Source organism: Streptomyces sp. NPDC052910, from assembly GCF_055585605.1.
The window spans coordinates 32,573-90,031 of record NZ_JBVJJR010000004.1; the positions used below are offsets into that span (position 1 = coordinate 32,573).

43 protein-coding genes and 1 pseudogene are annotated in these 57,459 nt (G+C 74.4%); 23 read left to right on the plus strand and 21 right to left on the minus strand.

Translation table 11 applies throughout. The features are described from left to right. The 4 genes from ACZ6X9_RS16455 to ACZ6X9_RS16470 form a co-directional block, all read left to right on the plus strand. Positions 1 to 1,134 (plus strand): segregation and condensation protein A (locus ACZ6X9_RS16455; protein WP_469778693.1); only part of this gene is annotated, 1,134 nt, incomplete at its 5' end. 92 nt (positions 1,135 to 1,226) lie between these two features. Then, positions 1,227 to 1,793 (plus strand): SMC-Scp complex subunit ScpB, encoded by a 567-nt coding sequence (gene scpB, locus ACZ6X9_RS16460; protein ID WP_469779168.1) that lies wholly within the window; start codon positions 1,227 to 1,229, stop codon positions 1,791 to 1,793. Beyond that, on the plus strand, positions 1,793 to 3,031 hold the full coding sequence (locus ACZ6X9_RS16465) for a pseudouridine synthase (RefSeq protein ID WP_469778694.1): 1,239 nt from the start codon (positions 1,793 to 1,795) through the stop codon (positions 3,029 to 3,031). The genes scpB and ACZ6X9_RS16465 overlap by 1 nt, the downstream gene beginning before the upstream one ends. Positions 3,032 to 3,107: 76 nt before the next feature. Further along, positions 3,108 to 3,902: a nucleotidyltransferase domain-containing protein gene (locus tag ACZ6X9_RS16470; RefSeq protein ID WP_469778695.1), complete on the plus strand. Its 795-nt coding sequence runs from the start codon at positions 3,108 to 3,110 to the stop codon at positions 3,900 to 3,902. A gap of 239 nt (positions 3,903 to 4,141) precedes the next feature. Here ACZ6X9_RS16470 and ACZ6X9_RS16475 read toward each other — a convergent pair whose 3' ends face one another. Both ACZ6X9_RS16475 and ACZ6X9_RS16480 read right to left on the minus strand, forming a co-directional pair. After that, positions 4,142 to 4,834 carry a nucleotidyltransferase domain-containing protein gene (locus ACZ6X9_RS16475; RefSeq protein WP_469778696.1) on the minus strand — a complete coding sequence of 231 codons (693 nt, stop codon included), beginning with the start codon at positions 4,832 to 4,834 and terminating at the stop codon, positions 4,142 to 4,144. Between the two features lie 87 nt (positions 4,835 to 4,921). Beyond that, complete coding sequence (locus ACZ6X9_RS16480; protein ID WP_469778697.1) at positions 4,922 to 5,284, minus strand: DUF952 domain-containing protein; 363 nt, start codon at positions 5,282 to 5,284, stop codon at positions 4,922 to 4,924. Positions 5,285 to 5,545: 261 nt separating this feature from the next. On the opposite strand from ACZ6X9_RS16480, the gene ACZ6X9_RS16485 reads away from it, so the two are divergent. The 4 genes from ACZ6X9_RS16485 to der all read left to right on the plus strand — a co-directional run bounded on the left by ACZ6X9_RS16485 (position 5,546) and on the right by der (position 9,680). Next, positions 5,546 to 6,646: a prephenate dehydrogenase gene (locus ACZ6X9_RS16485; RefSeq protein WP_469778698.1), complete on the plus strand. Its 1,101-nt coding sequence runs from the start codon at positions 5,546 to 5,548 to the stop codon at positions 6,644 to 6,646. Between the two features lie 142 nt (positions 6,647 to 6,788). After that, the gene (gene cmk / locus ACZ6X9_RS16490; RefSeq protein ID WP_469778699.1) at positions 6,789 to 7,517 is read left to right on the plus strand and encodes a (d)CMP kinase; all 729 of its coding nucleotides are present in this window, start codon (positions 6,789 to 6,791) and stop codon (positions 7,515 to 7,517) included. Then, complete coding sequence (locus tag ACZ6X9_RS16495) at positions 7,463 to 8,155, plus strand: lysophospholipid acyltransferase family protein (protein WP_469778700.1); 693 nt, start codon at positions 7,463 to 7,465, stop codon at positions 8,153 to 8,155. Before cmk ends, ACZ6X9_RS16495 begins: the two co-directional genes overlap by 55 nt. Before the next feature lie 64 nt (positions 8,156 to 8,219). Continuing rightward, positions 8,220 to 9,680, plus strand: coding sequence for a ribosome biogenesis GTPase Der (gene der / locus ACZ6X9_RS16500; RefSeq protein ID WP_469778701.1), 1,461 nt, complete (start codon positions 8,220 to 8,222; stop codon positions 9,678 to 9,680). Positions 9,681 to 10,175: 495 nt separating this feature from the next. Here der and ACZ6X9_RS16505 read toward each other — a convergent pair whose 3' ends face one another. Both ACZ6X9_RS16505 and ACZ6X9_RS16510 read right to left on the minus strand, forming a co-directional pair. Next, complete coding sequence (locus ACZ6X9_RS16505; protein ID WP_469778702.1) at positions 10,176 to 10,511, minus strand: hypothetical protein; 336 nt, start codon at positions 10,509 to 10,511, stop codon at positions 10,176 to 10,178. Between the two features lie 242 nt (positions 10,512 to 10,753). Further along, complete coding sequence (locus ACZ6X9_RS16510; protein WP_469778703.1) at positions 10,754 to 11,548, minus strand: hypothetical protein; 795 nt, start codon at positions 11,546 to 11,548, stop codon at positions 10,754 to 10,756. 271 nt (positions 11,549 to 11,819) lie between these two features. On the opposite strand from ACZ6X9_RS16510, the gene ACZ6X9_RS16515 reads away from it, so the two are divergent. Next, complete coding sequence (locus tag ACZ6X9_RS16515; RefSeq protein WP_469778704.1) at positions 11,820 to 13,070, plus strand: glycosyltransferase family 4 protein; 1,251 nt, start codon at positions 11,820 to 11,822, stop codon at positions 13,068 to 13,070. Then, the gene (locus ACZ6X9_RS16520; RefSeq protein ID WP_469778705.1) at positions 13,067 to 13,984 is read left to right on the plus strand and encodes a hypothetical protein; all 918 of its coding nucleotides are present in this window, start codon (positions 13,067 to 13,069) and stop codon (positions 13,982 to 13,984) included. The genes ACZ6X9_RS16515 and ACZ6X9_RS16520 overlap by 4 nt, the downstream gene beginning before the upstream one ends. A gap of 40 nt (positions 13,985 to 14,024) precedes the next feature. Here ACZ6X9_RS16520 and ctaD read toward each other — a convergent pair whose 3' ends face one another. After that, on the minus strand, positions 14,025 to 15,737 hold the full coding sequence (ctaD, locus tag ACZ6X9_RS16525; RefSeq protein ID WP_469778706.1) for an aa3-type cytochrome oxidase subunit I: 1,713 nt from the start codon (positions 15,735 to 15,737) through the stop codon (positions 14,025 to 14,027). A gap of 527 nt (positions 15,738 to 16,264) precedes the next feature. On the opposite strand from ctaD, the gene ACZ6X9_RS16530 reads away from it, so the two are divergent. Then, positions 16,265 to 16,480, plus strand: a complete 216-nt coding sequence (locus ACZ6X9_RS16530; protein ID WP_469778707.1) for an I78 family peptidase inhibitor — start codon at positions 16,265 to 16,267, stop codon at positions 16,478 to 16,480. Positions 16,481 to 16,838: 358 nt separating this feature from the next. On the opposite strand, the gene ACZ6X9_RS16535 is transcribed toward ACZ6X9_RS16530, so the two are convergent. Further along, a complete protein-coding gene (locus ACZ6X9_RS16535) occupies positions 16,839 to 17,837 on the minus strand; it encodes a phosphatase PAP2 family protein (RefSeq protein ID WP_469778708.1) in 999 nt (332 codons plus the stop codon). A gap of 338 nt (positions 17,838 to 18,175) precedes the next feature. Continuing rightward, complete coding sequence (locus ACZ6X9_RS16540) at positions 18,176 to 19,384, minus strand: hypothetical protein (protein WP_469778709.1); 1,209 nt, start codon at positions 19,382 to 19,384, stop codon at positions 18,176 to 18,178. A 159-nt stretch (positions 19,385 to 19,543) separates the two neighbouring features. On the opposite strand from ACZ6X9_RS16540, the gene ACZ6X9_RS16545 reads away from it, so the two are divergent. Both ACZ6X9_RS16545 and ACZ6X9_RS16550 read left to right on the plus strand, forming a co-directional pair. Beyond that, complete coding sequence (locus ACZ6X9_RS16545; protein ID WP_469778710.1) at positions 19,544 to 21,145, plus strand: MFS transporter; 1,602 nt, start codon at positions 19,544 to 19,546, stop codon at positions 21,143 to 21,145. A 303-nt stretch (positions 21,146 to 21,448) separates the two neighbouring features. Beyond that, entirely contained in the window at positions 21,449 to 22,699 is a 1,251-nt protein-coding gene (locus ACZ6X9_RS16550) for an acyl-CoA dehydrogenase family protein (protein WP_469779169.1), read from the plus strand. Between the two features lie 146 nt (positions 22,700 to 22,845). Here ACZ6X9_RS16550 and ACZ6X9_RS16555 read toward each other — a convergent pair whose 3' ends face one another. Next, on the minus strand, positions 22,846 to 23,283 hold the full coding sequence (locus tag ACZ6X9_RS16555) for a cell division protein SepF (RefSeq protein ID WP_171172070.1): 438 nt from the start codon (positions 23,281 to 23,283) through the stop codon (positions 22,846 to 22,848). A gap of 242 nt (positions 23,284 to 23,525) precedes the next feature. Here ACZ6X9_RS16555 and ACZ6X9_RS16560 point away from each other — a divergent pair, with 242 nt between their 5' ends. Continuing rightward, positions 23,526 to 24,776, plus strand: coding sequence for a DUF5685 family protein (locus tag ACZ6X9_RS16560; protein WP_469779170.1), 1,251 nt, complete (start codon positions 23,526 to 23,528; stop codon positions 24,774 to 24,776). A gap of 456 nt (positions 24,777 to 25,232) precedes the next feature. Beyond that, positions 25,233 to 26,168, plus strand: a complete 936-nt coding sequence (locus tag ACZ6X9_RS16565; protein WP_469778711.1) for a S1 family peptidase — start codon at positions 25,233 to 25,235, stop codon at positions 26,166 to 26,168. Positions 26,169 to 26,381: 213 nt separating this feature from the next. On the opposite strand, the gene ACZ6X9_RS16570 is transcribed toward ACZ6X9_RS16565, so the two are convergent. After that, positions 26,382 to 26,699, minus strand: coding sequence for a hypothetical protein (locus ACZ6X9_RS16570; protein ID WP_469778712.1), 318 nt, complete (start codon positions 26,697 to 26,699; stop codon positions 26,382 to 26,384). Positions 26,700 to 27,043: 344 nt separating this feature from the next. Between ACZ6X9_RS16570 and ACZ6X9_RS16575 the strand changes: the two genes are divergently transcribed. After that, complete coding sequence (locus ACZ6X9_RS16575; protein WP_469778713.1) at positions 27,044 to 28,135, plus strand: slipin family protein; 1,092 nt, start codon at positions 27,044 to 27,046, stop codon at positions 28,133 to 28,135. A gap of 782 nt (positions 28,136 to 28,917) precedes the next feature. Here ACZ6X9_RS16575 and ACZ6X9_RS16580 read toward each other — a convergent pair. Both ACZ6X9_RS16580 and ACZ6X9_RS16585 read right to left on the minus strand, forming a co-directional pair. After that, positions 28,918 to 29,364 (minus strand): subtilase-type protease inhibitor, encoded by a 447-nt coding sequence (locus ACZ6X9_RS16580; RefSeq protein ID WP_469778714.1) that lies wholly within the window; start codon positions 29,362 to 29,364, stop codon positions 28,918 to 28,920. A 459-nt stretch (positions 29,365 to 29,823) separates the two neighbouring features. Beyond that, positions 29,824 to 30,876 carry a DUF3533 domain-containing protein gene (locus ACZ6X9_RS16585; protein ID WP_469778715.1) on the minus strand — a complete coding sequence of 351 codons (1,053 nt, stop codon included), beginning with the start codon at positions 30,874 to 30,876 and terminating at the stop codon, positions 29,824 to 29,826. A 173-nt stretch (positions 30,877 to 31,049) separates the two neighbouring features. Here ACZ6X9_RS16585 and ACZ6X9_RS16590 point away from each other — a divergent pair, with 173 nt between their 5' ends. From ACZ6X9_RS16590 to ACZ6X9_RS16600, 3 genes are all read left to right on the plus strand, one after another. Continuing rightward, a complete protein-coding gene (locus ACZ6X9_RS16590) occupies positions 31,050 to 34,742 on the plus strand; it encodes a DNA polymerase III subunit alpha (RefSeq protein WP_469778716.1) in 3,693 nt (1,230 codons plus the stop codon). Between the two features lie 197 nt (positions 34,743 to 34,939). Then, a complete protein-coding gene (locus tag ACZ6X9_RS16595) occupies positions 34,940 to 36,130 on the plus strand; it encodes a DNA polymerase Y family protein (RefSeq protein ID WP_469778717.1) in 1,191 nt (396 codons plus the stop codon). A 216-nt stretch (positions 36,131 to 36,346) separates the two neighbouring features. After that, complete coding sequence (locus ACZ6X9_RS16600) at positions 36,347 to 37,249, plus strand: esterase/lipase family protein (RefSeq protein WP_469778718.1); 903 nt, start codon at positions 36,347 to 36,349, stop codon at positions 37,247 to 37,249. 262 nt (positions 37,250 to 37,511) lie between these two features. Here ACZ6X9_RS16600 and ACZ6X9_RS16605 read toward each other — a convergent pair whose 3' ends face one another. Beyond that, positions 37,512 to 38,000 carry a GNAT family N-acetyltransferase gene (locus ACZ6X9_RS16605; protein WP_469778719.1) on the minus strand — a complete coding sequence of 163 codons (489 nt, stop codon included), beginning with the start codon at positions 37,998 to 38,000 and terminating at the stop codon, positions 37,512 to 37,514. Between the two features lie 617 nt (positions 38,001 to 38,617). Here ACZ6X9_RS16605 and ACZ6X9_RS16610 point away from each other — a divergent pair. Beyond that, on the plus strand, positions 38,618 to 40,321 hold the full coding sequence (locus tag ACZ6X9_RS16610) for an IucA/IucC family siderophore biosynthesis protein (protein ID WP_469778720.1): 1,704 nt from the start codon (positions 38,618 to 38,620) through the stop codon (positions 40,319 to 40,321). Positions 40,322 to 40,465: 144 nt separating this feature from the next. Here ACZ6X9_RS16610 and ACZ6X9_RS16615 read toward each other — a convergent pair whose 3' ends face one another. Together ACZ6X9_RS16615 and ACZ6X9_RS16620 are read right to left on the minus strand one after the other, a co-directional pair. After that, positions 40,466 to 41,098 carry a hypothetical protein gene (locus ACZ6X9_RS16615; protein WP_469778721.1) on the minus strand — a complete coding sequence of 211 codons (633 nt, stop codon included), beginning with the start codon at positions 41,096 to 41,098 and terminating at the stop codon, positions 40,466 to 40,468. A 219-nt stretch (positions 41,099 to 41,317) separates the two neighbouring features. Further along, positions 41,318 to 42,250, minus strand: coding sequence for a GNAT family N-acetyltransferase (locus ACZ6X9_RS16620; protein WP_469778722.1), 933 nt, complete (start codon positions 42,248 to 42,250; stop codon positions 41,318 to 41,320). A 196-nt stretch (positions 42,251 to 42,446) separates the two neighbouring features. Between ACZ6X9_RS16620 and asnB the strand changes: the two genes are divergently transcribed. Continuing rightward, a complete protein-coding gene (gene asnB, locus ACZ6X9_RS16625) occupies positions 42,447 to 44,303 on the plus strand; it encodes an asparagine synthase (glutamine-hydrolyzing) (protein WP_469778723.1) in 1,857 nt (618 codons plus the stop codon). Positions 44,304 to 44,502: 199 nt separating this feature from the next. Further along, positions 44,503 to 44,916, plus strand: coding sequence for a GntR family transcriptional regulator (locus ACZ6X9_RS16630; protein WP_469778724.1), 414 nt, complete (start codon positions 44,503 to 44,505; stop codon positions 44,914 to 44,916). A 106-nt stretch (positions 44,917 to 45,022) separates the two neighbouring features. Here ACZ6X9_RS16630 and ACZ6X9_RS16635 read toward each other — a convergent pair whose 3' ends face one another. Beyond that, complete coding sequence (locus ACZ6X9_RS16635; RefSeq protein ID WP_469778725.1) at positions 45,023 to 46,141, minus strand: hypothetical protein; 1,119 nt, start codon at positions 46,139 to 46,141, stop codon at positions 45,023 to 45,025. Positions 46,142 to 46,306: 165 nt separating this feature from the next. Here ACZ6X9_RS16635 and ACZ6X9_RS16640 point away from each other — a divergent pair, with 165 nt between their 5' ends. After that, positions 46,307 to 47,659, plus strand: a complete 1,353-nt coding sequence (locus ACZ6X9_RS16640) for a xylan 1,4-beta-xylosidase (RefSeq protein WP_469778726.1) — start codon at positions 46,307 to 46,309, stop codon at positions 47,657 to 47,659. A gap of 149 nt (positions 47,660 to 47,808) precedes the next feature. Here ACZ6X9_RS16640 and ACZ6X9_RS16645 read toward each other — a convergent pair whose 3' ends face one another. From ACZ6X9_RS16645 to ACZ6X9_RS16670, 6 genes and pseudogenes are all read right to left on the minus strand, one after another. After that, positions 47,809 to 51,981, minus strand: coding sequence for a lipopolysaccharide biosynthesis protein (locus tag ACZ6X9_RS16645; protein ID WP_469778727.1), 4,173 nt, complete (start codon positions 51,979 to 51,981; stop codon positions 47,809 to 47,811). Continuing rightward, on the minus strand, positions 51,974 to 52,768 hold the full coding sequence (locus ACZ6X9_RS16650; RefSeq protein ID WP_469779171.1) for a polysaccharide deacetylase family protein: 795 nt from the start codon (positions 52,766 to 52,768) through the stop codon (positions 51,974 to 51,976). Before ACZ6X9_RS16650 ends, ACZ6X9_RS16645 begins: the two co-directional genes overlap by 8 nt. Positions 52,769 to 53,205: 437 nt before the next feature. Next, positions 53,206 to 54,234: pseudogene (locus tag ACZ6X9_RS16655) on the minus strand (glycosyltransferase family 2 protein); the annotation flags it as partial. After that, on the minus strand, positions 54,231 to 55,100 hold the full coding sequence (locus tag ACZ6X9_RS16660; RefSeq protein ID WP_469778728.1) for a glycosyltransferase family 2 protein: 870 nt from the start codon (positions 55,098 to 55,100) through the stop codon (positions 54,231 to 54,233). The gene ACZ6X9_RS16660 and the pseudogene ACZ6X9_RS16655, both read right to left, overlap by 4 nt. Positions 55,101 to 55,516: 416 nt before the next feature. Continuing rightward, positions 55,517 to 56,611, minus strand: a complete 1,095-nt coding sequence (locus ACZ6X9_RS16665; RefSeq protein ID WP_469778729.1) for a GNAT family N-acetyltransferase — start codon at positions 56,609 to 56,611, stop codon at positions 55,517 to 55,519. A gap of 1 nt (position 56,612) precedes the next feature. Further along, on the minus strand, positions 56,613 to 57,221 hold the full coding sequence (locus ACZ6X9_RS16670) for a hypothetical protein (RefSeq protein WP_469778730.1): 609 nt from the start codon (positions 57,219 to 57,221) through the stop codon (positions 56,613 to 56,615). Between the last annotated feature and the right edge of the window lie 238 nt (positions 57,222 to 57,459).

The following is a 57,459-nucleotide window of genomic DNA, read 5'->3' on the forward strand; positions in this document are numbered from 1 at the left end:
GCTGCGGCTGACGCGGGCGCTGCGGCTGACGCGGGCGCTGCGGCTGACGCGGGCGCTGCGGCTGACGCGGGCGCTGCGGCTGACGCGGGCGCTGCGGCTGACGCGGGCGCTGCCGCTGACGCGGGCGCGGGCGCTGACGCTGACGGGGGTGCTGCCGCTGACGCGGGCGCTGCCGCGGCCTTTGTTTCGGGTGGCGAGGGCGGCGACCACGCCGGCCCTGGTCGTGTCGGGGGGCCGGGGGCGGAGCCCACGGTTTCGGGAAGGGGCGGGGACGGGGAGGAAAACCCCCCTGACAGCAGCCGCTTCACGCTGCACCTCGACAACTTCGAAGGCCCCTTCGACCTCCTCCTCCAGCTCATCGCCAAGCACAAGCTCGACGTCACCGAAGTGGCCCTCTCCCAGGTCACCGATGAGTTCATGGCGCATCTCCGTGCCATGGGCCCCGACTTCGACCTGGATCAGACGACCGAGTTCCTGGTCGTCGCGTCCACGCTGCTGGACCTCAAGGCGGCCCGGCTGCTGCCGGCCGCCGAGGTGGAGGACGAGGCGGATCTCGCTCTTCTGGAGGCCCGGGACCTGCTGTTCGCCCGGCTGCTGCAGTACCGCGCGTACAAGCGGATCGCCGCGATCCTCGGCGAGCGGATGGCCACCGAGGGCCGCCGCCACCCGCGTACCGTCGGCCTGGAGGCCCGGTTCGCGGAGCTGCTGCCGGAGGTGGTGCTGGGGATCGGGCCGGAGCGGTTCGCCGCGCTCGCGGTGAAGGCGATGCAGCCGAAACCGGCGCCGCAGGTGTACGTGGATCACATCCACGCGCCGCTGGTGAGCGTCCGCGAGCAGGCGGAGGTGGTGATCGCCAGGCTGCGGGAGGCGGGCGAGGCCACGTTCGCCGAGCTGACCGCCGACGCGGCGGACGACCTCACCGTCGTCGCCCGGTTCCTGGCGCTCCTGGAGCTCTACCGGGAGCGGGCGGTCGCCCTGGAGCAGGAGGAGGCCCTGGGCACGCTGACCGTCCGCTGGACGGGCGGCACGGACGGTGGCGGGGGCGGCGCGCCCCTGGTGACGGACGAGTTCGACCGGGAGCCGGGGACGGCGGGCGGGGACGAGCGGGACGGAGAAAGGGAGGTGGCGGAGTGAGCGCCAGTAAGGGAACGGACGGGGACACGGCTCCCGCCGGGACGGACACCGTGGCGGAGCTGCCCCTCGCGCCCGCCCTGGAAGCCGTCCTCATGGTCGTCGACGAGCCCGTCACCGAGGAGCACCTCGCCCGGATCCTCGAACGCCCCCGCCGGGAGATCGCCGCCGGGCTGCGCGCGCTGGCCGACGAGTACACCGCGCAGGGCCGCGGCTTCGAGCTGCGGGAGATCGGCGGCGGGTGGCGGTTCTTCAGCCGGCCCGCGTACGCGGACGCGGTGGAGGCGTTCGTCCTGGACGGGCAGCAGGCCCGGCTGACGCAGGCCGCGTTGGAGACCCTGGCCGTCGTCGCGTACCGTCAGCCGGTCAGCCGTTCGCGGGTCTCCGCGGTGCGCGGGGTGAACTGCGACGGCGTCATGCGCACCCTTCTCCAGCGCGGTCTCGTGGAGGAGACGGGGACGGAACCCGAAACAGGTGCGATCCTGTACAGGACGACGAACTATTTCCTGGAGCGGATGGGCCTTCGCGGCCTGGACGAGCTTCCCGAGCTCGCACCGTTCCTCCCGGAGGCGGACGCGGTCGAGGGCGACTCCCAGGAGGGGGTCCCGTCGTTCGACCCGGACGCCCCGGACACCGAAGCGGACGACAAGACGGAACTTTGATGCGAAGCAGCGGCAGGAACAGCGGAAGCGGCAACCGGGACAACCGGGGCGGCAGCGGCGGCCGGAGCGGCGGCGGCCGGAGCGGCGGGTCCCCCCGCCCGTCCTCCGGCGGCGGGCGTGCGGGCGGCGGTCGCTCCGGCGGCGGGCGCTACGACGCCGGCCGCTCCGAGGGCGGGCGCAACGAGCGTCGCGACGACCGGCAGGACGGCCGGCGCGACGAGCGGCGGCCGGAGCAGCGCCCGCGCCGTCCGCGCCCGGAGGAGCGCCGTTACGACGTGGGCCCCGACGCCGGGCGCGGGAGCGGCCCGTCCTCCGGCCGGGCGAGCGGTCCGTCCTCCGGCCGGGGCGCCTCGGCCCGCGGCGGTGCCAAGGGCGGCCCGCGCCGCAGCCCGGCGGCCGGCGGCGACCGGCGGACGGCTCCGGCCCGCCCGCGTGAGCTCGACGCCAAGATCGAGGAGCGCAACCGGGAGCGGCACAGCAAGCCGCAGGTCAAGCTGCCCAAGACGTTCGGCGAGCAGGAGGGCGAGCGCCTGCAGAAGGTGCTGGCCCGGGCCGGCATGGGCTCCCGCCGCGCCTGCGAGGAGCTGATCGAGCAGGCCCGCGTCGAGGTCAACGGGCAGATCGTCACCGAGCAGGGCCTGCGCGTCGACCCGGAGAAGGACGAGATCAAGGTGGACGGCCTGACCGTCGCCACCCAGTCGTACCTGTTCTTCGCGCTCAACAAGCCGGCCGGCGTCGTCTCCACCATGGAGGACCCGGACGGCCGCCAGTGCCTCGGCGACTACGTCACCAACCGCGAGACCCGGCTGTTCCACGTCGGCCGTCTCGACACGGAGACCGAGGGCATCATCCTGCTCACCAACCACGGCGAGCTGGCCCACCGCCTCACCCACCCCCGCTACGGCGTCCAGAAGACCTACCTGGCCGCCATCACCGGCCCGCTGCCGCGCGACATCGGCAAGCGGCTCAAGAGCGGCATCGAGCTGGAGGACGGCTACGCGCGCGCCGACGACTTCCGCGTCATCCAGCAGACCGGCAAGAACTACCTGGTCGAGGTCACGCTGCACGAGGGCCGCAAGCACATCGTGCGCCGGATGCTGGCCGAGGCCGGCTTCCCGGTCGAGAAGCTCGTCCGCACCTCGTTCGGCCCGATCGCCCTGGGCGACCAGAAGTCCGGCTGGCTGCGGCGGCTCACCAACACCGAGGTGGGCATGCTGATGCGCGAGGTCGAGCTCTAGACCCCGGACGGGACGGACCCGGCACGGCGGCGGCCCCACCGGACCGCCGTGCCGCCCCTCCTGGAATCCTGGGCCGATGCGTGACACCGACTCGGCCGCCCTGCGGGCCGCCGGCCTTCCGACCGCCGACCTCTCGCCCGTGCTCGCCGAGCCGGGGCACCCGCTGGTCTTCGCCACCGTCTCCGGCGCCCACCTGTACGGCTTCCCGTCCCGCGACTCCGACGTCGACCTGCGCGGCGTCCACCTGCTGCCGGTGGCCGACCTCATAGGTCTGCGGGAGGGCGAGGAGACCGTCACGCGCATGGGCGTCCGCGACGGCGTCGAGATGGACCTCGTCACCCACGACCTGCGCAAGTTCGCCCGGCTGCTGCTCCGCCGGAACGGCTACGTGCTGGAGCAACTGCTGTCGCCGCTGGTCGTCCGGACGTCCGGCGTCCACGCCGAGCTCACGGCCCTCGCCCCCGCCGTGCTCACCAGCCACCACGCCCACCACTACCGGGGCTTCGCCGGCACGCAGTGGCGGTTCTTCGACCGGACGGCGGAGCTCAAGCCGCTGCTCTACACCTTCCGGGTGCTGCTCACCGGCATCCACCTGATGCGCAGCGGCGAGGTCGTCGCCCACCTGCCGACCCTCCTCGGCCTGGTGCCGGCGCCCGGCTACCTGCCCGAGCTCGTCGCCGCCAAGGCGGAGGCCGAGCACGGCGGGGCCGCCGGCCTGGTGGACGGCGCGCGCCTGGCGGCGGACGTCGAGGCGCTGCACACCGAGCTGGACGCCGCGCAGGCCGCGTCCCGGCTCCCGGAGACCGTGGCTCCGGCGGCGTACGACGCGCTGCACGACCTCGTCGTCCGGGCACGCGCCGAAGCCGGCTAGGGGGTGTCTGACGGAGCTCCGTGGGGGAGGAGCGGCGTCCGGTCCGTGCTCTGGGGGTCCCCCCGGCCGAAGGCAGGGGGAGTGCCGGCCGGAAGCTCTCGTACCGGGCGTACGTGGGCTTTCGGCCGGTGCGGCGAGAGCGCGTACCGGGCGTCGTGACGCCACAGAGAGCCGCGAGAGCACGTGCCGGGCGTCGTGACGCCACGGAGAGCCGTCAGACCCCCCTTGGACCGCGGGCCTCAGCCCGCCGCCGCGACGGACGCCCGCCGTACCCGGATCAGGAAGTCCTCCACCCGCGCCCGGTCCGGCTCCGCCGGCAGCGGGGTGCGGGCCGCCGCCACCGCCAGTTCCTCCCGCAGTCGGTCCAGTTGGCGCTCCGCCTCCGGCCAGGGCAGCTCGCCGCGCCGGACGGCCAGGAGTTCCGCGCGCCGGTCGCCGACGTCCAGGGTGAGGACGCCGGTGCGCAGCAGGTCGCGGGCGCTCGCCAGCAGCCGCATCAGGTGCATGACCTGCTTCCAGTTCGGGGCGCCGGTCCGCAGGACGGAGGCATCGGACTTCGCGCGCTGCGCGTCCGCGTAGCCGGTGAACGTCCGGTGCGCCAGTCGGGAGAGGAACGCCCCGCGCAGGGCGAGCAGTTCCCGGCCCCGCTCGTCGGTGTGGTCGACGAGCGGGGAGTGCAGGCACTCGAGGGCGGTGGGATTGGCCCGCAGGGCCAGTTCGCAGAAGCGTTCCAGCTCCCAGGAGAACTGCTCCTCCGCGGGCCCCTCGACATGCGCCGGCGGCTTGTCGAAGCCCCAGAACAGCGCGGCGGGCGCCGCGTACACCCCGCGCCGGTCGGTGTCGCTCGCCTCCGTCGCCAGCCCGAACGCGCGCGAGCCCATGACGCAGGAGTAGATCGTGTGGTCGGTCACCAGGGCGTGCATGGAGCGCATTGTGGCCGCCGGGAGGACACCGCGTCACACCGGTTTTCCCGGGCCGTGCCCCGGGGCCCGGCCCGGGGCACGGCCGCGACCCGGGGGTCAGGACCAGACGGCCAGGCCCACCGCCCGCCCGTCCTCGTCCCGCTGGATCTCCATCATCCCCTCGACCGCGTCCCGGTTGATCCGCCCGTAGACGTGCGGGAACAGCGTCCCCGGCGCGGTGCCGGGCGGCGGGGCCGGGTCGGCCGCCTCCCAGCGGACCAGGACGCCCAGCTTGTGCTCGTCGATCAGCAGCGCCATCAGCGGCCCCTTGACGTCCCGGTAGAACGCGGAGGCCACGGCCAGCGTCGTCTCCTCGTCGGGGGAGCAGTGCACGAAACCCTCCTCGTCGAGCGAGGCGGGGGCGAAGGGGCGGTCGGGCACGGACAGCCAGTCGTCCAGGGGCACCACATGAAAGATCATGCCCCCCTTCTACCCGAAGGGGCCGTCTCCGTCCCGGCGGACCGCTCCGCGCGGGTCCCGTGCGGCGGCGGCCCCGCGCCCGGCCCGGCCCGCGACGCCCTAGGCTGGGCCCGCGGGGGCCGGACGGACGCCGCCGGGGGCGTGCCCCGGGCGACGGCACCGGGCCGGGCTGCCCGCGCACGTCGTGACCGCCCGTCCCGCCGCGACCGGACCGCCCGAGTGCACCGGGCTCCGCCGCGGCCCTGCCCAAGGACCTCGCCAGTGAGAACCGCTCTCGTCATCGGCACCGGACTGATCGGCACCTCCGCCGCGCTCGCCCTGGCGGGCCGGGGGATCCAGGTGCACCTCAGCGACCACGACCCGGACCGGGCGAGCACGGCCGCCGCCCGCGGCGCCGGCACCGACCGGGAGCCGGCGGGCCGCTGCGACCTGGTGATCGTCGCCGTGCCGCCCGCGCACGTCGCCGCCACCCTCGCGGACGCGATCAAGGCCGGCCGGGGCCGGGCCTACCTCGACGTCGCCAGCGTCAAGGGCGGCCCGCGCCGGGAGCTGGAGGCGCTCGGCTGCGACCTCTCCGGCTACCTGGGCACCCACCCCATGGCGGGCCGGGAGCGCTCGGGCCCGATGGCCGCCACCGCCGACCTGTTCGAAGGCCGCCCCTGGGTGCTGACGCCCACCCCGGAGACCGACACCGAGGTCCTCAACATCGCCCTGGAGCTGATCGCCCACTGCCGGGCCGTCCCCGTGGTGATGGACGCCGACGCCCACGACCGGGCCGTCGCCCTCGTCTCGCACACCCCGCAACTGGTCTCCAGCATGGTCGCCGCCCGGCTCGCCGAGGCGGACGAGACGGCCGTACGCCTCTGCGGCCAGGGCATCCGGGACGTGACCCGGATCGCCGCCTCCGACCCCCGTATGTGGCTGGAGATCCTCGCCGCCAACCCGGGCCCGGTCGCCGACGTCCTCGCCGCGCTCTCCGCCGACCTGGAGGAGACCGTACGGGCCCTGCGCGCCCTGGACGCGGCGGGCGACTCCGCCGGCGACGAGGCGGCGGGTCCGGAGGCGGCGGCGGGTCTGGAAGACATACTGCGCCGCGGCAACGCCGGCCGGTCCCGCGTCCCCGGCAAGCACGGCTCCGCGCCGGCGGCGTACGAGACGGTGACCGTCCTCATCGGCGACCAGCCGGGCGAGCTGGCCCGTATCTTCGCGGACGCCGGCCGGGCCGGCGTCAACATCGAGGACGTGCGCATCGAGCACGCCACCGGCCGGCAGAGCGGCCTGATCCAGTTGATGGTCGAGCCGAAGGCCGCCGACGGTCTTGTCGAGACCCTCCGGGAGCGCGGCTGGTCGCTGCGCCAGTAACCGGTGGACGGAGGCCGGGCGGCCGACGGCCGGGGGCCGGGGAGCGCGGCTGTACGGGCCGGTCCGGGGAGCCAGTAACCTTGGGTGAGCCCCCAACGGGCCCAGCCAGGCAGCGACGACTCGCCGCCGTCGCACGAGGAAGGTGTCAGACACCGTGGAAACCGCCGCCCGGACCGCACCGGCAGCAGTCATCGTCGCCATCGACGGCCCCTCCGGCACGGGCAAGTCCAGCACCTCGAAGGCCGTCGCCGCCAAGCTCGGCCTCCGCTACCTGGACACCGGCGCCCAGTACCGGGCGATCACCTGGTGGATGCTGAGCAACGGCGTGGACGTGAACGACGCCGCCGCCGTGGCCGCCGCCGCGGGCAAGCCCGACCTCGTCTCCGGCACCGACCCGTCCGCGCCCACGATCACGGTCGACGGCCTGGACGCCGCCCAGCCGATCCGCACCCAGGAGGTCACCGCGGCGGTCAGCGCCGTCAGCGCGGTGCCCGAGGTGCGGACGCGGCTCACCGAGCTCCAGCGGTCCATGGCCGCCGAGGCGCCGCACGGCATCGTCGTCGAGGGCCGGGACATCGGCACCACCGTCCTCCCGGACGCCGACCTGAAGATCTTCCTCACCGCCTCGCCGGAGGCCCGCGCCGCCCGCCGCGCCGGCGAGCTCAAGGGCAAGGAGGCCGCCGACCTGGCCGCCACCCAGGCCGCCCTGATCAAGCGGGACGCCGCCGACTCCGGCCGCAAGACCTCCCCGCTGGCCAAGGCCGGGGACGCGGTCGAGGTCGACACCACCGAGCTCACGCTCGACCAGGTGATCGAGTGCGTCGTCACCCTGGTGGAGGAGAAGCGGTCCACGGGGGCTCTGCCCGCGTGACCGCCTCCGCCGCCGGTGCGGCCGTCGGGAGACGGATCGGCATCGGCCTGATGAACGGGCTGTGGAAGCCCCGCGTGCTGGGCGCCTGGCGGGTGCCCGCGGCGGGGCCGGTCATCATGGCCGTCAACCACTCCCACAACCTCGACGGCCCGATGCTGATGGGGACCGCGCCCCGGCCGGTGCACTTCCTGATCAAGAAGGAAGCGTTCGTCGGCCCGCTGGACCCCTTCCTGCGTGGCATCGGCCAACTGAAGGTCGACCGCTCCGGCGCCGACCGGACCGCGATCACCGGCGCGCTGGACGTCCTGGCGGCCGGCGGGGTCCTGGGGATCTTCCCCGAGGGCACCCGGGGCGAGGGCGACTTCGCCTCGCTGCGGGCCGGCCTGGCGTACTTCGCGGTGCGCTCCGGGGCGCCCGTCGTCCCGGTCGCCGTCCTCGGCAGCGCCGAGCGCAAGGGCCGCCTGGTCCCGGGCCTGCCGCCGCTGCGCACCCGCGTCGACGTCGTCTTCGGCGACGCCTTCCAGGCCGGCGACGGCAGCGGGCGGCGCACGCGGACGGCGCTGGACGAGGCGACCGTACGCATCCAGCGGCGGCTGAGCGCGCACCTGGCGGACGCCAAGCGCTTCACCGGCCGCTGAACGAAACTTGAGTAGCGGACCCGTCAGGGCCGCCGACGACGAAGAAGAACGAGGAACGGACTCCATGAACGACCAGATCCACACCGGCGACGAGCACGGTGCGCTTGGCGACGCCGAGTACGCGGAGTTCATGGAGCTCGCCGCTCTGGAGGGCTTCGAGGCCGACGAGGTCGCGAGCGAGCTCGCCGCCGCCGGCCACGGCCCGCTGCCCGTCCTCGCCGTCGTCGGCCGCCCCAACGTCGGCAAGTCGACGCTGGTGAACCGCATCATCGGCCGCCGCGAGGCCGTCGTCGAGGACCGCCCGGGCGTCACCCGCGACCGCGTCACCTACGAGGCGGAGTGGGCCGGCCGCCGCTTCAAGGTCGTCGACACCGGCGGCTGGGAGCAGGACGTCCTCGGCATCGACGCCTCCGTCGCCGCCCAGGCCGAGTTCGCCATCGAGGCCGCCGACGCCGTCGTCTTCGTCGTCGACTCCTCCGTCGGCGCCACCGACACCGACGAGGCCGTCGTCAAGCTGCTCCGCCGGGCCGGCAAGCCCGTCGTGCTCTGCGCCAACAAGGTCGACGGCCCCTCCGCCGAGGCCGACGCCGCCGCCCTGTGGTCGCTGGGCCTCGGCGAGCCGCACCCCGTCTCCGCCCTGCACGGCCGCGGCACCGGCGACATGCTGGACGCGGTCCTGGAGGCGCTGCCCGAGGCCCCCGCCCAGACCTTCGGCACCGCCGTCGGCGGCCCCCGCCGGATCGCGCTGATCGGCCGCCCGAACGTCGGCAAGTCCTCGATGCTGAACAAGGTGGCGGGCGAGGAGCGCGTCGTCGTCAACGAGCTGGCCGGCACCACCCGTGACCCGGTCGACGAGCTGATCGAGCTCGGCGGCAAGACCTGGAAGTTCGTGGACACCGCCGGCATCCGGCGCCGCGTCCACCTCCAGGAGGGCGCCGACTACTACGCCTCGCTGCGGACCGCCGCCGCCGTGGAGAAGGCCGAGCTGGCCGTCGTCCTCATCGACGCGAGCGAGTCCATCAGCGTCCAGGACCAGCGGATCATCACCATGGCCGTCGAGGCCGGGCGCGCGCTGGTGCTCGCGATCAACAAGTGGGACACCCTCGACGAGGAGCGCCGCTTCTACCTGGAGCGCGAGATCGAGACCGAGCTCGGCCAGATCGCCTGGGCGCCGCGGGTGAACGTCTCCGCGAAGACCGGCCGGCACATGGAGAAGCTGGTCCCGGCCATGGAGACCGCCCTCGCCGGCTGGGAGACCCGGGTGCCCACCGGGCGCCTCAACGCCTTCCTCGGCGAGCTCGTCGCGGCCCACCCGCACCCGATCCGGGGCGGCAAGCAGCCCCGCATCCTCTTCGGCACCCAGGCGGGCACCCGCCCGCCGCGGTTCGTCCTCTTCGCCTCCGGCTTCCTGGAGGCGGGCTACCGGCGCTTCGTCGAGCGTCGGCTGCGCGAGGAGTTCGGGTTCGAGGGAACGCCGATCCACATCTCGGTGCGCGTGCGGGAGAAGCGCGGGCGCAAGAAGTAAGCGGTGAGTGGCCGGGGGCGGCCGGGGGTGCGGGAGTCGCCCCCGGGGGTCGCGGCCGGGAGTGGCGCGGGCGCGAGAAGTAAGCGGTGAGTGGCCGGGGCGGCCGGGAAGTGCGGGGCTCCCCCCGGAGATCGCGGCCGGGAGAAGCGCGGGCGCGAGAAGTAAGCGGCGAGTGGCCGGGGTGCGGGGTTGCCCCCCCGGAGGTCGCGGCCGGGAATACCGCGGGCGCGAAGTGAAGTAGGCGAGCGGCCGGGGCGGCCGGGAAGTGCGGGGGTGCCCCTGAGGGTGCCGTCGGGAGAGGTGCCGCCGCGGGAAGCCGGCGGACGGTGGCCGGCTGCGGCCGGGGGTACGGGAGTGCTCTTGGAAGGCCGCCGTCGTCGGGGGCGCGGCCGGAAGGGATGTGGCGAGTGCCCGGGGCCGGGCCCTGGCGACGGCCTGCGCCCCGGTCGCCCGGGAGCGGGGCCGTCGGACCCGCCTGTCGGCGGGGCGGGGTGCTCAGTACCCCCGCTGCCGTCCGTCCCGGTTGCCCGGTGGGAGGGCCGGCAGGCCGCCGCGGCCCCGGCCCTGGGCGGGGTAGCCGTCCCAGCCGTCGGTCCAGTCGGACTGGCCGGGGTAGGGGGCGTGGCCGGTGAGCCGGCCGTAGTAGCCCTGGCCCGGACCGCCGCCGTACGGCTGCGGCTGGGGCCCGAAGCCCTTGAAGGCCAGGTCCTCCTCGCCCGCCCGGTCGCCCGGGAGGGTGCGGAAGGCCCGGCGGTACTCGGCGCAGAGCGCGTCGTAGATCGGGGTCACCGACTCCGTACGGCCGCGGTCGGCTTCGCGGGGTGGGCGCATGCCGGGGATGTAGTTCTGGTACGACGTCCGGGATGCGGGTTCGTAAGAGTACACATCCCTGCCAACGACCCCGGACCGCATCGGATGCGGGGCGGACCGCGACGGGTTACGCGGGAACCGGGGGAATCGGGGGTGCGCCGGGTGCACGGCGGGGCGCACGCCGTCGATCATCTGCCCGCGGGCCGCGCGCCCGCCGGCCGCGTACTCCCCGGCCGCGCAACCACCGGCCGCGCGCCCGCCGGTCACGTTCCGGCGAGCGGCATCGCCGCGCCGACCAGCCGGCCCGACGCCGCCGCGCGGTCCAGCGCCTCGCGCAGCAGGTCCTCGCGCGGCTGCTGGCCGATGGTGCCGACCGGTGCCGCGTACACCAGTACCCGGCCGGTCTTGTTGACCGCCGACCGCCACTCCTCGGCCACCTGCATCGGCTGGTGCGCCTGCCACCAGGCGATGGGCTGGCCCCCGTTGGCGTTCGGCTGGAGGACGGCGTGCAGCTTGCCGGTCACCAGCAGCACCGACCAGCCGGGGGTGAGGTCGGGGAGCTGGTCGATGGCGGTGACGGGGGCGAAGCCCTGCTCGGTGAGGAGCTCCAGGAAGACGTCCACCGGGCCGGTGGTGCCCGGCCGGGCGATCGGCACCAGCGGCTCCACGACGAGCGAGGGCTGCACCTCGCCGTTGATCAGCAGCAGGCCGCTGGTGACACCCAGCTCGGCATGGAGCGGCAGGTCGCCGGAGGGCTGCTCGCCGCCCTGCTGTCCGGCGTCGCCGCCGGTGATGGAGCGGACGGCGCCCTGGAGCTGCTCCTCGGAGACCGGCACCACCTGCGAGGGGATGCAGGAGGCGTGTGCGAAGGCCAGGACGGCCGTCTCCTCCCCGACGAAGAGCACGGTGCTGGTGCGCTCCCGCTCGCTGTCGCCGGGGGTGCGGCAGGAGGTGCAGTCGTACGTGCCCGGGGCGTTGTCGCCCCCGAGCAGTCGGTCCGCTTCTTCGTCGCCGATCTCGGCGCGTACTTCGTCGCTGACGTCGAGCATGCGAGGCACGGGGGGCTCCTCGGACTTCCGGTGCGGTTGCGCGCGCGCCGGGCGGTTCCCGGTGCGTCACGAAGACAACGGACGACGCGCGGCCGGGGTCACGCCCTGGGCCGGGGCGCTTCACGGCATCCGGGACGGTGGCCGAAAACGCGCGGTCGCGTCATGGAATGCTCGTCGTTCCGGGATCGAGTTGATGATCGGGGCCAACCTCCTGATCGTCAGTACGGTCTAATCTTCAGGAGGCGTGGCCATCAGGCGCGCACACCGGCTGCGGGGACGAATGCACATCTCATTCCTGATTCACAATGCCTACGGCATCGGCGGCACGATCCGCACCACGTTCAACCTGGCGGGCACGCTCGCCGAGCAGCACGACGTGGAGATCGTCTCGGTGTTCCGCCACCGGGACGAGCCCGTCTTCGCGCCGTCCGGCAGAGTGCGGCTGCGCCACCTCGTGGATCTGCGGAAGGACAGCCCCGGGTACGAGGGGAACGACCCGGAGTACGAGCGTCCGGCGACCGTGTTCCCGTCCACCGAGGGCCGCTACAAGCAGTACAGCGCCCTCACCGACCGGCGCATCGCCGATCACCTGCGGAACCTGGACTGCGACGTGGTGGTCGGCACCCGCCCGGGCCTGAACGTGCACATCGCCCAGCAGGCCCGGCGCGGCATCGCCCGGGTCGGCCAGGAGCACCTGACGCTGAGCACCCATTCGGCACCCCTGAAGCTGACGCTGCGCACCCACTACCCGCGGCTGGACGCGGTGACGACGGTCACCGAGGCGGACGCCGAGACGTACCGCAAGCTGATGCGGCTGCCCGGCGTACGGGTCGAGGCCGTGCCGAACAGCATTCCCGCCCCGGTCGTCGCCCCCGCCGACTCCACCGGCAAGTGGGTCGTCGCCGCCGGCCGGCTCGCGCCCGCCAAGCGGTACGACGTGCTGGTCAAGGCCTTCGGCAAGGTCGTCGCCGAGCGCCCCGACTGGCGGCTGCGGATCTACGGCGGCGGCGCGGAGAAGGCCAAGCTGCGCGCCCTCATCGACAAGCTCGGCCTCTACAACCACGTCTTCCTCATGGGCCCCGCCAACCCGCTGGACCCGGAGTGGGTGAAGGGCTCCATCGGCGCCGTCACCTCCAGCCTGGAGTCCTTCGGCATGACCATCGTCGAGGCGATGCGCTGCGGCCTGCCGGTGGTCTCGACGGACTGTCCGCACGGTCCCGGCGAGATCATCGACAACGGTGTCGACGGCCTGCTCGTACCGGTCGGGAAGACCGACGCCATCGCCGCCGGGCTGCTGAAGCTCATCAACGACGACGAACTGCGCCGCCGGATGGGCCGGGCCGCCCTGGAGAACTCGGCCCGTTTCGACCCCGCCGAGATCGCCGGCCGGTACGAGCGGCTCTTCGCCGAGCTCACCGGCCGCGGCGCGCTGCGCGGCTCCCTGCACCGCACCCGAGGCGCCCTGCTCAGCGGCGCCCTGCGGACCAAGGACGCCGTCCGCCCCGCCCTGCGCCGGGTGCGTGCCGCATGACCGTCCCGACCCCCGCCGGGCCCGCGAACGCGGGCTCGCCCGTACCCGAGGAGTTCACCATCGTGTCTGCCGCGCCGCGCGCCGACTGCATCGCGGATTCCGCGGGCGGACTCACCTTCGACCTCGACGCCCCCGAGGGGGCCGACGCCTCCGGCCACTGGTCGGCGGCGCTGGTGCTGCTCCGCCGGGGCGGCGACGCCGTCGAGAACGCCGACGATGAGGTCCGCCTGCCGCTCACCCCCAACGGCGACGGCCGGCTCCGCGCCGTGCTGCCCAGCACCGTGCCGCTGCCCGAGGGCCGCTGGGACGTGTACGTGGACGCCGGCGAGGCGGACCCGGTGCGGCTGCTGCCCGGCCTCGCCGACCTGCGCTCGCTGGTCGACCGCCGGCCCGGTCCCAGCACCTCGCCGCTGGCCGTGCGCATCCCCTACGCGACGAAGCACGGCAACCTCTCGCTGCGCAGTTGGCAGCGCGCCCCGCACGCCGAGGCGGGCGATCTCGGACTGGACGCCAAGGGCGTCACCGTCCACGGCACCCTGCACCGCGTCGAGGACCCGGCGGAGTGGCTGGCCGGCGCGGTGGCCGAGGCCCGCTGCCGGCGGGATCCGGAGCTGGTGTGCGCCGTGCCGCTGGAGACGGCGGGGCACGGCTTCTCGTTCACCATCGCCCACCAGGAGCTGTGCGAGCACTGGGCGGGCGGGCCGGACGTCTGGGACCTGTGGCTGCGGCGCACCGACGGGTCGGGGGAGGCCCGGGTGGCCCGGCTGCTGGACGACGTCGCGGACAAGAAGCAGATCTTCGTCTACCCGGCCCAGTCGGTGGACGCCGCGTACGCGCCCGCGCAGGCCGGCCCGTACTACACGGCCGACAACGACCTCGCGATCCGCGTCGACGAACGGCCGCCGGTGTCCTGACGGCCGCTCCCGTGCGGGCCGGCCGGGCCGCGCCGGCGGGTCAGCCGGCCGGGTCCCGGGTCACCTGGGGCTGCTGCCGGGCGGCGGTCTCCGGGTGGTGGAGGTCGAAGGCGGGCGACTCGGAGCGGATCCGGGGCAGCGTGACGAAGTTGTGGCGGGGCGGCGGGCAGGAGGTCGCCCACTCCAGCGAGCGGCCGAACCCCCAGGGGTCCTCGGCCTCCACCCGCCGGCCGTACCGCGCCGTCTTCCAGACGTTGTAGAGGAACGGCAGCGTCGACAGGCCGAGCAGGAACGAGCCGATGGTCGAGACGGTGTTGAGGGCGGTCCAGCCGTCCGCCGCCAGGTAGTCGGAGTAGCGGCGGGGCATGCCCTCGGCGCCCAGCCAGTGCTGCACCAGGAACGTCCCGTGGAATCCGGTGAACAGCGTCCAGAAGTGGACCTTCGCCAGTTGTTCGTCGAGCATCTTGCCGGTGAACTTCGGCCACCAGAAGTAGAAGCCGGCGAACATCGCGAACACGACCGTCCCGAACACCACGTAGTGGAAGTGCGCGACCACGAAGTAACTGTCGGTGACGTGGAAGTCCAGCGGCGGCGAGGCCAGGATGACGCCGGTGAGCCCGCCGAACAGAAAGCTGACCAGGAAGCCGGCCGACCACAGCATCGGCGACTCGAAGGACAGCGAGCCGTGCCACATGGTGCCGATCCAGTTGAAGAACTTCACGCCGGTCGGCACGGCGATCAGGAACGACAGCAGGGAGAAGAAGGGCAGCAGCACCGCGCCGGTGGCGAACATGTGGTGCGCCCAGACCACCACCGACAGGGCGGTGATCGCCATGGTGGCGCCGATCAGCATGGTGTAGCCGAAGATCGGTTTCCGGGAGAAGACCGGGATGATCTCGGTGATGATGCCGAAGAACGGCAGGGCGATGATGTAGACCTCGGGGTGGCCGAAGAACCAGAACAGGTGCTGCCAGAGCAGTGAGCCGCCGTTGGCCGCGTCGAAGACCACCGCGCCGAACCGCCGGTCGGCCTCCAGCACCAGCAGGGCCGCGGCCAGCACCGGGAAGGCCAGCAGGATCAGGATCGACGTGAACAGCACGTTCCAGGTGAAGACCGGCATCCGGAACATGGTCATCCCGGGGGCGCGCATACAGATGATCGTCGTCAGGAAGTTCACCGCGCCGAGGATGGTGCCGAAGCCGGAGAGCGCGAGCCCCATGATCCACAGGTCGGCGCCGACGCCGGGGGAGTGCTCGCCGCCGCTCAGCGGGGCGTAGGCGGTCCAGCCGAAGGAGGCGCCGCCCTCGGGCGTCAGCAGACTGCTCACCACGATCAGGCCGCCGAAGAGGTACAGCCAGTAGGCGAGCATGTTGAGCCGGGGGAACGCCACGTCGGGCGAGCCGATCTGAAGCGGCATGATCGCGTTGGCGAAGCCGGCGAAGGCCGGGGTGGCGAACAGCAGCAGCATGATCGTGCCGTGGGCCGTGAACGCCTCGTTGTACTGCTCGTTGCTGAGGATCTGGAGGCCGGGCCGGGCCAGTTCGGCGCGCATGAGCAGGGCCAGTACGCCGGCGGCGAGGAAGAAGCCGAACGAGGTGATGAGGTAGAGACTGCCGATCTTCTTGTGGTCGGTGGTGGTCAGCCAGTCGACCACGACCGCTCCGGGCCGCCGGCCGCCCGCCTCCGCCCGTCCCGGACCGCCGGCCGCTTCCCCGTCCGGTCCCGTGCCGCCTTGTGCGGTGCCGCTCTCCATCCGTGCCCCCTCGCTCCGGCGCGCTCGCCGGCTCCGGCTCGTACGGTCCGTCCCCGGCTCCCCCTGCCCCGGGGCACCCGTCATGATGCTCGTCGGGGCGGGGTCGCGCGAGGGTGCCGCGCCGGTCGCGGCAGGCGTCCGGAATTTAATATTCCGCAGAATTCGGCGGAACGCGGCGGCGCCGGAGGTGTTGCGTCCGCAAGTGGCGGTGAATTCCTTTACCGGGCGCCGGGGGTCGGGGTTACCCGGGGGAATGCGGAAGCCATGGGGAGGGAGGGGGGAATTCCGGCGCCGTTTCCCGTACGCCCGCAGGGGGGTGTACCGGAGGCCGGGAAAGAACCCGCGGGGGTGATGTGGGTCGCTGTAAACACCGTCCCGGATTTCTGTGACAGAAGTGTGACCCGTGGGGTCCGGGCGGCGGGCCGGCGGGCCGGCGGGCCGAGGGGGGGGCTGCGCTGCCGGGGGCGTGGGGTCGAGGGTGGCCGGGTGGCGGCAGGGCCGTCGGCCGGACGGGCTACGGTGGCCGCATGGTGCCGCTGCCGAACCTCCCCCAGGACCCCGACGACGACCTCGACGCCTACGCCGGTCTGGACGCCGGGCGAGCCTCGGCCCGGGCGCGGGAGCGGGGCTGGACGACCGTCCGCACCCTGCCGCCCGGCGCAGTGATCACGCTGGAGTACGTGGTGGGGCGGCTGAATCTGGAGGTGGCGGACGGGGTCGTGCGGCGCTGCTGGAAGGGGTGACCGCACCTCCCGTGCGTCCGTACGCGCCTGGGGGGTGTCTGACGGATCTTCATGGCGTCACGACGCCTGGCACGCGCTCTCGCCGCACCGGCTGAAGTCCACGTACGCCCGGTACGAGAGCTCCGGTCGGCACTCTCCTCCAGCCTTCGGCCGGGGGGACCCCAAGAGCACGCACCGGACGCCGCTCCTTCCTCACGGAGATCCGTCAGACACCCCCTGGGGCGGGTCCGCGTCCTGTCCGGGGCTCGACCCCCGGAGGCGCGCTCGGCCCCGGACGGAGCAGATCTTCCGTCACGCGCGAAGGGCCGCCCCGGAACTCCCGGGGCGGCCCCTCGCGTAGCGGCGCGGGTCCGGCGGCTCAGCCGACGGCGCGGCCGCGGCCGGTGGCCGGCAGCGGCGGAGTGCGAGGCGTCCGGTCGGCGTGCGGCGGCCGGCGGCTGCCGGTCGGGGTGACCGGCGTCCGCTCCGAGCGCACGGTGTGCGGCCGGGCGGCGGCGCGGGGACGGCCCTCGGACCGGCCGGCCAGGCCCGCGCCCGCCGGCTCGCGGACGGGGAGGGTGTCGTCGGCGGGCGGGCGGGGCGCCCACAGCCCGACCGGTGCCGCCGCGGCGGCCGGGGCGAGCGCCGCGCCGTGCTCGCGCAGCCGGGCCCAGGCGGCCAGCAGTCCGGCCTCGGTGCGGGCCATCAGGGGCTCGAACCAGGGCAGGGCCAGCAGGACCAGCAGACCGGCGGTCCAGCCGAGCGTCACATCGCTCATCCAGTGCGTACCGAGGTAGACCGTCGTCATGCCGACGCCGAGCGCCAGCAGGGCGGCGGAGACGGAGGCGACCCTGCGGGCCCGGGGGGTGGTGGCCAGGTAGGCGAGGACACCCCAGGTGACCACCGCGTTGGCGGTGTGGCCCGAAGGGAATATGTCGCCGCCGGCGAACATCTCGTTCGAGCCGATCGCGGTGGCGTAGTGCGGACCGAGCCGCCCCATCCCTATCTTGGCGGCGCCCACGGTCGCGTTGAGCAGCAGCAGCGCCGTGCCCAGCACCAGCAGCGGACGCAGCGTCCCGCGGCGGTGGCAGCACCAGCCCAGCCAGGCGGCCACGGCGACGGCGGTCGGGCCGCGCTGGCCCAGGACCACGAAGTAGTCGAGGAACGTGTGGATCTCCGGCCACTGCTTGTACGGCCGGAACAGCATGACCTGCCAGTCGAAACGCACCGGCCAGGACGTGGTGAGCACCCCGACCACGATCGCCGCGTAGACCACGGAGGTCGCCACGAAGATGCCCAGGCGGGTCCTGGTCATCCGCGGGCGCGGGGGCTCGGTCGGGCGCTCCTCCGCTGGGACGAGCTCGTCATGGGTACGCACTCAATCGACGTTACATTGCGTGATGGGAGGGTCCGGCCGATCTCGCCGCTTTGTGATGACGATGTGATGTGGAATGCGTCTCAAACACGACTTTCGGCGCGTTTGCTGCGGGGGATCCGGAACCGCGTCCCGGGAAATAAGAAACACTTAAAGGGGGGCTCCCGGGTGGGCGCCGGGGAGCGCGGAACATCCTTTAATTATGTGTGTGCGGATGTTTATCGGTGGGCGTTGCGAGTTCCTCGCGGCTTTTCCCGGGTGATCCGCCGCACGGCTCCGGCGGACCGGTCGGATGATCGGGGAAGCGGCCGGGGAGCGCGCGGGAATGATCATGAAAATGATCAGGGCGGTCCGGAGCCGTTCAGCCAGAACGCTCCGTAACAGGCCGCCGCCAGCGCCAGCGAGCCCCCCACCGCCACCGCCCGCGCCGTCCGCAGTCGGGCCAAAGCCGTGGCGAGCGGCAGCAGCAGCGGGAAGGCCGGCAGCATCAGCCGCGGCTTGGAGCCGAAGTAGCCCTTCGCGGTCAGCGCCAGCAGCAGCACCGTCCCCGAGTACACCAGCAGCGGCAGCGGCTGCCCGCGCCGCGCCCCGGCCACGTACAGCCACACCACCAGCGCCACGCCCACCAGCAGGCCCAGCCCGGCCGGCCAGGCCGTACCGGTGAACCGCCCGGCGACGAACGTGCCGAACGCGACACCGCCGTCGAAGCCGTTGCCCCAGCCGCCCTGGACGTCCAGATAGCCGGTCGGGCTGCCGGTCCGCACGCCGACCCACACGACGTACGCGAGACAGCCCAGCGGGGCCGGCACCACCCCGAGCAGCATCCGGCGGAGCTCGGAAGGCTCCGGCCGCCGGTCCCGGCGCAGCAGGGCGACCGCCGCCGTCACCCACACGGCCGCGACCACCGCCGCTCCCACCGGACGCGTCAGCCCGGCCAGCACCGCGCACACCCCGGCCGCGGGCCAGCGGCCGGTCAGCACCGCGTACAGCGCCCACGCGGCCGACGCCGTGAACAGCGACTCCGAGTAGGCCATCGACTGCACCACGCCCACCGGCAGCGCCGCCCACAGGACGACCAGCGCGACCCCGGCCCGGCGGCCGTGCAACCGCTCGCCCACGGCGAAGATCCCGCCGGCCGCGCAGAGCGAGGCGACCGCGCTCACCAGCAGCCCCGCGTCCGCCGCCGACAGCGGCAGCACCCCCGACAGCGCCCGTTCCAGCCACGGCAGCAGCGGGAAGAACGCCAGATCGGAGTGGACCTTCCCGTCCGCCAGGGACAGCGTGTAGCCGTAACCGTCCTCCGCTATCCGGGAGTACCAGACCGCGTCCCAGCGCCCCGAGAGCAGGTGGTGCGCGTCCTTGCCGGTCGCCGTCCCCCACAGGGCGAGGACCGCCAGCCCCAGCACCCGGACCGCCGCGTACGCCAGCAGGGCCGGCGCGGCCCGCCGGAGCGCGCCGGAGGCGGCCGGGCCGGGGCCGTCCGCCGGGTCGGTGCGTATGCCGGAGGCACAGGGGGAGGCGAGTTCGGTCACCGGCCAATTGTCCAGCATCCGGGCCGGTGACCCTCCGCGCCGCCCGGCCGGTGCTGCCGCCGGTGACCTGCCGGGATTCGCGTACGCTGTCGTCTCACTCGTCCCCCCGGCACCGCGGCCCACCGTCCCGTCACGGCCGCGCGACTGGCCGGAACCCGATACGGAGGTGGGTGAAAAATGCCCGGAACGACGACGGCCCGCCCCCGGTGGACCGCCGGTGTTCCCCGGCAGCGGCAGCGCACCGGAGGGCCCGGTCCCGGGGCCGGCGCCAACCGCTGGGCCGTGCTCGTGGTCCTCTGCGCCAGCCTGCTCCTGGTCGCCGTGGACGCCACCGTGCTGCACGTCGCCGTCCCCGCCGTCTCCGAGGACCTGCGCCCCGGCCCCATCCAGTTGCTCTGGGTCGTCGACGTCTATCCGCTCGTCTGCGCCTCGCTGCTGATCCTCTTCGGCACGCTCGGCGACCGGGTCGGCCGGCGGCGGGTGCTGCTGCTCGGCTACGCCCTGTTCGGCTGCGCCTCGCTGCTCGCCGCCTGCGCCGGCCGGCCGGAGGTGCTGATCGCCGCGCGGGCGCTGCTCGGCGTCGGCGGGGCGATGATCATGCCGGCGACGCTGTCCATCCTGCGGCAGGTCTTTCCCGACCGGCGGGAGCGGGCGCTGGCCATCGGTGTCTGGACCGGGGTGGCCGCCGTCGGCGCGGCCCTGGGACCGCTGCTGGGCGGCTTCCTGCTCGAACACTACTGGTGGGGCTCGGTCTTCCTCATCAACCTGCCGCTGATGGCCGTCAGCCTTCCGGTCGGCCGCCGGCTGCTGCCCGAATCGACGGGCGACCGGAACGGGCCGTGGGACGTGCTCGGCGCGCTGATGGCCGCGTTCGGACTGTTCGGCGTGGTCTTCGGGGTGAAACGGATCGGCGGCGCCGAGCCGCTGTCCCTGCTGACCGTGGTGCCCGCCGCCGTGGGCGTGGCGCTGCTCGTCCTCTTCGTCCGCCGGCAGCGGCGGCGCGAGCACCCGCTGGTGGACCTGGACCTGTTCGCCCGGCCCGCCTTCGGGGTGTCCGTCGGCTGCATCGTGCTGGCCATGCTGGCGCTGGTCGGCCTGGAGCTGGTCGCCGCCCAGTACCTCCAGCTCGTCCTCGGGCTGACCCCGTTGCAGACCGGGCTGCGGCTGCTGCCGCTGACCCTCGCCGCGATGGCCGCCGGCCTGGCCGGCTCCCGCGTCCTGCTCCGCTTCGGGCCGCGCGCCATGGTCGCCGGCGGCTTCGCGCTGACGGCGGTCGCGGTCCTCGCCCTCACCGCGATGGGCCGCGAGGACCGGCCCGCCTTCCTCGTCGGCTGCTTCGTCTTCCTCGGCCTGGGCCTGGAGACCACACTGTTCGGGGCGTACGAGTCGATGCTCGGCGAGGCCCCGGCCGCCGAGGCCGGCGGCGCCGCGGCGATCGGCGAGACCTCGTACCAGCTCGGCGCGGGCATGGGCATCGCCCTGCTCGGCAGCGTCATGAACGCCGTCTACGCGCCGGGGGTGACCGGCGTCCCCGGCGTGCCCAGCGCGGCGGGCGCCGCGGCCGGACACTCGCTCGGCGAGGCGTACCGGGTGGCCGACCGGCTCGGCGGCCCGCCCGGCACGGCGCTGCGGACGGCGGCGCGGGACGCGTTCGTGCACGGGCTGCACGTCACGCTCGCCGTCAGCGCGGCGATCCTGCTGGCCGGCGCGGTGGCGGCGCTGCGGCTGCCGCGGTCGGCGGAGGGGGAGCAGGGGGAGCAGGGCGGGGGCAAGGGGTAGAAGGCGGCGGGGGGCGGCGGTGGGTGGACCGCGTCGGGCGGGGGGTGTTGTGGGTGGACCGTGGTGGGTCGACCGCCGTCGGGTGGGAGGCGTTGTGCGGGGGCCGGGCGACGGGCGGAGTCCGAGCCGCGTCCCGCGCCCGCGCCCCGCGCCCCGGACGCCGGGCGTTGGGTGGCGGGTTCGGCCGGTCGTCCGTCGAGGTCACAGAGGTTCGCTCTGGACGAGGCGGTTACCGGCCCGTAGCGTCTGAGCGAGCCGCAGGACCGCACCCAGGTGGAGGGGGCCATGCCCGACCAGCCCGCCATGCCCGACCAGCCCGTCGAGGCCGACCGGCCCGTGACGTCCGCCGGGCCCGTCCGGCCCGTCAAGCCGGCGAAGGCCGCCGCGTTCGACCCGCACGACCCGATCGGCATCGACGACCTGCTGACCGACGAGGACCGCGCCGTCCGCGCCACCATGCGGCAGTGGGCCGCCGACCGCGTCCTGCCGCACGTCGCCGAGTGGTACGAGCGCGGCGAGCTGCCCGGCATCCGTGAGCTCGCCCGCGAGCTGGGCTCCCTGGGCGCGCTCGGGATGTCGCTCACGGGCTACGGCTGCGCCGGCGCGAGCGCCGTGCAGTACGGGCTCGCCTGCCTGGAACTGGAGGCGGCCGATTCCGGCGTGCGCTCCCTGGTCTCCGTCCAGGGCTCCCTCGCCATGTACGCCATCCACCGCTTCGGCTCCGAGGAGCAGAAGCGGCGCTGGCTGCCGTCGATGGCCGCGGGCGAGACGATCGGCTGCTTCGCGCTCACCGAGCCCGACCACGGTTCCGACCCCGGCGGCATGCGGACCTACGCCAAGCGCGAGGCCGGCGGCGACTGGGTGCTCACCGGCCGCAAGATGTGGATCACCAACGGCTCGGTGGCCGGTGTCGCCGTCGTCTGGGCGCGGACCGACGAGGGCATCCGCGGCTTCGTCGTCCCCACCGACCGCCCCGGCTTCTCCGCCCCCGAGATCAAGCACAAGTGGTCGCTGCGCGCCTCCGTCACCAGCGAGCTCGTCCTGGACGGGGTGCGGCTGCCCGCCGACGCCGTCCTCCCGGAGGCCGTCGGGCTGCGCGCGCCGCTCGGCTGCCTGAGCCACGCCCGGTACGGAATCGTCTGGGGCGCGATGGGCGCCGCCCGCGCGTGCTTCGAGGCGGCGCTGGACTACGCGCGGACCCGGGAGCAGTTCGGCCGGCCGATCGGCGGTTTCCAGTTGACCCAGGCCAAGCTGGCCGACATGGCGGTGGAGCTGCACAAGGGGATCCTGCTCGCCCATCACCTGGGGCTGCGGATGGACGCGGGGCGGCTGCGGCCGGAGCAGGTGAGTTTCGGGAAGCTGAACAACGTGCGGGAGGCGATCGAGATCTGCCGTACCGCCCGGACGATCCTGGGGGCCAACGGGATCTCGCTGGAGTACCCGGTGATGCGGCACGCGACCAACCTGGAGTCGGTGCTCACCTACGAGGGGACGGTGGAGATGCACCAGTTGGTGCTGGGGAAGGCGTTGACGGGGCTCGACGCGTTCCGGTGAGGGAGCGGGGCCGGGGTCTTCCGGGGCCCCGGGCTCGTCCTCAGGCGCCGGCCGGGCCGAGGTGCGCTCGTCCGACGCGTGAGGACACGCGGCCCGTGTGCCGCGCGAGCCGGGCCCGATGACATGTCGCGGGCCGGCCGGAGGGGTCAGCTCTGGTTGAAGAAGCCCCCGTTCGCCCGGCCCACCGGCTCCCCGTTGACCACCTTGTAGTCGGCCGGGGTGAGCAGGAAGACCCGGTTGGCGACCCGCTCGATGGAGCCGCGGAGGCCGAAGGTCAGACCGGCCGCGAAGTCCACGACCCGCTTGGCGTCGCTCGGTTCCATCGCGGTGAGGTTGACGATCACCGGGACGCCCTCGCGGAACAGCTCGCCGATCCCGCGGGCGTCACGGAAGCCGTCGGGGGTCACCGTGGCGATCCGGGTGCCCTGTTCCTGGGCCGCCTCGTCGGCGACACGGACTCTCGGGTTGGTCACCCAGGAGTCACCGGGCTCGGGCCCCTCGGCGTACTCGTCGTCGTAGTAGCGCTCGTCATCGCTGTCGTCGACGAGGCCAAGCCAGGCACTCGCCTTACGCACCGAACCCATGGACGCCTCCTCTCACACGCGGTGTGTTCCGCCCGCCCCTCTATGGTCGTCCATGATGCGGATGGTGTGCCAAGTGGATAGGGGCCAAGCGAGGATTTCGTGACGCATCTGGTGCAAAGCAGGTGGCGGTGCGTCAGAAACCCCGAAGCCCCCGATGCGAGCCCCCCGCTCGGCCGTGACCGGCCTGTACCGAGCCTATGACTAGGATGCGCCAGTTGCTCGGCACCAACACGGGGGCGTCATTGTTCGGAATCATCAGGCCATGCCGGCATCGGCTTTCGGAGGCCATGCGGACGGAGTGGATGGCTCATCTGTGCGGTCTCTGCCTGGCTTTGAGGGGAGACCATGGGCAGTTTGCCCGAATAGCGACGAACTATGACGGATTGGTGATATCCGTTCTCGTCGAAGCGCAGTCCCCGCGTGCCGGGGAGGCGGCGGACCGGCGGCGCAAGGCCGGACCCTGTCCGTTGCGCGGGATGCGCACGGCGTCGGTCGCCACCGGCGAGGGCGCGCGGCTGGCCGCGTCCGTCTCCCTCGTCCTCGCCTCCGCGAAGCTGCGCGACCACGCGGCCGACGGAGACGGGGCGATGGCCCGTCGTCCGGTGGCCGCGGCGGCCCGCCGGGTCGCCGCCTCCTGGGACCGGGCGGGCGCCCGCACCGGCTCCGACCTGGGTTTCGACACGGCGCTGCTGGTCGACGCGGTCGAGCGGCAGACCGGCCTTGAGGCCCTCGCCGGGCCCGGTACGGCGCTGACCTCGCTCACCGAACCGACGGAGACCGCCACCGCCGCCGCCTTCGGGCACACCGCCGTGCTGGCCGGACGGCCGGAGAACCGGGAGCCGCTGGAGGAGGCGGGCCGGCTCTTCGGGCGGCTCGCGCACCTGCTGGACGCGGTCGAGGACCTGGAGTCCGACGCCGAGTCGGGGGCGTGGAACCCCATCGCCGCGACCGGCGCCGACCTCGCCGACGTCCGGCGGCTGTGCGACGACGCGGTGCACGGGGTGCGGCTCGCGCTCGCCGACGTCGCGTTCGCGAGCAAGGCGCAGGGGCGCCTCGCGCACCTGCTGCTCGTCCACGAACTCCCGCGCGCCGTCGACCGGGCGTTCGCCACGGAGGGGTGCGGGCACCACGGACCCGGGCAGGGCCACGGGCGGGCAGGGGAGCGGGACGGGAGCGAGGGGGCGGGAATCCGGGCCGCGTTCGGGCCGCCGCCCGTCATGCCGCCGCCGCCCGCGCCGCCGGAGCCTCCGCGGCGCGGCCGGCGGCGCGGGCTGACGGCCGGATGCGCGGTGTGGGCCGGGCTCTTCTGCACCTGCCAGGTGTGCTGCCGGGATCCGTACCACGATCCGTGGAGCGGGCAGCCGCGTGAGGGGTGGTGTCACAAGTGCGACTGCGATGGCTGTAGCGATTGCGGTGATTGCTGTGACTGCTGCGGCAACTGCTGTTCCTGTGGAGACAGTTGTGGATGTGATGGCTGCGGATGTGACTGCTGAGGATGAGCGGCCGCCGAGGGCGTGAGGGCGGCGCTTCCGCGAAGTGCCGGGCTTCGCTCGGACGTCGTGTCTTCGGCCGTGCCGGACGGTGGCTGTTCGGCGAGGGGCGTACGGGGTGATGGGGGCGGATGAGGTGTCCGCCCGGCGGGGAAGTGCCCGGAACGACCGATTCGACCCTTGCGGCCGGGGCCGCCGGGTCGAATACTCCCTCATCAGTGCTTGTCAGGGGCGCGGCGCGGGAACGGAGCGCGCCGCGCCGTGCCGTGTGCGGCCCCGCCCCTCCGGGAGGCGCCGGTGCCGGTGTCAAGGCGCCGGTGGGAAGGCATCGGTGGGAAGGCATCGGTGGGAAAGGCGCCGGTGGGAAGGCACCGGCGTGAAGACCTGGGCGTGCCGTCGCCGGCGTGAAGATCTGAGCATGCAGTCGCCAGCAGAGGACATCAGCGTGAGGACAGCAGCGTGAGGAACAAGCGCACCGCCCGCACCACCGTCCCGGCCGCCCTCGTCACCCCGCCCGGCAGAAGAGCCGCCGCCCTCGGCGCCGCGCTGCTCGCCGTCTCCGCCTTCGCCGCCACCCCCGCCGGGGCGGCCCCCGGCGCCCCGGCGGTGCCCTCCGCCGCCCGGCTCGCCGCGCTGAGCACCGCGGTCGGCGAGGCCGACGTGCCGGGCACCGCCTGGGCGGTCGACGAGCGGACCCACGAGGTGGTCGTGACCGCCGACGCGACCGTCCCGGCCGAGGGCGTCGACCGGATCAGACGGGCGGCCGGGCCGGACACCGACGCGATACGCGTCGAACGCGCCCCCGGGACCTTCCGGCCGCTGATCGCCGGCGGCGACGCGGTGCACGCCGGCGACTGGCGCTGCTCGGCGGGGTTCAACGTCCGCAAGGGCACCACCTACTACTTCCTCACCGCCGGCCACTGCACCGAGGGCAGGCCCGACTACTACGCCGACCCCGGGCACCGCGTGCCGGTCGGCCCCACCGCCGCCGGCACCTTCCCCGGGGCCGACCACGGGCTCGTGCGCTACGCCAACGGCACGCTGCCCCACCCGAGCGCCGTCGACCTCTACGACGGCGAGTCGCAGCGCATCACCTCCGCGGCCATGCCCCGCGTCGGGCAGAGCGTCCGCCGCAGCGGTTCCACCACCGGGGTGCGCGGGGGGCGGGTCACCGCGCTGAACGCCACGGTCAACTACGGCAACGGGCAGGTCGTCCGGGGTCTGATCAAGACGGACGTCTGCGCGGAGCCGGGCGACAGCGGGGGCGCCCTCTTCTCCGGTTCCACGGCGCTGGGCCTGGCCTCCGGCGGCAGCGGCGACTGCCGCAAGGGCGGGACGACCTTCTACCAACCCGTCGTCGCGGCGCTCGACGCCTACGGCGTCCGCCTCTTCTGAACCCGGGCGCCGCCCGCTCCGGGGGCCTCCTCGGGAAGCAGGGTGCGGGGAGCGGGGAGCGGGAGCGGACGGGCGGCCGAAAGGCCGGACGGACGGTCTTCGGGGCGCCAGGGTCCCTCCGTCGGAACCCCGAGGGGCGCCGGTTGGGCCGGCGCCCCTCGGTTCACCGCGGTGCGAGCGCCGGGCCGGCGCCGCGCGGGTGCCGCTCCCCGCTCACCGCGGCCCGGTGCAGTTGCCCTGGACGGTCACCCAGATGTTGTCGTCGGGCGTGGTGCCACTGGCCACCACGCCCCAGGGGTAGCAGTTCTTCGGGAGCTTGTGGTTCGCGTTCGCCCGGGCGCCGTCCAGCGAGCCGGCGACCCCGGTGACGTAGACGTAGTAGGTGGACGAGTCCGCCGTCGCCGCTCCCCGGGCCGGCGCGGCAGTGGCGGCCGACGCGGGGGCGGCCGACGCAGTGGCGGCCGGTGCCACCCCGGCCAGCAGGGCCGCCGCGACCGCGGCGAGTCCGGCCGTCGCAAGCTTTCCGTTCACAGAAACCTCCACATCAACTTCCCCGCGACGAACGGTAGTTACGCCGCACACGAGGAAATCTAGGGCAACCTCGCGCGCCACAAAAGTGGTTGCACTATCTACAAACACGTTTCGTAACTGCCGTCCCCGGACGGGGGAAGCCCGGACGGCCGGTCGGATCACCGCGCCGTGGCGAGTGGAGAGCGGGCCCGGGGCCAGGCGACGGGGGCGGCCGGCGGAAGGCCGCTCGGAGCCGCGGGCCGCCTGGCCGGGTCATGCGAGAACAGGGCTTCCCAGGGCTCGACCCGGGGTCCGGCGAGGCATACCGTGGACATATCGCCTGTCGTGGGACACAGGGGGCCGTGATGGTCGAAGACCTCGTGGTGGCGGCCGTGGCCGCGGCGTCCGCAGGAGCGGTGTACCTGATGGCGGCGGCCCGGGTGATCAAGCAGTACGAACGCGGCGTCGTCCTGCGCCTGGGCAAGCTGCGCAGTGAGGTCCGGCCGCCGGGCCTCACCATGGTCATTCCGGGCGTGGACCGGCTCCGCAAGGTGAACATGCAGATCGTCACGCTGCCCGTACCCGCCCAGGAGGGCATCACCCGGGACAACGTGACCGTCCGGGTCGACGCCGTCGTCTACTTCAAGGTCGTCAACGCGGCGGAGGCCGTCATCCAGGTCGAGGACTACCGCTTCGCGGTCTCGCAGATGGCCCAGACCTCGTTGCGCTCGATCATCGGCAAGAGCGACCTGGACGACCTGCTGTCCAACCGGGAGAAGCTCAACCAGGGCCTGGAGCTGATGCTCGACAGCCCCGCCATCGGCTGGGGCGTGCAGATCGACCGGGTGGAGATCAAGGACGTCTCGCTGCCCGAGACGATGAAGCGCTCGATGTCGCGGCAGGCGGAGGCGGAACGGGAGCGCCGGGCGCGGGTGATCAACGCGGACGCGGAACTGCTGGCGTCGAAGAAGCTGGCGGAGGCCGCCGCGACCATGTCCGCGCAGCCCTCGGCCCTGCAACTGCGGCTTCTCCAGACCATCGTGGCGGTGGCGGCGGAGAAGAACTCGACGCTGGTGCTGCCGTTCCCGGTGGAGTTGCTGCGGTTCCTGGAACGGGCGGGGGCGGGGCCGCCGGCGGACGGCGGACGGGCGGGGGAGGGGCGGCCTCCCGAGGAGCGGGCCGTCGGAGAGCGGACTGTCGGCGAACGGGTCGTCGGGGAGCGGATTGCCGGCGAACGGGACGTCGACGAACGGGATGTCGACGAGCGGGCTGTGGAAGGGCGGGCCGTAGAAGGGCGCAAGGCGCAGGGGTGGACGGTCGAAGGATGGACGCCGGAGGAGCGGACGGCGGAGAAGGAGGCCGTTCCGGAGCCGCCGCGCGGCGATGCCGGAGAAGCGGCGACAGGTGGTGGACGGGCAGCCGGCCCAGGTGAGTCCGGCAGTGACGGGCCGCAGTGACCGGCCGGAGTGACCGGCCGGAGTGACGGGCCGGGGAGGCGCGGGAGGTCGATGGGCTCGGTGAGGGGTGACCCCCTGGGGGTGGGAGTGGGGTGCCGCCCTGCGGTCCCGCCCCCGGGTCCTCTCTCCCGGTCGCCCTCCGGACCACCGAAGCGGCGCTGCGCGCGCATGGGCATGCACGCGACCGGAAGTCGCCCTTGTGCGCTCCCACCCCGGGTGGGGACACTCGGACGCACGAACTTGGCATGGACGCGTCCTCCTGGTCCGGGGCGCGGTCGTGTCCCCGCGCGGCTCTCCGGACCCGGAAGGTCATCCGCCGCCGGGGACGAACCCCCCACTGGAGGTGACCGGTTGAAGACCTTCCGGCCGTCCGTGCGCGGTGCGCCGGCCGGCGCCCGGCGGCCGAGGCCGTCGCCCGGTTCGGGGACGCGGTGACGGTCCGGAGGTCCGCCGCCCGCGCCGACGCCGTCGGCGGCCGGTCGGGTGTTGCGTGGGGGACGCGCGCGATCGTCGCGGAGTCCTCGGGCTTCCCCGGTCATGACCGCACCTCGGAGGCCCGCACCTCGGAGGCCCGTGCCCCGGACGGGAGGGACTCCCGCCGGCCGACGCCTCCGGCGCCCGCGACGCCGCGGGCGCCGGGCGGGCGCGTCGGCTGAACTCCGGGTCGCGAGCGGGACGTCGCCGCTCCGCCCGGTCACGGACGGCGGCCCCCGGACACACCTCCACGGTGTCCGGGGGCCGCCTCACGCGCGGGGCCCTGCGGGCTCACGGCCCGACCGGCGTCAGAACTCGAAGACGGTGCCCTTGCTCGCCTTCATCTCGCACGGGTTGGCGAACGTGTGCTCGTACTTGACGCGCTGACCTTCCCAGACGCCTTCCGCGGTCACGACGAACGGGTTCCACTCCTTGGTGCAGGCCGTGCCGGACTTCACCTTGGTGATGGTGGCGAAGTCGCCGTTCGCGGCGCGCAGTTGGTCACATGCCCCACGGGCGTCCGGGTGGCTTCCACTCGGCTTGGGCATGCAGTTGAGGGTCACCGCACGCTGGACGCCGGCGGAGGCGGCCTTGTCGCCCTGACCGACGGTGAGCACCAGTGCCGAGGGCGCGTACAGGCTCTGCTGGGCGGCGGGTGCGGGCGTGGGCGCCGCGCTAGCGGTGGCCCCGGCCCCCACCAGGCTGCCCAGGATCAACGCTGACCCCAGGGCGATCCCCCCAGTGATGTACCGCATTCCGAACACTCCCTTGTTCGTGGGTTCTGATAACGCTCGGAAGTTTGGCCCATGCGGTGCGTGAACGCACATGCATCGATCGCTTTCAGTCGCTGGTTGAAAGCGTTGTGTAGTGGCTCGTTTCCGCTGTTCATGGAGGGGTGGGAGAGGCGGCGCGTGCGGCCGGGACGGTGCAGGGCGTCCGGTCTGGCGGGATTGGGGCGATTTAATGTTGCGGGAGTATTGACCTGCGCTAACCCCTTGCCATCGTTGATCGGGCGGCAACTGCCCTTTGGAAATCAAGGATTGGCGGGGAGTGGATTCGATGAATCCGGAGTTCGGGGCGGAGGGTCCGGCTCCGGGCAGGGCTCGGCCGAAAAGAGGGGCGGCCGGGGCGGGGGAGGGTTTCCGGACGCCCCGGGGATGGCTCGGTAATGACCGAAGAGGCGCCATCCCGACCGTCTGGTATGGGTGTTCAGGTCACCTGGTGGTCGATTCCTGTTCTCCGGGACCCTGAAACCGTTCGCTGGTGGTCTTGTTCCGTTCACGGAGGATCGCGCCCACCCAGGTGACCGCGGCGCCGGCCACCGCCCAGCCGGACAGCACCAGCAGGGGGCAGGTCAGGGCGTTGCCGTCGAAGTAGGCGAGGGAACGGGCGGACCAGGTGCCGGCGCCGGGCGGGAGCGCCGGGCCGATCGCCCGCCAGAAGGGCGGCAGCAGGGGATAGGGGTACGCGCCGCCCGCGCTCGGGTTGCCGAGGACGACGACGATCGCGATCGCCAGCCCGATGCCGACGACGCCCGCCAGGCTCTGCAGGGCCAGGGTGAGGGCGCCCACCGCGAAGACCACCAGTGTCCCCAGTCCCCACAGCGGGGCGACACCGGCCGGCAGCGCGTCCAGGACGGGCCCGGTGATCACCGCGCCGAGCAGGCCGGAGACGGCCGCGTAGACCGCGAGGGCGGCCAGCCGGATGGTGGCGCGGTGCGGGTTGGCGGGGCGGGCGCCCGCGCTGATCGCGAGGATCGCGGCACACAGGTACCCGCCCACGCACCACCCCACCACCAGGTAGAACGAGGTCAGGCCGCGCGAGTCGCCGGCCGCGGCGGGGGCGATGTCGACGACCTTCACCGACCGGTGCTCGGCCGCCTCGGCCCGGGTGGCGATCGCCTCGGCGGCCTGGGCGAGCGAAGCGCCCGCGCCGCTCGCGACGAGCAGGGTGTCCTTGGTGCCGCGCGGGTCGACCACCAGGGCCGCGTCCAGGTCGCGCTCCCGCAGTTTCCGCTCGGCCGCCGCCCGGTCGGCCGTCACGCGCGGGTCCAGCGGGTCGCCCGGCAGCCGGTCCAGCCGGTCGGCCAGGGAACCGGCCGCCTGCCGGGGCGCCACCACGCCCAGCCGGATGTCCCGCGGCTCGGGGTGGTGGAACGCCCCCACATAGGAGGCGATGAAGGCGAGCTGGAGGACGAGGACGCCGGTCACCAGGAGCGCGGCGCGGCCGGTCACCGCGTCGCGCACCTCCCGGACGAAAGAGCTCATGTCCCGAGCCTGCGGGGCGCGGCCGGGCGGCGCAGGCGGGGCGGGCCGATCGGGGGAGCCGGGCAGGACGCTCGTACGCGTGTTCGTACGAATGTTCGATGAGTGGTTTATGGTGGAGGGAGAGGGGCGGAAATCAGCCAGGGGGTCATGACGGGCGAACGGCGGGAGGTGCGATGGGTGCTCGTTCGGCGTTCCCGTCGGAACCGACGCGTCCGGGGTCGTCGCGGGTGTCCCCGGAGTTCCCCGGGGCTTCCGCGCCGGCCACGGCCTCTCCCACGCCTTCGCGGCCCGTGCCCCCGGCGGCCCCGGTCCACCGTGCGGCCGCCCGGTCCGGGGCCCCGCGCGCCCGGGCCTCCGCCTCTCCCTTCACCCACCTGCACGTCGCCTCCGGCTTCTCCGCGCGCTACGGCGCCTCGCACCCCGAACGGCTCGCCGAGCGGGCGGCCGAGCGCGGGATGGACGCGCTCGCGCTCACCGACCGCGACACCCTCGCCGGTGCCGTCCGGTTCGCCCGCGCCACCGCCGCCGCCGGGGTGCGCCCGCTGTTTGGCGTGGACCTGGCCGTGCGCGGCCCGGAGCCCGCGCCCGGCGAGACCGTCCGCCGCCGCGGCCCCGTGCGCGGCGGGGCGTTCGTCGACGAGTCCGCGCCCCGCGCCGTCTTCCTCGCCCGCGACGGCGCGTTCGGCTGGGCCGCGCTGTGCGGCCTGGTCACCGCCGCTCACACCAGGCACAGCGCTGACGCCGCTCACACCGGGCACACCGCTCACACAGGGCACGCCGGTCCCGCCGACCGCCCCGAGCTGCCCTGGGCGGAGGCCGCGGCCTCCGCCGCGGGCCCGCGTCCGCCGGTGTTCGTCCTGCTCGGGCCGGACTCCGAGGCCGGCCGCGCCCTCGCCGCCGGCCGCCCCGACCGGGCGGCCCGGCTGCTCGCGCCGTGGCGTGAAACGTTCGGTGACGCGCTCCGGCTGGAGGTCGTCTGGCACGGCCGCACCGGCACCGGGCCCGGCTCGCTGCGGCTCGCCGCCCGTACCCTCGGCCTCGCCGCCGACCTGGGCGTACCGGCCGTCCTCAGCAATGCCGCGCGCTACGCCGACCCCGGCCTGGGGCCCGTCGCCGACGTGCTCGACGCGGCCCGCCGCCTGGTGCCCGTCGACTTCCGCCGGCCCGAGGCGCTGGACGGCGGCGAGCGCTGGCTCAAGGACCCCGGAGCCATGGCCGCCGCCGCCGAACGGATCGCGGAGGCCGCCGGACTGGGCCGGGACGCCGCCCGGCGGCTGCTCGGCACCACCGAGGAGACCGCCGCCGCCTGCCGCGTCGACCCCGAGGACGACATCGGCCTGGGCTCCGTCCACTTCCCCGAACCGCGCCTGGTCGGCGCGGACCGGCGCACCGCCGACCGGGTGCTGCGCTCCCGCTGCACCGCCGGCCTGGTGCGGCGCGGCCTCGACCGCGGTCCCCGTGGCCGGGAGTACCGGGACCGGCTGGACGACGAGCTGGACGTCATCGCGCGGCGCGGCTTCGCGTCGTACTTCCTCACCGTCGCCCGGGTCGTGGACGACGCCCGCGAGCTCGGCGTCCGCGTCGCCGCCCGCGGCTCCGGCGCCGGCTCGCTGGTCAACCACCTGCTGGGCATCGCCGGTGCCGACCCGGTCGAACACGGCCTGCTGATGGAGCGGTTCCTCTCCACCCGGCGGGCCGCGCTGCCCGACATCGACATCGACGTCGAGTCCGCGCGCCGGCTGGACGTCTACCGCGCGATCTTCGACCGGTTCGGCCCGGAGCGGGTCGCGACCGTCGCCATGCCCGAGACCTACCGGGTCCGGCACGCCCTGCGCGACGTGGGCGCGGCGCTCGGCATGGATCCGGCCGAGGTGGACCGGCTCGCCAAGGCGTTCCCGCACATCCGGGCGCGCGACGCGCGGGCCGCCCTCGCCGAGCTGCCCGAGCTGCGCGGCATCCGGCCGGAGCGGTACGGGCGGCTGTGGGAGCTGACCGAGGCGCTGGACGCGCTGCCGCGCGGCGTCGCCATGCACCCGTGCGGCGTCCTGCTGTCCGACGCGAGCCTGCGCGCCCGCACCCCCGTCGTGCCGACCAGCGGCGAGGGCTTCCCGATGTCCCAGTTCGACAAGGACGACGTGGAGGAGCTGGGCCTGCTCAAGCTCGACGTACTGGGCGTGCGGATGCAGTCCGCGATGGCGCACGCGGTGGACGAGGTCGAACGGGCCACCGGCCGCCGCATCGACCTCGACGACCCGGCGCAGGTCCGGCCCGGGGACCCGCGCACGTACGCGCTGATCCGCTCCGCCGAGACGCTCGGCTGCTTCCAGATCGAGTCGCCCGGCCAGCGCGACCTCGTCGGCCGGCTCCAGCCGGAGACCTTCCACGACCTCGTCGTCGACATCTCGCTGTTCCGGCCCGGCCCGGTCGCCGCCGACATGGTGCGCCCCTTCATCGAGGCCCGGCACGGCCGCGCGCCCGCCCGGTACCCGCACCCGGACCTGGCGGAGGTGCTCAAGGAGACCTACGGCGTGGTCGTCTTCCATGAGCAGGTGATCGAGATCCTGCGTGTCATGACCGGTTGCGACCGGGGTGAGGGGGACGAGATGCGGCGCGCGCTCTCCAAGCCCGAGTTGCTCGGCCGGGTGCGGGCCTGGTTCGCGGACCGGGCGGCGGAGCGCGGCTACTCCCCCGACGTCGTCCGCCGCACCTGGGAGATCGTCGAGGCGTTCGGCTCGTACGGCTTCTGCAAGGCGCACGCCGTCGCCTTCGCGGTGCCCACCTACCAGTCGGCCTGGCTCAAGGCGCACCACCCGGCCGCGTTCTACGCCGGGTTGCTCACCCACGACCCGGGGATGTACCCCAAGCGGCTGCTGCTCGCGGACGCGCGGCGGCACGGGGTGCCGGTGCTGCCGCTGGACGTGAACCGTTCGGACGCCGCCTATCGGATCGAACTGGTGTCCGAGAGGCGGTTCGGGATCCGGCTCGCCCTCTCCGAGGTGCACGGCATCACCGAGGCCGAGACGGAACGGATCGTGGCCGGCCGCCCCTACAGCTCCCTCCCGGACCTGTGGCGACGGGCCCGGCCCCGCCTCCCCGTCGCCGAAGGGTTGGCGCGCGTCGGGGCGTTGGACGCGTTCGGCGCCAACCGGCGCGACCTGCTCCTGCACCTCGCCGAGCTCCACCGCCACCAGCGGGGGCCCGCCGCCGCCCAGCCGACCCTGGTCGACGACGTGCGGACCGAGCCGATCGGCCTGCCCGACCTCGACGCGCAGGAGCGGCTGGGCGCCGAGCTGAACGTGCTCGGCATGGACACCTCGCGCCATCTGATGACCGATCACCGTTCTTTTCTGCGGGAGTTGGGTGTACTCCCGGCGAACCGGCTGCGCGACGCGCGGCACGGCGAGACCGTCCTGGTCGCGGGCGCCAAGGCGGCCACCCAGACCCCGCCGGTCCGGTCCGGCCGGCGGGTGGTCTTCGCGACCCTGGACGACGGCACGGGCCTGGTCGACTGCGCCTTCTTCGACGACTCCCACGCGGCCTGCGCCCACACGGTCTTCCACTCCTGGCTGCTGCTGGTCCGCGGCACGGTCCAGCGGCGCGGGCCGCGCAGCTTCAGCGTGGTCGGCGTCCGGGCGTGGAACCTCGCGGAGCTCGCCGCCCTCCGGGCGGAGGGCGGACTGGAGGCGGTGGCCGACGTGCTGGCCCGGCCGGCGGAGGAGGGCCCCGGCCCCGGAGCGCCCCGGCGGCGCGTCGACATGCCCACCGGTTACGCGATGCACCCCTGGGCCGACCTCCGGCCGGCGGGGGAGGGGACGGCCACGGGACGGAAGCTGTGGCACGCGAGTCAGGGGAGCGCGGGGCGATGAGTGAGGTGACGCGCAGGCTGACGGCCGTTCCGGATCCGGAAGCGGGCCTGGCACCGTCGCGCTTGGAGCCGGGCTTGGAGCCGGGCTTGGGACCTTCGCGCCTGGAGCCGGGTTCGGAACCGTCGCACCCGGAACCGGGCCTGGGACCGGATGCGGAGCCGGGCCCGGGACCGGAACCGGCGCCGGGATCGGGCCTGATGCCGGGCCCGGGCTCGGGGTCGGTTCGTCGGCTGCGGGCGGCCGAGGGGCTGCGGCCGGCCGAGGGCGCGGGCGCCCGGCGGGCCGCGCCGGACGGGAGTGCTTCCGCCACCCCCGTGCTGTACGTCCGTTTCCACCCGGCCGCGGACGCGTCCGCTCCGGGTGCCGCCGCTCCGCGCCCCCGCGGCACGGGCCCGTCCGCTCCGGGCGCCCGGACCCTGGGCGCCGCCGCCCCGGGGGCCTCCCTCGACGAGGAGGTCTACGACGGTCTCCTCGCCCTGCTCGCGGAGGTCACCCCCGTCGTCCAGGCGCTGCCGCCGGCCGCCGCGCTCGCCGACGTCCGGGGCGCGACCCGGTACTTCGGCCGCGACCCCGCAGGACTCGCCGCCCTGCTGCGGGTCCGGAGCCTCGCCCGGTACGGCGTCGACTGCGCGGTCGGCGTCGCCGCCAACCCGATGCTGGCGCGGATGGCCGCCCAGGACGCGCCGCCCGGCGCGGTCCGCGTACTGCCGGCGGACGACGCCGAGGTGGCCGCCTTCCTCGCCCGCAGGCCGGCGGCGGCCCTGTACGGCGTCGGTCCCGCCACCGCCCGTACCCTCTGCGCGTACGGGCTCGACAGCGTCGGCCGGATCGCCGCCGCGCCGCTGCCCGCACTCCAGCGCATCCTGGGCGCCGCCGCCGGGCGGACGCTGTACGAACGGGCGCACGGCATCGACCCCACGCCGGTGACCCCGGAGGCGCGGGCCCGCTCGATGGGCGCGGAGCACCGGTTCGGCGCCGACGAGCTGGATCCGGAGCGGCGCCGGCGCGCCCTGCTCGCGCTCGCCGACGGGCTCGGGGCCCGGCTGCGCGGCGACGGCCAGGTCGCCCGCGGCCTCACCCTCACCGTCCGGTACGCCGACGGTTCCACCACCACGCGGACCCGTACCTTCACCGAACCGACCGCGCACACACCGGAGTTGACCACCGTGGCGTACGAACTGCACGGTGCGCTCGGTCTGCAGCGGGCCCGGGTGCGGGCGGTGGCGCTGCGCGCCGAGCAGCTCGCCGACGCCGAAGGGGCCCCGCGTCAGTTGACGTTCGACGCGGCCGACGACAAGGCGCGCCGGGTGGAGGCGGCCGTCGACCGGGCGCGGGCGCGCTTCGGCCCGTCGGCGGTGGGGCCGGCGGCGGCGCTGCACGTCGCCTGACTGGGATCGCCGGGTGCCCGAGTCCGCGTACCACCTCGCTGTTACTGCCGCGTAACTGGCCGAATTCGTGCGAACCAAGAGGCGTCGAACTTCTTGACGATGTCATGACCTTCCCGCAACCTACTCGCACGTAAGTTGATGCCCTTTCAGCGCGAGGCTCCCTCCTGGCCGTCGTGTCGCTGCCGTGCGCCCACTCCCACCTGCGAGGTTTCCTTTATGTCCGGAATCCGAAGACTCCGCTGTTTCCGCGAAGCCCGCCCCCTGCTCCGCGTTCTCGGCACCCTGTTGCCCGCCCTGGCCCTGGTGCTCGCCGCCGGAGCGGCGGCACCGGCCGCCGACGCGGGTACGCGCACGGTCAGCCGTGGCTGGAACGACTTCTCCTGCAAGCCGTCACCCGCCCACCCCCGGCCCGTGGTCCTCATCCACGGCACCCTCGGCAACTCGGTGGACAACTGGCTCTTCCTCGCCCCCTACCTGGTGAACCGCGGCTACTGCGTCTTCTCGCTCGACTACGGCCGGATCGCCGGCGTCCCGGTCTTCAACGGCCTCGGCCCGGTCGAGCAGTCGTCGGCCCAGCTCTCCGCCTACGTCGACCGGGTCCGAGAGGCCACCGGCACCCCGAAGGTGGACCTCGTCGGCCACTCCCAGGGCGGCGGCGTGATGCCGCGCTACTACCTCAACTTCCTGGACGGCGCGGGCAAGGTGAACTCACTGACCGGGCTCGCCCCCTCCAATCACGGCACGACCCTCTCGGGCCTCACCAAGCTCATGGACAAGATCCCGGGCGCCCGCCAGGCGATCCACGGCGCCACCCCCGGCCTCACCGACCAGGCCATCGGCTCGGACTTCCTCAAGAAGCTGAACTCCCGCCCCGACACGGTGCCCGGCGTCCGCTACACGGTCGTCGCCACCAAGTACGACGAGGTCGTCACCCCGTACCAGACCTCGTACCTCTCCGGCCCGAACGTCCGCAACATCCTGCTCCAGGACCGCTGCTCCGTCGACCTCTCCGAACACGTCGCGACCGGCATGGTCGACCGCGTCGCCTTCAAGGAGGTCGCCAACGCCCTCGACCCGGCCCACGCGACCCCGGCCACGTGCGCGGACATGGTGAGCTGAAACGTTCCACTCGCTCCTGAGGAAGCGATTGCCCGACTTTTCGGGGCGTCCGCACCGGCCACCCGGGGTGCGGACGCCCTCTGCGTACGCGGCCCGGAGGTGTGACCATACGGCTGCGACGGACGCGGGTCCTTGCTTGACGGGGGCGCCGGCTCCTCCCTCTGGATCCACGTGCCCGTCCTCTCCGACGTACCGCGGCCAAGGCCGCTGTCGGGTGCCGGGTGTGGTTACCGGTCGGCGATCCCGACGGGGAGCGCAGCCCTCAGACCGTGGTGACGGGGCGCGTCATCGTGTGTTCCAGGCGGGGTTCGCCCGGGCGGACGGGGTGAGATTCTCCCGTGGGGGTGAAGCCCCGCCGCCGGTAGTAGCGTTCGGCGCGGGCGTTGTCGGCGGTGACCCGGAGGCGGAGTGTGGTGTGGCCGTGGCCGGCCGCCCAGGCGAGGGTCGCGTCGAGGAGGAGGTCCGCGGCGCCCGAGCCGCGGGCGGTGGGGGCGACCCAGAAGGAGACGAGGTCGGCCGTCCGGGGGCCGTCGGGGAGCACGCCGGCGAGTCCGCACGGTTCGCCCTCCCGTTCCGCGAGGAACGTGTTGCGCCGGGTGAGGCGCTCCCGCCATGTCTCTTCCGTGAAGGCGTGCTCGCGGGCCCATGTGGAGCCGAACGCCTCGGGCGCGTCGGCGAGCGCCGCCAGGCGGACGGAGCGGTAGAGGCGCCATTCGTCGGGGTGGAGCGGGCGGATGGTGATCTGTGCCATGGGGGCGACCGTCCCAGGCTGGGCGGCAGGGGGCAAGCGACTTTCCGCCTCGCGGGGACATAGGGGATGTAAGCGGCTTCTCGCTCAACCGCGTTGACAGAGTTAGGGTTGCCTAACCTAAGGTCGACTCGTGAGCGCGAACCACCCCCGTTTCGCCGCGGTCTCGCGCGCGCCCCGGGCCGCCACGCGCGGCCGTCGTCGGCGGTAGCGGCAGTGGCGACGCCGGTGCCGGTGCCGCGGTCCCCGTCCGACGGCGCCTCGGCGCGACGGCACCTCTGTGAACGCGACGGCACCTCTGTAATACGGCCGACCCGGTTCCGGGCCGGCCCCCGGACCCGGCCTGCCGCGCGGCCCCACCCGCCGCGGGCCCCCTCGGCGTACCCGCGGCACCCCTGCCGATCCCGAACCGAAGCCACGCCGATCCCGAACCGAAGCCACCCGAATCCGAACCGAAGCCACGCCGAATCCGAACCCGACACCGACCTCCTCCTCGCCCTCGGCCCGAAAGGCGTTTCCGTGCGGCTGACCGAACGTTTCCCCTCCCTTGTGGCCCGCGTCCGTTCCCACGTGTCCCGCGCGCCGCGTCCGTCGGAGCGCGGCGCGCGGGAGGGTGCCGTATGAGCGGGCGGGTCCCGGACGGCGGCGTGGAGGGCGGGCTCGTCGCCCGTGTCCTCGACGCCGTGCTCCGCGAGGACGTCTGCCGACTGCGCGGCACGGCGCGGGCCACGAGCCGCCCGGACGGGGAGCGGCTGGCGCTGACCGTGGCCGGGGAAACGATCCTGCTGCCGGTCGCCTACGACGGTCCGGGCGGCGCGGCGCGCGTCCGCGCACCCCTGCTGGAGACCCCGGACGGCGTCGTCACCGGGCTGGACGCCGTCCTGGCGCGGCTGCGCCCGGCGGCGGACCCCCGGGAGCGCGCCGGGTTCGACGCCTTCGCCGCCGCCTGCGCGGCCGAACTCGCCGCCCTGCGGCTCCGCGAGCGGACCCGCGGTGAGGTCGCCGAGCGGCTGGCGGCGGCGTACGGGCGGAGCGCCGCCGAGTGGAACGGGCCGCGCGGCGCCCTCGCGTTCGACGTGCTCGCCGCCCGCCGCCCCGACCCGGACCCGCCGACGGGTCACCCCGGGGCACCGGAGCCCCTGGAACCCCTCGCGTACGCCCCGGAGTTCCACGCCTGTTTCGGGCTCCGTTGGGTCGCCCTGCCGGACGCGGCCGTCCGCCGGGGGCCGGAACATCCCCCCGCGTGGTGGCCGGCACCCGGCGACCTCGGTCTCCCCGGCCTGTCCGGCACGCACACCATGCTGCCGGTGCACCCGTTGACCGCCGGTGCGCCGCTCGCCCGGGCGCTGCGCGCCGCCGGCCTCGACGCCGCCGCCCGGCTCGCCGAGAAACCCTGGGCGGACGTGGTGCCGACGCGGTCCACCGCGACCCTCGCCCTGACCGAAGCGCCCGGAACCCGGCTCGAACTGCCGCTCCCCGCCGCCGGGTACGCCCCCGGGCAGGCCACCGCCACCGCGCCCGCCGCACTCGCCGACGCCGTGGTGACGCAACGCCTCCTGGACGAAGTCCTGCTGTGCGAGCCGTACTTCGCCGGTTCCGTCCTCCCGGCCGACGCGGACACCTACCTGCACGCGGGGCACCCGCTGCTCACCGTCCGGGTGCGCCGCGGACCGCGCGAGCCGGCCGACGGTCACACGGTCCCCGTCGCCGCGCTGGCGGCCCGGACCCCGGACGGCGAGACGGTCGCCGACGCGCTCGCCCGGCGCTACTACGGGGGCTCGGCGCGAGCCTTCGCCGACGCCTACCTGACGCTGCTGCTGGACTGGTCCACCACCCTCTTCTCGTACGGCGTCGCCCTGGAGACGCACCCCCGGGACCTGGCGGTCGTCCTCGACGAACCCCACGGCCGGACCCGGTTGCGGCTCCTCTACCGGGACCACGCCAGCCCCCGTGTGAACGGCGTACGGCTCGCCTCGCGGCTCGGCGGCGAGGCCGCCGACCTCCTCGGCTTCGCCGACCGGGGCATCCTCGCCGGACACGACGGGCCCGTCGCCGACCTCCTCGCCGCCGGAGTCCTCCGCCGGTGCGCGGTGGAACCCCTGGCCGCGCTCACCGGAACCGGCCGGGGCGACGGTCTCCGCCTGCTGCGCGCCCGCCTCACCGACGCCCTGGACCGCATCCCGCCCGGCGCCGCGACCGTCCTGCGCACCCGCCTTCTGGACGCCGGCCGGCTCCCGGTCCGCGCCGCCCTCGCCCCGGCTCTCCGGCCGGGCTCCCCGCCGTACGTCAACGTGCCCAACTACCTGACGGCGCCTTGGGGGTGAGGCGGGCAGGGGCGAGGGGTGGCGGCGGCGCCGCCGTGCGCGTCTTGCCCCACGTGTGCCGGTCACAGCGGCCCGGAAAGCGGTACCCCCACCCGGAAACCGGCAGGGCGGCCGAGTGCGCCCGGCGACGGCTCCGCACGGCGGTTACGGCCGCCTGTCGCCCCCGGGTCCGTAGCCGGCGGTCAGCGTCGCGGCGTATGCGTCGGGGACGGTCCAACCCGCGAAGGTCGGGGGGAGGTACGACGTCAGCGCTTCGGAAACCTCCAGGAAGGGCCCATACCGTGCACGCCATTCGTCCCGTGCGGCCGCGTTCGGGAAACCCTGGAAAACCGCCACCTCGGGATCCCTTTCGGCCCAGCAACCCCACTTCCCGGAAGGTCCGGTCACGGCGACGACGTTCGCCGAGACGGCGATCGATCCCATGACGTCACCGTCCGGTTCACAGCCGATCGCCGACCAGTAATCGTCCGCACCGGCTTCGACGGACAGCGATACGGCCGGGTACATCCCGTATTCCGGAAGGTGGAACTCCTCGCACTCCGGCTCGAGGACCAGCAGCTCCACGCGTTCGTCTCCGTGTGACCGGGCCATCGCGCGCAGAGCCGGCCAGAAGTCCGGGGTGAGGAGCGCGTCGAATTCGCAGAACAGCGAGTCCCCCGAAGCGTTCCGGAAGACCTGCCGAGGCAGCCGCGCACCGAGATCGAAGGTGGCTTCACCACGGGAGCGAACCCGAAGATAGCTGTCGCGGTCGACGACGAGCGCACGTGCCTCTGCCATCGGTCCTCTCCTCATCCGTTCTCGATGTCCCGGTGCCGGCCCTCCCGGTCCGGGGCGGTCGTCATCCGCGGCCCGTCCCTCTTCGGCCGCCGATCGCGCGAGCCGGCCGCCCGGCCATCGCGCGAGCCGGTTGTCCTTCTTCGCGCGAGCCGGTCGTCGGTCTTCGCGCCGGACGCGCCCCGGCTTAGCCCCCGGGAAGTGCTCCGGCCCCTCCTCCCCTCAGAACTCTCGCACGTACCGCCATTCCGCCGCCGCCCAGGTGTAGCCGAGCCATTCGTTGACCGCCAGCATGGGCGCGTTCCCCGCGTCGTTGCCGGTGAACGCTTCGGTGCAGCCCGCCGCGCGGGCGCGGCGCAGGGTGTGGCTCTTGATCAGTTTCGCGAGGCCCCGGCCGCGGTGGGCCCGGGCGGTGCCCGTCATGGCGGACATCATGCGGCCGTGGCCGTCGGTCCGGACGAGGGTGTACGCGACGGGGACGCCGTCCGCGACGGCGGCGGTCGAGAGCGCGTGGTCGATGCCGGGCCGCCGCCACTCGGTGGCGAGCCACTCCTCGTACGGCGGGACGGAGACGGGGACGTCCCCGGGTTCGTCCGCCGCGCACGCGGTGTCCAGCGCGTGGATCGGGCGCGGGTCGCCGGCGAAGTCGGCCAGGGGGCGCAGCTCCACGCCCCGGGGTGTCTCCGGTGCGGGCGGCAGCGGGGTGCCGACGAGGTCGAGCCGGAGGAAGCCGGCCCGGCGGAGCCGGCGGTAGCCGTGGGCCTCCGCGTGGGCGGGGGAGCGGCCGTCGTCGTTCGCCCAGATGTAGACGGACCGGGCGCCGAGCCCCGTCAGGTACTGCTCGGCCACCCGGAGCAGCGCCGAGGTGACGGCGTCGGCGGCCGGGCCGCCCAGCCGCGGGTCGGCGTACGGGGAGGCGAACGCCCGGCCGTGCGCCCGCGCGTCGTCGTCCGTGTACAGGCCGGCGCGGGCGCTGCCGGCGACGCGTCCGTCCACCTCGGCGACGAGCAGCCGGTACCGCTGTTCCGGCGGGGCGTTCCGCAGCTCCCAGAGCAGCGTCTCGGCGGTGACGACCATGAAGGGGACCGCCGCGCGGCGGGCCTGGGCGACGGGTTCGGCGTCGGCGGGGGTGAACTCCCGGACAGTCGGAGGCATGCGGCGAACCGTAGGGCGGGGCGGAGCGGTTTGCGAAAGGTTTTCCATTCGCATGGTTGGTACATGCATCTACAGGGCGTAGCGTCGCCGGCGCGGACGGTCGCGGAAGGCGGTCCTCCGCGTCGGACGGGGGCCGAGCCATGCCCCGGCGCGCTCGCGAGCGCCCCGGGACGCCTGCCGAAAGGGGACACCGCGTATGTGCGGAATCACCGGATGGATCGCTTACGACCAGGACCTCACCACCGCCGGAGCACGCGCCGCGCTGGAGGCGATGACGCGGACGATGGAGTGCCGGGGACCGGACGCCTCGGGCCTCTGGCAGGACACCCACGCCGCGTTCGGCCATCGCAGGCTCGCCGTCATCGACATCGAGGGCGGCCGGCAGCCGATGCTCGTCGAACACGACGGCCGCACCCGGCTCGCCCTCACCTACAGCGGCGAGGTCTACAACTACCGTGAGCTGCGCGCCGAACTCACCGGCCGCGGACACGCGTTCCGCACCGGCAGCGACACCGAGGTCGTGCTGCACGCCTACCTCGAATGGGGCGAGGCGTTCACCGAACGCCTCAACGGCATGTTCGCGTTCGCCCTCTGGGACCCGCGCACGGAGGAACTGCTGCTCGTCCGCGACCGGATGGGCGTCAAGCCGCTCTACTACCACCCCACGCCCGACGGCGTCCTGTTCGGCTCCGAGCAGAAGGCCGTCCTCGCCCACCCCGCCGTCCGCGCGACCGTCGGCACCGAGGGGCTGGCGGAAGTGCTGGCCTTCGTCAAGACGCCGGGCCACGGCGTCTACGACGGGATGTACGAGGTGCGGCCCGGCCACACCGTCCGGATCCGCCGGGACGGGACCACCGTCCGGCGCTACTGGGCGCTGGAGGCGCGCGAGCACACCGACGACATCCCGGCCACCGTCGCACACGTCCGCGAGCTGCTCGACGACATCGTCACCCGCCAACTGATCGCCGACGTCCCGCTGTGCACCCTGCTCTCCGGCGGACTCGACTCCTCCGCCGTCACCGCGCTCGCCGCCAAGGGCCTCGCCGAGGCGGGCCGCGGGCCGGTCCGCTCCTTCTCCGTCGACTTCGCCGGCCGGACCGACCACTTCGTCCCCGACGGCCTGCGGGCCACACCCGACGGCCCGTACGCCCACGCCCTCGCCGCACACGTGCGCTCCGACCACCGGGACATCGTCCTCGACACCGCCGACCTGATGGACCGCGGCCACCGCCGGGCCGTCCTCACCGCCCGGGACCTGCCCACCGGCTTCGGTGACGGCGACACCTCGCTCTACCTGCTGTTCAAGGCGATCCGCGAACAGTCCACGGTCGCCCTCTCCGGGGAGTCGGCCGACGAGGTGTTCGGCGGCTACCGGTGGTTCCACGACCCCGCGGCCGTCCACGCCGACACCTTCCCCTGGGTCGCGGCCGGCATCGCCCACACCTTCGCGGGCGGCGACAGCGCCCTGGTCGCGCTCCTCGGCAAGGACGTCCTCGACGCCGTCGACCTCCCCGCGTACGTCGACGCCCGCTACCGGGAGGCCCTCGACGAGGTGCCCCGGCTGCCCGGTGAGACGGGGCCGGAGCGCCGCATGCGCGAAATCTGCCACCTCCACCTCACCCGGTTCGTGCAGATCCTCCTCGACCGCAAGGACCGGGCCAGCATGGCCACCGGCCTGGAGGTGCGGGTGCCGTTCTGCGACCACCGGCTGGTCGAGTACGTCTTCAACACCCCCTGGTCCATGAAGACGTTCGACGGCCGCGAGAAGTCCCTGCTGCGCGCCGCCGTCCGCGACGTGCTGCCCGACGCCGTCGCCGACCGGGTCAAGAGCCCCTACCCCGCCACCCAGGACCCGCGCTACGCCGCCGCCCTCCGCGCCGAGCTCCGCGAACTCCTCGCCGACCGGGACGCCCCCGTCCGCCCGCTCCTCCGCGAAAACGCGCTCCGGGACGCCCTCGCGGAGGAGTCCGGCGACCGCTACCGGGGGGCCGTCGAACTCGTCCTCGGACTGGACACGTGGCTGCGGACGGGCGGGATCGACCTGCGGCTGTGAGGCGGGCGGGGCGGCGGACGCGGGGACGGCGGTCCGGGGACAGCGGTCCGGGGACAGCGGTCCGGGGACAGCGGTCCGGGGACAGCGGCCGGGGCGCGGGCCCGGGGGAGACGGTGCGAGCGCCGGCCCCGGCGCCGGCCCCGAGGTCCGCCGGCCGCCGGGGCGGGCTCCTCCGGTTCCGGCCGTCCGGCGGCGCACAATGGAGGGCGCACACCGTCCAGCCAGCCAGGAGACCCACGTGGCCTTGCACCTGACCGTCGATCCGGAAGCGCCCGAACCGCCCTACGAGCAGATCCGCGCCCACATCGCCGACCGGGCCCGCTCCGGCGCGCTCCCCGTCGGCCACCGGCTGCCGACCGTCCGAGGCCTCGCCGAGGAACTGGGCCTCGCCGCCAACACGGTGGCCAAGGCCTACCGGGCCCTGGAGGCCGACGGCGTGATCGAGACCCACGGCCGCAACGGCACCTTCGTCGCCGCCCCCGGCGACACCGCCGACCGCGAGGCCGCGGCCGCCGCCCGCGCCTACGCCGAACGCGCCCACCGCCTCGGCCTCGGCCGGGAAGCGGCCCTGGCCGCGGCGGAACAGGCGCTGCGGGCGGTGTACGGGGACTGACGGCCCGCCGGCGTCCGCCGGCCACGACAGACCGGGCACCCCGGGGCACCGGCGCGGCTCCGGCCCCGGCGGCCGCCGCCCGCACCGGACGGTCCGCCGGTCGTCGTCAGGGGACGGACAGCCGCCACGGGTAGGACCGGTGGAACTCGCCGGGGCCGTAGACGATGTCCAGGCGCGAGGGCTCCTTCTCCGCCGTGTACACGATCTCCAGGCGCGTCGTCTCACCCTCCGTCAGCACGTGGGGAGACGAGCCGGCCAGCTCCAAGGGGTAGCCGGAGAGCTTTCTGACGCCGGGGTTCGCGTTCTCGTAGCTCCCGATGTCCTGGCTGCGCAGTTCCACCGGAGCGCCGCTGTCGTTCGTCACGGTGATGGGCACGCGGTAGGTGTGGGCGGCCGGGGCCTCGTCGCCCCTCTCCCGCGGGGACAGGGTGGTGGGGCGGACGGGGCCGATGGAGACGCGGACGCCGTCGTCGTAGGTGATCGTGCCGTCCGGGGCGGGGGACCGGCCCTGGGCCGCGCCCGTGCTCTTCCGGGCGGCGACCCCCTGGCCGGTCCGGTAGCGGACGCAGCCGGCGTCGGCGGACACGAAGGGCTTGCGCGTGTACCAGTCGGTGTCCATGGTGAGGGTGATGCCGTGGTCGGCGACGGTGCTGATGCCCGGCCAGTGTGCCGGTTCGCGCCGGTCGCCGGCCTCGGGCGTGGGCTCCGGGGTGTCCCGGACCTTCCAGCCGTGGCGCCGCCAGGCCGCGCGGACCTTGTCCAGGTCGGCCAGGTAGTCGGCCTTGCGGGCGTACTCCAGGCTCCAGATGTAATGGGGCTGGTCCCGGGTCACCCCGTCACCGTCGAAGCCCAGGTCGTCGACGCACGAGGTGCTGCCCTCCTTGTGCATCCAGTCGGCTTTGCCGGCGCCCGGACGGAGACCGGCGATGACCTCTTTCCCGGCCTCCCGGGTCCTGATGTCCTGGGTGCGGTAGTCGGCGGCGGAACGCACGGAACCGCCCCCGAGGCCCTCGAAGAAGCCGACCACCGTGGTGAAACCCCAGCAGACCAGGGCGACCGCGGCCAGCGAGGCGAGCCACGGCCACGTCGCCGCCGCGCGGCCGGCTTCGCCGGACGGGGTGCCGGCGGTCGGGTCGTCCGTGGCCGGGACGTCCGTGGCCGGGACGTTTGTGACCGGGGTGTCCACGGAGGCGCTGGTCGGCTCTTGGGGCGGGTGTTTCTCCATGTGACGATTCCACGCCACGGGCCCGCCCGCCGGCAGAGGTGACTTACTCAACCGGAACTGAGTACGGGTACCCAGGCCCCGGCGGACGACCCGCGTCCCCCGCCCACCGTCGCCGTTCCGGCGGAAGCCCCCGGACCGGGCCCTCCGGCCGATACCCTGACCGGGATGGGACGTCATGCCGGGGGACCGGCGTTGCCGAAACGGGGGCGGTGGCGGCTGACCGCCCTGCTCGCGGTCGTGGCCTGCGCCCTGGCCCTGCTGCTCGCGGCGATCCTCGCCGACTGGCGCTCCCGGGACGGCGGGTCGCACGACGAGCGGGCCGAGGTCGGCTGGGGCTTCACCCACACCCAGTACAGCGCCGACCGCGGCGGGGACACCGCCCGGCGGGCCGCCGCCAGGCTGCTCGCTGCCGAGTCCCTGCCGCAGAACCAGCACATCATGGGCTGGGGAGCGGACAACCCCGAGCCCCGGCCGGGGAGTTACAACTTCACCGACCTCGACCGCCGCGTCTCCCTGATGCGCCGCTCGGGCGGGACGCCGGTGCTCACCCTCTGCTGCGCCCCCGACTGGATGAAGGGCGGCGGGGCACGGACCGACTGGTCCCAGAAGTCCCTGGAGAAGGCCCCGGACCGGGACCACTACCGCGACTTCGCCCGGCTCGCCGGCGTCGTCGCCAAGCGCTACCCCGACGTTCATCACTTCATCGTCTGGAACGAACTCAAGGGGTTCTACGACGAATCCCGTAAACGCTGGAACTACGAGGGTTACACCGAGCTCTACAACCTCGTCTACGAGGAGATCAGGAAACAGCGGGACGACGTCCTCATCGGCGGGCCCTACGTCGTCATGGACAGCAACGCGCCCGGCGCCGCCTCCAACGTCTCCGCGCTCCAGGGCCCGTGGGGCATCGTCGACCAGCGTTCCGTCGACGCCCTGGAGTACTGGAACCGGCACAAGACGGGCGCCGACTTCGTCGTCGTCGACGGCTCCAGCTACACCCGGGACGGAGACCGGCTCCTCCCCGACGAGTTCCGCGCCACCCGCAAGTTCGCCGACGTCACCACCTGGCTGCGGAAGGCCACCGGGCTGCCCGTCTGGTGGGCCGAGTGGTACGTCGAACCGCCCGACGCCCGCGACAACCGGGCCGGCTGGACCGAGGACCACCGCGTCGCCGTCCAGGCCACCGCCATGATGCACATGGCCGCCTCCGGCGTCTCCGCCGCCTTCTACTGGAACCCCGAGAACGACACGGCCCCCTGCCCGGGCTGCCTCTGGACCAGCACCGAGCTCGGCGACGGCGGCGCCCGGCTGCCCATGATGGACCTGCTGTCCCGGTTCGCCCGCGAGTTCCCCCCGGGGAAGGAGGTCCGGCGGCCGGACGTCCGGGGGGAGGGGGTGGAGGCGCTCGCGTCGCGGGACGCGACGGTGGTCGTCAACACGCGGGACCAGGGGGTCGAGGTGCGGGTGGACGGGCGGGCGGTGGCGTTGAAGGGGTACGAGGTGCGGTGGCTGGGGTGAGGGGGCCCGTACTCAAACGCCGGACGGGCTGAAGTGCGTACCCAGGGCGCGACACCCAGCCCGTCCGGCGTTTGAGGACCCCGCGGCGAAGCCGCGATGCCGGGGCGCGGACCCTCCCGCAGGAAACGGTGAAAGGGCGGGGCCGGGGCTCACGACATCGTCGCCAGCCGCTGCACCAGCACCACGACCAGCACCACCAGCAACGGCATCGCGAACCAGAACGACCCCTGCATCCACCGCACCTGCCGCACCCCCGGCCGCATCCCCACCCGTGCCAGCTCCCGCGCCGTCAGCAGGACCAGCAGGGCGAGCGCCGCGAGGCCGCCGACGACGGAGAGCGGGGTCCAGGTGACGTGGGGGCCGACGGGGCCGGGGCGGGGCGGATCCGGGGTGCCCGGGGGCTTGTCGCGGAGTTCGTAGAGGGCCGCGTCGGCGTTGGCCAGGACGCGGCGCAGTTCCGGGCGGCCGTCCAGGGCCCGCCGCATGCGGTGGTCCCAGTCCGCGGCGTAGCCGGCGCTGAGCTCCAGGTACGTCGACTGGCCGCGGTTCAGGACGACGTACGCGTTCGGGCCCGCCGCCCGTAGGGCCGTGACCAGGTCCGGCGCGCCGCCGGCGGGGTCGCGGGGCGCGAGCGTCGGCTCGTACAGGACGCGTTCCATGTCGCGGGTGCCCCAGGGCATCGCCGGGGTCACGTTGGTGACCGTGTCGCTGCTCATCCACAGCAGCCGTACCGTCGGCTGGTCGTGCGCGTACACGTAGTCCATGGCCGCGACCTCGCCCGGGCGGACGCGTTCGAAGTCCTCGTTGCCCCAGCGGGCCACCAGGAAGCCGAACAGCAGGACCAGGCCGGCCGTCAGCGCGCACAAGGGCGCGGCGAGGGGGCGGGGCTTCCGGCCCGCCGCCGGGAAGAGGGCCAGGGCGCCCAGGACGCAGGCGCCCGGCACCGCGAACAGGAAGACCCGCAGGGCCACTTCACCGCCGTACGACTGCATGCCGAAGGCCAGGAACGGCACGCACGTCAGGACGGCCAGGGCCGTGTCGCCCACCCCGGCCCTGCGCCGGCGCCACCAGCCGAGGGCCGCGAGCGCGAAGACCCCGCCCGCGAGCGCCACCCGGGTGTACAGCACCAGCTTGTGGACCGGGTTGCCGCCCTCGATCCGGCCGGAGACGGAGGACGAGACATTGCCGCCCAACGAGCCCAGCCCACCGAAGAGTTCGTCGAAGTGGCCGGACCAGTACGGCTCCGCCAGGAACCCCACCCATACCGCCAGCAGCACTCCGCAGAGGAGCGGCAGGCCGCGCAGGGTGCAGCGGCGGGCCAGGACCAGGGCCGTCAGCACGCCCAGCATGACGAACGGGGTGAGCTGGTGGCTCGCCACCGACGCCGCGTACACGGCGATCAGCACGCCCAGCAGCAGCGTCCGCGTCCGGCGGTCCGTCTCCTCCACCCGGCGCTCGCCCGGCAGCCGTTTGCCCGGGAGCTCGCCCGGCCAGCGGAACCAGACCAGCAGCACGGCCACGAAGAGGAGGTAGAGGACGTAGTTGAGGGACTGCGGCGAGAAGTAGTCCTGCCCGACCCAACCGCAGAGCGCGAACAGCCACAACGCCGTCCACTTGGCCCGCCAGTGCGCCCGCACGGCGCGCAGGAGCAGCGCCAGCGGGGCGAGGGTGAGCAGTTGCACGGTCAGCGGCCACCAGCGCAGCACCTCGCTGAGGTCGTCCACGCCGCACGCCCGCGCGGCGAACGCCGCCAGCGCGAAGAAGCCCGGCCAGCTCCAGCGCGCGTCCAGGTCGGGCGCGGCGGTGCCGGTCCGGTCGATGTAGTCCAGGAAGCCCAGGTGTTGCCAGGCCGTCGCGAAGCGGGGACGGTCCTCCAGGACCGCCGGCGCGGCGTGCAGGGAGACCACCGTCGCCAGGAGGACGGCGGCGAGCAGCCAGGTACGGGGACGGGCGGGCACCAGGGCGGCGGCGAACACCGCGACCAGCAGGGCCGCCCCCACCAGCGTCGCGACCGGCAGCACGGACACCAGCCCGAGCCCGCCCATCCCGTCGAGGTTCACCTCGCCGAGCGCCCGCAACGGCACCCAGTAGAGCGCGAGCGCCGCCGTCAGCAGCAGCCACCCGCCCGCTTCCGGCCGCCGCCACCGGGGGGCGGGCCACCCGGCGAGCCGGGACCGCTTCCCGGTGGCGGCGGGAGCCCGCTCGGACGCCGGCCCGTCCGGCCGTGCCGCTTCCGTCCGCCCCCGGCGCCACGGCGTACCGGAGAGCGTCACCGTGCGATCGGGGTCTCCCTGCGCGGCAGCGACGGCGGCGGCGCCGGCAGCGGCGGCGGGGGCGGAAGCGGCGGCCGGGGCGGCGTCCGGGGTGTGCGGCGGGCGGGCCACCGCCGGTGCCGGCTCCTTCCCCCCGTCTCCGTCTCCGTCGGAAGCCGCCCCGGCCCCGCCCCCGCTCCCGCCCTCGGGCGCGGGCCCGGAATCCGTCCGCGAAGGCGCTGCCCCGGGCTCGGCCCGTACGCTCACCCGCTCCTTGCGCAGGCGCACACCGCCGCGTGCTTTCGGGCGGTGCTCGTCGGTGTTCTCCGGTGTGCCCTTGTCCATGGTCCCTCGGCCCCCGTGCCCCCGTGTCGCCGTCCGGTCGTCTCCGCCCGCCGCCCGGTCGCCGCCGCCCGGTGCCGGCGCGCGGCGCGTCCCGTCCGGCGGGAACGGGAGCGGGAACGCGCCCCGGCCCGGGCCCTCCGCGCGGAGCGCGAGCGCTTCCGGGGCCAGGCGGACGTCCGGCCGGCGCTCGAGGTGGTCGAAGTCCAGCCGTACACCCAGGGGGAGCGTGTCCGCGTCCAGCGCGGCGCGCAGCGCCCAGCGCGTGCCGTAGCCGCCCTCAAGGCTCCGGGCGCGCTGCCGGCGGGAGGCGAGATCCGCGAGGTCGCCGTCGGGGGCGGCCTCGGCGGCGCGCTCCGGCGCCACCGGCCGGGGCCGGGACGGAGCGCGGAGCACGCCCCACAGCTTCACCGCCGCCACCGAGGAGATCACCAGCAGACTGGAGATCTCCGCCACCCCGGCCCCCGTCAGCCCCATCCGGGGCAGGAGCAGCAGGGTCAGCCCCAGCACCAGGACGCACAACAGCCCCTGCAACCACGCGAGTCCCGCCGTCCGGCTCTGGGCCCGCAGCACGGCGAAGTACGTCTCCATGACCACCCGCAGCACCGCGCCCACCGCGAACCAGCGCAGCAGCGGCGTCGCCTCCGTGTAGGCGGGGCCGAAGACACCCAGGATCCAGGGCGCCAGGACGAACAGCAGCCCGCACACCGGAAGCATGATCTTCGCCATCCGGCGCAGGGCGGCCCGGCAGTTCTCCGCCAGCCGCTCCGGGTCGTGCGACCCCTCGACGGTCAGCGAGGCGCCCATGTTGATGGCGAGCAGGTTGACCGTGCCCCCTATGGTGGACGCGATGTAGAAGTACGCGTTCTCGGCCGAGCTGATCTGCGAGGCGACGAGCACCGGCACCAGGTAGACGACGGCCAGCGAGAACAGCGACCCGGTGTAGTCGCCGGCCAGGAACCGGCCGATCTCGCGGGCGGACGCCGGACGCGCGGTCGCGGCGGTCGTCCGGACGTGCTCGGGCACCAGCCGGCGGAACACCAGCCAGCCCAGCGGCAGGACCGACACGGAGATCGACACCACCCACGAGGCGAACACCCCGGCCCCCGGCAGCACCGACGCCAGGGCGATCAGCAGGGCGAGCTTGGCCGCCGAGAACGCGGTGTTCCCCACCGGCACCCACACCGCCTGGCGCAGCCCGGTCAGCACCCCGTCCTGGAGGGTCAGCAGCGACCAGGCGACCACGGCGACGACGAACACCAAACCGTGCCGCACCCCGTGCAGCGCGTGGTAGGACGGCCCCCAGAGGTCCAGGGTGAGCAGGAAGAAGCCGGCGGCCACGGCGACGACCACGGAACTGGCCGCGTAGGTGCGGACCACCAGCCGGCCCGTCGTCCGGCCCGCGACCGGTATGAAGCGGGCCAGCGCGCCGGTCAGGGTGACCGCGGTGAGCCCGGCGAGCAGTTTCATGGCGGCGATGGCCGCCGAGCCCCGGCCGACCGAGTCCTCGCTGTAATAGCGGGCGGCGACCAGCCAGAAGCCGACCCCGAGGACGGCGCTGATGCCGGTGTTGAGCATCAGGGCGAACGCGTTGCGGAACAGCGGGCTGCCGCCGCCCCCGCTCCGTCCCGACAGCCGGAACCCGCGGCCCGCCGGTGCCACCGCCCGCTCCTCGGTCCGTGCGGACACGTCCTGCGCGGACGCATCCTGGGTGGACGTGTCAGCCACGCGCCTCTCTTGCCCTTCTCATCGCCTGACGGCCTCCGGTCGCCACCCGCCGGCCCCCGCGGACGACGGCGTACCCCTTGGTCAGGGCGCGGTCGACGGCGAACAGCCGGGCGACCGCCCGGCCGTGCACCATGCGTTCGAAGTCGGCGATCCCCGTGGTCCGGCGCACGGTCACCCGGCGCACGGCGTACGGCCCCTGCCGGCGCGCGGCCAGGCCGTTGCCCACCGCCAGGGAGATCCCGAAGCCGGCCGAGCGCACCGCCTCCCGCACCCGGCGACTGGAGTACCCGTAGGGGTACGCGAACGAAACCGGCGGCCGGCCCAGTTCGCCGGTGAGGATCTCCCGGCACCGCCCGATCTCGAACGCCAGCCCCGCGTCGGGCAGTTGATCGAGCTGCGGGTGGGTGTGGCTGTGCCCGCCGATTTCCGCGCCGGCCTCGGCGAGCTCGCGCAGTTGGTCCCAGGTGAGCATGAGGTCGAGCGCGCCCCCGGTGTCGTACGGCCCGCGCAGCCAGCCCGTGGAGACGAACACCGTCGAGGCGAAGCCCCGTTCGGCGAGGGCGGGGAGGGCGTGCCGGTGCACGCCCTCGTAGCCGTCGTCGAACGTGATGAGCACCGGCTTCGGCGGCAGCGGACGGCCGTCCCGCCAGGCGCCGGCCAGCTCCCGGGCCGTCAGCGGGACGAAGCCGGACGCGTCCAGCAGTCGCATCTGCTCGGCGAACGCCTCCGGGGCGACGGACAGCGCGTGCGTCGCCCGCGCGGGGGAGTGCGCCACCGCGTGGTACATGAGGATCGGCACCTCGGCCGGTCTCGTCACCCGGACCCCTCCCCGCCACCGCCCGGCCCGGGCGCCGCACCCGGCGGCCCCCCGGCCGCCGCGCGGTCCACGTCCCCGCCGGCCGCCGTCCCGGCCACCGGGACATCCGTCGCCGGGGCACCCGTCATCGGGGCGTCCGTCGCCGAGGCATCGGTCACCGGGGCACCCGCCACTGAGACACCCGTCGCCGGGGCACCGGCCACCGCAGCACCGGCCACCGCAGCACCGGCCACTGCGGCCCCCGTCGCCGGGGCGCCGGTCACCGAAGAACCGGCCGCCGGGGTGCCCGTCGCCGGGGCACCGGCCACCGGGGCGCCCGTCACTGAAGCGCCGGTCACCGAAGCGCCGGTCACCGAAGCACCCGTCGCTGAGACACCCGTCACCGAAGCGCCGGCCACCGAGGCACCCGCCACCGCGGCGCCCGTCACCGAAAACCTGCCGCCGCCCCGCCACGCCCGGAGGCTGCCGACCGCGTAACCGGCGGTCGCGGCGGCCACTCCGGTGACGATCGCCGCGGCTCGGCCGGCGCCCCCGGGCCGCCCGAGCAGGGCGTCGCGCAGCCCGCGCGCCACGCCCACTGGGAGCACCCGGGTCGTGTAGCGGCGCTCGGAGGCGAGCCCGTCCCGGGCGCCGACGCTGTGCGCCACGAGCGCCTTGGAAAGGCCCTCGGCGTACGCCCGGGTGCGCAGGTAGCCGAACCGTTCCCGCTCGGCGGGGACCCGGTGGTGGATCACCGCCCGGTCGTCGATCAGCAGTACCGCCCCGGGCACCGCCCGGGCCAGCCGGATGCACAGTTCCGTCTCCTCGCAGCCCAGCGGCAGCCGGTGGCCGTCGCGGCCGATGCCGGAGGCGAACCCGCCGACGGCCGTCAGCGCCGACCTGCGGAACGAGGCGTTGCCGCCGAGGACGTTGCGCACCCGGATCCGGCCGGGCGGCAGGCCGCGGTACGTGCAGCCCACCGCCCAGTCCATCTCCTCCGGGAACCACGCGGGCCGGGCCCGCGACGCCCACACCGGCCGGGTGTGCCCGCCGACCGCCACCACGTGCGGATCGGCGTACGCCCGGACGAAGTGCAGCAGCCAGTCGCGCTCCGCCACCGCGTCGTCGTCCAGGAAGGCGACCACCTCCCCGGTCGAGGCCGCGACGCCGGTGTTGCGGCCGGCGGACAGGCCGCGCGGGCCGGCGTTGGCCAGCACCCGGACGCGGCCCGCGGGACCGTCCGGCGCGCCCAGCCCGTCGTCGCCGTAGACCTTGGCCAGCTTGCGCAGCAGCGCCGGGTTGTGGTCCACGACGAGCAGGGTCTCGCGCGCCGGGTAGGACTGCGCGGCCACCGAGGCCACCGCGGCGAGGATGTCGCCCCAGCGGTCCTCGGTGTAGACGCAGACGACCACCGAGACGTCCGGCGTCGTGGTCCGCTCCGCCGGCGCTGTGCTCAAGACACCTCCCCGCGGCTCGCGGCCGGCGCGATGGCCAGGGGCCGGCGGGCCGGCCGCTTGTGCCGCCGGGAACCGCGCTCGTGCAGGATGACCTTGAGGACCCGCAGTCCGTCGCGCACGGCCCGCAGGTTGCTGGCGCCGTGGATGCGGACGAACTCGTGGCTGGGGATCTCCTGGACCCGCAGGCCGGCCTTGACGACTCTGATGTTCATCAGGGTCTCCACCTCGAAGCCGGCGCAGTCCAGGGCGATGTCGTCCAGGACGCGCTTCCAGAAGGCGTTGTACCCGTAGCACAGGTCCGTGTAGCGGGCGCCGAACTTGTGGTTGACGATCGAGCACAGGACGCGGTTGCCCAGCTTGCGGATGGGCGTCATGTCGTCCGTGCCGCCCCCGTTGGCGAACCGGGACCCCTTGGCGAAGTCCGCGCCGCCCACCAGGGCCGAGACGTAGCTGACGATCTCGTTGCCGTCGGCCGAACCGTCCGCGTCCACCATGACGATGATCTCGCCCGAGCAGGCGGCGAACCCGGTGATCAGTGCGTCGCCCTTGCCCTTGCCCTGCTGCTCGACGACCTTGACCCCCGGCCAGAGCTCCCGGGCCACCTTGACGGTGTCGTCGGTGGAGTTCCCGTCGACCAGGACCACCTCGTGGATCCAGGACGGCAGGGTCTTGAAGACGTACGGCAGGTTCTCCGCCTCGTTCATCGCGGGGATCACCACGCTGACCGGCGGTGCTATCGCGAACTGCGGCGTCACCGGCCGGTACTGGGCGGGTGGGTCCTCGGGCCGGGCGGTCTCGCCGCCGGTGTCGGCCCCGGGGGTCCGGTCGTGGTCCTGACCGGCCGCCGGGCGCAGGAACGAACTCATGAGTCTGTGTTTCCCTCTCGTCCGGAGGACCGCCCGCCCCCGAGCGGTCCCATGGTGTGTCCGGTTCGAAAAGGGGGTCTCATCCTGTCCGGCGCGACGGACAACCGTCGCCCGTACAGGGTGAGTTGGCAAATGGCACAGGCCGCGCGGCACGCGACTCGACACGGATCTCCCCGGCCGAGCGCGGCACCCCCTGCCGCGCCCCGCCCCGGATCCATCGCGGCGACTGGAGCCCCTCCCCGGAGCCGCGAGAACCGATGGACCGATGCGGGTAGATGTACGACGGTATTGAAGCTTGAGACCGTATGGCAAGAGGTGCGTTGGAGCCTCCTCCTTTGGTGTCCTTTGTTCCTGACGCACCGTCGGGTATGCGAACGCACACCCGGAGCGCACCGGCGCATGACGTCCGCCGCGGCTCAGACGCTCCGCCGCAACCGTCCCACCCGCTTGAGCAGCCGGTCGGCCGGATCGAAGAGTTGGGGGCGCGTGACGACGGTGTTGCGCAGCGCGCGCACCGGCGCACGCCGGGCCTTGTGCCCCAGTGCGACCGGATGACGTCGCATCACCCACCCTTCGGACACGCTGAGTTCGCGTGTCTTGAGCGAGTCCTTGTACGCCTTGGCGCCCCGTCCGAGGTCCAGATAGGCCAGCCCCTCGGCGGCGGCCCCCTCCGCCATCCGCACGTGCAGCACCAGACCGGGCGAGTACTTCGCGAACCCCGGGTCGTACGCCGGAAACCAGCACGCCAGCACCGTCCGCGACCGCAGCCCGAAGTGCGCCGCGACGGGCCGCCCGCCCGCGTAGAGCACGGACAGCAGTCCGCCGCACGCCTCCGAGCGGGTGTGGAAGAGCTGCTCGACCAGCTTGGAGATCCACGGGCGTGCGAAGCGGTCGCTGCGCCCCGTTCTTCGGTACTGCGCCGACTTCCAGCCGATCAGCGTCCGCAGCACCGCCGGATCGCGCTCGTCGTGCACGTACCGCACCCCGCCGGCGTCCCGGCCGAGCCGGCGCTCCTTGGCCAGCGTGGTGCGGGTGAACTTGGGCGACTGCTCGCGCAGCGCCTTCAGATAGGAGTCGAAGCCCTGCTCGACGTCGATGACGGGGGAGGGGAAGGCGCCGGCCGCCCCCTCCTCGAAGGGCTTCTGGCCCTCCACCAGGTGGTCGAACTCCCACAGCGACAGCCCGCAGGCCGCCAGCAGTTCCTTCGCGTCCCACTGGAACCCGGGCCGGTGCACCAGCCCCTGGGCGTCCGAGACGCCGAGCCCGACCGCCCGGCCGACCCCGAACACCGAACGCTGGAAAGGGAAGAAGGCGGCCGGGGCGCCCTCCTCCCGGACGACGGCGATCCGGACACCCCGCCGGCAGCGGCCCACCGCCAGCGCGAACTCCGGTGCCAGAAAAGGGTTTCCGAGCTGCGGCGAGCCGTCCTCCACCGCCCGGGCCTGCATGGCCGACCACGCCGCCCGGTCGGCCGCGGTGAGTTCCCCCGGGCGGTGGACGCTGACCTCCACGTCAGGTCGTCCGGTCGCTCGTGCCGCGCCCCCGGTGGCGCCAGGCGTGCGCCAGCAGGAAGAGGAGCAGACTGACCGCCGCGACCGCCGCCACCCCGCCGCGTACCGTCCAATTGTGCAGCGCCAGCATGGTCTGGGCGGTCAGCAGGTCGACCGCGACCGCCCCGCCGGCCGCCACCACGGCCCGGCTGAGCGGGTCGAGCCCGCGCAGCGCGGCGGCCACGCCGCAGGCGGGCGCCACGATCAGGAAGAAGAGGGTGAAGGGCGCCCGCAGCGGCGAGCCGATGTCCAGCAGCGCCAGCGCCGCGCCCGCCCCGGCCATCGCGGCGGCCGCTCCCGCGACGACGGGCAGCGAGTCCGCGGCCGGACGGGAGAGGGGGCCGCCTCTCCCCGGGCGGCCCTGCGGCCCCGGGGCGGGCGGGCCGCCGGACGGATCGCCGGGCGGGTCGTCGGGTGGTTCCCGGCCCGCGGTACGGAGACCGCCGTCGCGGAGCCCGTCGTCACGGAAACCGCTGTCGCGGAGTTCGCCGTCAGGGCGACGGCCGTCACGGAGACCACTGTCATGGAGACCGCTGTCATCAAGACCGATGGGATCGCTGAAGCTCTGCATTGGCGACTTAGCCCCCCGAAGCGCCGGATGCCGGGCTTCAATGTCGCGCAACGGGCGAAGGCCGTCAAGATGTGAAGGACGGGCGAACAGGCTTCTGGACGCGGCTCCCGGCCACAAGCGGAGCCATGCCTCCCGGTCGGTGTCCGGCGGGCCGGCGTGATCGTCAACCCGCTTTCGAGCGACGGCTGTTCGGGTGATCGTCAGGTTGTCCCGTTGACCCTTCGCGGCGGACGCCGGG

What these genes read in the sequence shown, in the direction of transcription:
- ACZ6X9_RS16575 (WP_469778713.1), top strand. Translation starts at nt 27,044, where the DNA reads ATGGTCGAAGACCTCGTGGTGGCGGCCGTGGCCGCGGCGTCCGCAGGA.
- ACZ6X9_RS16635 (WP_469778725.1), bottom strand. Translation starts at nt 46,141, where the DNA reads ATGGAGAAACACCCGCCCCAAGAGCCGACCAGCGCCTCCGTGGACACC.
- ACZ6X9_RS16550 (WP_469779169.1), top strand. Translation starts at nt 21,449, where the DNA reads ATGCCCGACCAGCCCGTCGAGGCCGACCGGCCCGTGACGTCCGCCGGG.
- asnB (WP_469778723.1), top strand. Translation starts at nt 42,447, where the DNA reads ATGTGCGGAATCACCGGATGGATCGCTTACGACCAGGACCTCACCACC.
- ACZ6X9_RS16555 (WP_171172070.1), bottom strand. Translation starts at nt 23,283, where the DNA reads ATGGGTTCGGTGCGTAAGGCGAGTGCCTGGCTTGGCCTCGTCGACGAC.
- ACZ6X9_RS16505 (WP_469778702.1), bottom strand. Translation starts at nt 10,511, where the DNA reads ATGCGCCCACCCCGCGAAGCCGACCGCGGCCGTACGGAGTCGGTGACC.
- ACZ6X9_RS16540 (WP_469778709.1), bottom strand. Translation starts at nt 19,384, where the DNA reads ATGCTGGACAATTGGCCGGTGACCGAACTCGCCTCCCCCTGTGCCTCC.
- ACZ6X9_RS16590 (WP_469778716.1), top strand. Translation starts at nt 31,050, where the DNA reads ATGGGTGCTCGTTCGGCGTTCCCGTCGGAACCGACGCGTCCGGGGTCG.
- scpB (WP_469779168.1), top strand. Translation starts at nt 1,227, where the DNA reads ATGGTCGTCGACGAGCCCGTCACCGAGGAGCACCTCGCCCGGATCCTC.
- ACZ6X9_RS16600 (WP_469778718.1), top strand. Translation starts at nt 36,347, where the DNA reads ATGTCCGGAATCCGAAGACTCCGCTGTTTCCGCGAAGCCCGCCCCCTG.
- ACZ6X9_RS16650 (WP_469779171.1), bottom strand. Translation starts at nt 52,768, where the DNA reads ATGTACCACGCGGTGGCGCACTCCCCCGCGCGGGCGACGCACGCGCTG.
- ctaD (WP_469778706.1), bottom strand. Translation starts at nt 15,737, where the DNA reads ATGGAGAGCGGCACCGCACAAGGCGGCACGGGACCGGACGGGGAAGCG.
- ACZ6X9_RS16630 (WP_469778724.1), top strand. Translation starts at nt 44,503, where the DNA reads ATGGAGGGCGCACACCGTCCAGCCAGCCAGGAGACCCACGTGGCCTTG.
- ACZ6X9_RS16465 (WP_469778694.1), top strand. Translation starts at nt 1,793, where the DNA reads ATGCGAAGCAGCGGCAGGAACAGCGGAAGCGGCAACCGGGACAACCGG.
- der (WP_469778701.1), top strand. Translation starts at nt 8,220, where the DNA reads ATGAACGACCAGATCCACACCGGCGACGAGCACGGTGCGCTTGGCGAC.
- ACZ6X9_RS16580 (WP_469778714.1), bottom strand. Translation starts at nt 29,364, where the DNA reads ATGCGGTACATCACTGGGGGGATCGCCCTGGGGTCAGCGTTGATCCTG.
- ACZ6X9_RS16615 (WP_469778721.1), bottom strand. Translation starts at nt 41,098, where the DNA reads ATGGCAGAGGCACGTGCGCTCGTCGTCGACCGCGACAGCTATCTTCGG.
- ACZ6X9_RS16470 (WP_469778695.1), top strand. Translation starts at nt 3,108, where the DNA reads ATGCGTGACACCGACTCGGCCGCCCTGCGGGCCGCCGGCCTTCCGACC.
- ACZ6X9_RS16520 (WP_469778705.1), top strand. Translation starts at nt 13,067, where the DNA reads ATGACCGTCCCGACCCCCGCCGGGCCCGCGAACGCGGGCTCGCCCGTA.
- ACZ6X9_RS16610 (WP_469778720.1), top strand. Translation starts at nt 38,618, where the DNA reads ATGAGCGGGCGGGTCCCGGACGGCGGCGTGGAGGGCGGGCTCGTCGCC.
- ACZ6X9_RS16595 (WP_469778717.1), top strand. Translation starts at nt 34,940, where the DNA reads ATGCCGGGCCCGGGCTCGGGGTCGGTTCGTCGGCTGCGGGCGGCCGAG.
- ACZ6X9_RS16475 (WP_469778696.1), bottom strand. Translation starts at nt 4,834, where the DNA reads ATGCGCTCCATGCACGCCCTGGTGACCGACCACACGATCTACTCCTGC.
- ACZ6X9_RS16605 (WP_469778719.1), bottom strand. Translation starts at nt 38,000, where the DNA reads ATGGCACAGATCACCATCCGCCCGCTCCACCCCGACGAATGGCGCCTC.
- ACZ6X9_RS16640 (WP_469778726.1), top strand. Translation starts at nt 46,307, where the DNA reads ATGGGACGTCATGCCGGGGGACCGGCGTTGCCGAAACGGGGGCGGTGG.
- ACZ6X9_RS16515 (WP_469778704.1), top strand. Translation starts at nt 11,820, where the DNA reads ATGCACATCTCATTCCTGATTCACAATGCCTACGGCATCGGCGGCACG.
- ACZ6X9_RS16545 (WP_469778710.1), top strand. Translation starts at nt 19,544, where the DNA reads ATGCCCGGAACGACGACGGCCCGCCCCCGGTGGACCGCCGGTGTTCCC.
- ACZ6X9_RS16530 (WP_469778707.1), top strand. Translation starts at nt 16,265, where the DNA reads ATGGTGCCGCTGCCGAACCTCCCCCAGGACCCCGACGACGACCTCGAC.
- ACZ6X9_RS16585 (WP_469778715.1), bottom strand. Translation starts at nt 30,876, where the DNA reads ATGAGCTCTTTCGTCCGGGAGGTGCGCGACGCGGTGACCGGCCGCGCC.
- ACZ6X9_RS16480 (WP_469778697.1), bottom strand. Translation starts at nt 5,284, where the DNA reads ATGATCTTTCATGTGGTGCCCCTGGACGACTGGCTGTCCGTGCCCGAC.
- ACZ6X9_RS16660 (WP_469778728.1), bottom strand. Translation starts at nt 55,100, where the DNA reads ATGAGTTCGTTCCTGCGCCCGGCGGCCGGTCAGGACCACGACCGGACC.
- ACZ6X9_RS16620 (WP_469778722.1), bottom strand. Translation starts at nt 42,250, where the DNA reads ATGCCTCCGACTGTCCGGGAGTTCACCCCCGCCGACGCCGAACCCGTC.
- ACZ6X9_RS16670 (WP_469778730.1), bottom strand. Translation starts at nt 57,221, where the DNA reads ATGCAGAGCTTCAGCGATCCCATCGGTCTTGATGACAGCGGTCTCCAT.